This is a genomic window from Aquamicrobium terrae (assembly GCF_052978165.1).
In genome coordinates this window covers 1734862-1789246 of the sequence record NZ_JBRKLZ010000001.1, presented here as the reverse complement: position 1 = coordinate 1789246, position 54385 = coordinate 1734862, and the positions used below count along the sequence as shown (strand labels likewise).

At 66.5% G+C, this 54385-nt stretch carries 57 protein-coding genes, 1 other RNA gene and 1 riboswitch (2 of these 59 running past the window's edge); of the genes, 38 read left to right on the top strand and 20 right to left on the bottom strand.

Features of this window, described 5'->3' with window-relative positions; translation table 11 throughout:
* Window positions 1-269: the beginning of an aldo/keto reductase gene (locus ACVCNR_RS09030; RefSeq protein ID WP_447074485.1), read on the bottom strand. It extends 682 nt beyond the left edge of the window; 269 of the gene's 951 nt are visible here — the first part of the coding sequence; it begins with the start codon at window positions 267-269; its stop codon lies beyond the left edge, outside the window.
* A 102-nt stretch (window positions 270-371) separates the two neighbouring features.
* Window positions 372-890: a gamma-glutamylcyclotransferase gene (locus tag ACVCNR_RS09025; RefSeq protein ID WP_354193500.1), complete on the bottom strand. Its 519-nt coding sequence runs from the start codon at window positions 888-890 to the stop codon at window positions 372-374.
* A gap of 91 nt (window positions 891-981) precedes the next feature.
* On the opposite strand from ACVCNR_RS09025, the gene ACVCNR_RS09020 reads away from it, so the two are divergent.
* Window positions 982-1977, top strand: a complete 996-nt coding sequence (locus tag ACVCNR_RS09020) for a DUF2125 domain-containing protein (protein ID WP_447074483.1) — start codon at window positions 982-984, stop codon at window positions 1975-1977.
* 63 nt (window positions 1978-2040) lie between these two features.
* Here ACVCNR_RS09020 and ACVCNR_RS09015 read toward each other — a convergent pair whose 3' ends face one another.
* Both ACVCNR_RS09015 and ACVCNR_RS09010 read right to left on the bottom strand, forming a co-directional pair.
* Window positions 2041-2976, bottom strand: a complete 936-nt coding sequence (locus ACVCNR_RS09015; protein WP_447074482.1) for a prephenate/arogenate dehydrogenase family protein — start codon at window positions 2974-2976, stop codon at window positions 2041-2043.
* Between the two features lie 4 nt (window positions 2977-2980).
* Entirely contained in the window at window positions 2981-4090 is a 1110-nt protein-coding gene (locus ACVCNR_RS09010) for a pyridoxal phosphate-dependent aminotransferase (RefSeq protein ID WP_354193505.1), read from the bottom strand.
* A 128-nt stretch (window positions 4091-4218) separates the two neighbouring features.
* Window positions 4219-4297: riboswitch (SAM riboswitch) on the top strand.
* Window positions 4298-4367: 70 nt separating this feature from the next.
* On the opposite strand from ACVCNR_RS09010, the gene ACVCNR_RS09005 reads away from it, so the two are divergent.
* Window positions 4368-5297 carry a homoserine O-succinyltransferase gene (locus ACVCNR_RS09005; protein ID WP_354193506.1) on the top strand — a complete coding sequence of 310 codons (930 nt, stop codon included), beginning with the start codon at window positions 4368-4370 and terminating at the stop codon, window positions 5295-5297.
* Here ACVCNR_RS09005 and ACVCNR_RS09000 read toward each other — a convergent pair.
* Complete coding sequence (locus tag ACVCNR_RS09000; protein WP_447074480.1) at window positions 5294-6073, bottom strand: class I SAM-dependent methyltransferase; 780 nt, start codon at window positions 6071-6073, stop codon at window positions 5294-5296. The two genes, ACVCNR_RS09005 and ACVCNR_RS09000, sit on opposite strands and share 4 nt — an antisense overlap.
* A gap of 128 nt (window positions 6074-6201) precedes the next feature.
* Here ACVCNR_RS09000 and gloB point away from each other — a divergent pair, with 128 nt between their 5' ends.
* Window positions 6202-6969 (top strand): hydroxyacylglutathione hydrolase, encoded by a 768-nt coding sequence (gene gloB, locus ACVCNR_RS08995; protein WP_354193508.1) that lies wholly within the window; start codon window positions 6202-6204, stop codon window positions 6967-6969.
* Here gloB and yddG read toward each other — a convergent pair.
* On the bottom strand, window positions 6966-7847 hold the full coding sequence (gene yddG, locus ACVCNR_RS08990; RefSeq protein ID WP_447074479.1) for an aromatic amino acid exporter YddG: 882 nt from the start codon (window positions 7845-7847) through the stop codon (window positions 6966-6968). The genes gloB and yddG overlap by 4 nt on opposite strands.
* Before the next feature lie 28 nt (window positions 7848-7875).
* A complete protein-coding gene (locus ACVCNR_RS08985; RefSeq protein ID WP_447074478.1) occupies window positions 7876-8673 on the bottom strand; it encodes a DUF3108 domain-containing protein in 798 nt (265 codons plus the stop codon).
* A gap of 239 nt (window positions 8674-8912) precedes the next feature.
* Between ACVCNR_RS08985 and rpmB the strand changes: the two genes are divergently transcribed.
* Together rpmB and ACVCNR_RS08975 are read left to right on the top strand one after the other, a co-directional pair.
* Window positions 8913-9209, top strand: coding sequence for a 50S ribosomal protein L28 (gene rpmB / locus ACVCNR_RS08980; protein WP_354193512.1), 297 nt, complete (start codon window positions 8913-8915; stop codon window positions 9207-9209).
* A 67-nt stretch (window positions 9210-9276) separates the two neighbouring features.
* On the top strand, window positions 9277-9954 hold the full coding sequence (locus ACVCNR_RS08975; protein WP_447074476.1) for a queuosine precursor transporter: 678 nt from the start codon (window positions 9277-9279) through the stop codon (window positions 9952-9954).
* Window positions 9955-9960: 6 nt separating this feature from the next.
* Here ACVCNR_RS08975 and ACVCNR_RS08970 read toward each other — a convergent pair whose 3' ends face one another.
* On the bottom strand, window positions 9961-10800 hold the full coding sequence (locus ACVCNR_RS08970; protein ID WP_354193516.1) for an AAA family ATPase: 840 nt from the start codon (window positions 10798-10800) through the stop codon (window positions 9961-9963).
* A 165-nt stretch (window positions 10801-10965) separates the two neighbouring features.
* On the opposite strand from ACVCNR_RS08970, the gene ssrS reads away from it, so the two are divergent.
* The 4 genes from ssrS to ACVCNR_RS08950 all read left to right on the top strand — a co-directional run bounded on the left by ssrS (window position 10966) and on the right by ACVCNR_RS08950 (window position 13599).
* A non-coding RNA gene (gene ssrS, locus ACVCNR_RS08965) (6S RNA) lies at window positions 10966-11122 on the top strand.
* Between the two features lie 110 nt (window positions 11123-11232).
* Window positions 11233-11841 (top strand): 5-formyltetrahydrofolate cyclo-ligase, encoded by a 609-nt coding sequence (locus ACVCNR_RS08960; RefSeq protein ID WP_447074474.1) that lies wholly within the window; start codon window positions 11233-11235, stop codon window positions 11839-11841.
* Window positions 11842-11887: 46 nt separating this feature from the next.
* Window positions 11888-12712 carry a TIGR00282 family metallophosphoesterase gene (locus tag ACVCNR_RS08955; RefSeq protein ID WP_447074473.1) on the top strand — a complete coding sequence of 275 codons (825 nt, stop codon included), beginning with the start codon at window positions 11888-11890 and terminating at the stop codon, window positions 12710-12712.
* 119 nt (window positions 12713-12831) lie between these two features.
* Window positions 12832-13599 (top strand): TerC family protein, encoded by a 768-nt coding sequence (locus tag ACVCNR_RS08950; protein ID WP_354193520.1) that lies wholly within the window; start codon window positions 12832-12834, stop codon window positions 13597-13599.
* 21 nt (window positions 13600-13620) lie between these two features.
* On the opposite strand, the gene ACVCNR_RS08945 is transcribed toward ACVCNR_RS08950, so the two are convergent.
* A complete protein-coding gene (locus ACVCNR_RS08945; protein ID WP_447074471.1) occupies window positions 13621-14103 on the bottom strand; it encodes an SRPBCC domain-containing protein in 483 nt (160 codons plus the stop codon).
* 52 nt (window positions 14104-14155) lie between these two features.
* Here ACVCNR_RS08945 and ACVCNR_RS08940 point away from each other — a divergent pair, with 52 nt between their 5' ends.
* Window positions 14156-14479 carry an ArsR/SmtB family transcription factor gene (locus ACVCNR_RS08940; RefSeq protein ID WP_354193524.1) on the top strand — a complete coding sequence of 108 codons (324 nt, stop codon included), beginning with the start codon at window positions 14156-14158 and terminating at the stop codon, window positions 14477-14479.
* A gap of 8 nt (window positions 14480-14487) precedes the next feature.
* Here the strand turns inward: ACVCNR_RS08940 and ACVCNR_RS08935 are convergent, their stop codons facing one another.
* Window positions 14488-15294, bottom strand: a complete 807-nt coding sequence (locus tag ACVCNR_RS08935) for an MBL fold metallo-hydrolase (RefSeq protein ID WP_447074469.1) — start codon at window positions 15292-15294, stop codon at window positions 14488-14490.
* 253 nt (window positions 15295-15547) lie between these two features.
* Here ACVCNR_RS08935 and ACVCNR_RS08930 point away from each other — a divergent pair, with 253 nt between their 5' ends.
* Window positions 15548-16297 carry a YebC/PmpR family DNA-binding transcriptional regulator gene (locus ACVCNR_RS08930; protein ID WP_447074467.1) on the top strand — a complete coding sequence of 250 codons (750 nt, stop codon included), beginning with the start codon at window positions 15548-15550 and terminating at the stop codon, window positions 16295-16297.
* A complete protein-coding gene (locus ACVCNR_RS08925) occupies window positions 16294-16590 on the top strand; it encodes an Rdx family protein (protein ID WP_354193528.1) in 297 nt (98 codons plus the stop codon). The genes ACVCNR_RS08930 and ACVCNR_RS08925 overlap by 4 nt, the downstream gene beginning before the upstream one ends.
* A 213-nt stretch (window positions 16591-16803) precedes the next feature.
* Here ACVCNR_RS08925 and rpmE read toward each other — a convergent pair whose 3' ends face one another.
* Entirely contained in the window at window positions 16804-17025 is a 222-nt protein-coding gene (gene rpmE, locus ACVCNR_RS08920) for a 50S ribosomal protein L31 (RefSeq protein ID WP_354193529.1), read from the bottom strand.
* A 193-nt stretch (window positions 17026-17218) separates the two neighbouring features.
* Between rpmE and ACVCNR_RS08915 the strand changes: the two genes are divergently transcribed.
* Window positions 17219-19018: an ABC transporter transmembrane domain-containing protein gene (locus ACVCNR_RS08915; protein WP_447074465.1), complete on the top strand. Its 1800-nt coding sequence runs from the start codon at window positions 17219-17221 to the stop codon at window positions 19016-19018.
* Between the two features lie 10 nt (window positions 19019-19028).
* Here ACVCNR_RS08915 and ACVCNR_RS08910 read toward each other — a convergent pair whose 3' ends face one another.
* Both ACVCNR_RS08910 and ACVCNR_RS08905 read right to left on the bottom strand, forming a co-directional pair.
* Window positions 19029-20177, bottom strand: a complete 1149-nt coding sequence (locus tag ACVCNR_RS08910) for an amidohydrolase (RefSeq protein WP_447074463.1) — start codon at window positions 20175-20177, stop codon at window positions 19029-19031.
* Between the two features lie 11 nt (window positions 20178-20188).
* Window positions 20189-21673: a carboxypeptidase M32 gene (locus tag ACVCNR_RS08905; RefSeq protein ID WP_447074461.1), complete on the bottom strand. Its 1485-nt coding sequence runs from the start codon at window positions 21671-21673 to the stop codon at window positions 20189-20191.
* Window positions 21674-21793: 120 nt separating this feature from the next.
* Here ACVCNR_RS08905 and ACVCNR_RS08900 point away from each other — a divergent pair, with 120 nt between their 5' ends.
* From ACVCNR_RS08900 to ACVCNR_RS08890, 3 genes are read left to right on the top strand one after another with little or no spacing between them, the layout of a single operon-like run.
* Window positions 21794-22108, top strand: a complete 315-nt coding sequence (locus tag ACVCNR_RS08900) for an ArsR/SmtB family transcription factor (RefSeq protein ID WP_354193536.1) — start codon at window positions 21794-21796, stop codon at window positions 22106-22108.
* A complete protein-coding gene (locus tag ACVCNR_RS08895) occupies window positions 22105-22461 on the top strand; it encodes an SRPBCC family protein (protein ID WP_447074459.1) in 357 nt (118 codons plus the stop codon). The genes ACVCNR_RS08900 and ACVCNR_RS08895 overlap by 4 nt, the downstream gene beginning before the upstream one ends.
* A 44-nt stretch (window positions 22462-22505) precedes the next feature.
* Window positions 22506-23132, top strand: a complete 627-nt coding sequence (locus ACVCNR_RS08890) for an ATP-dependent Clp protease proteolytic subunit (protein WP_447074457.1) — start codon at window positions 22506-22508, stop codon at window positions 23130-23132.
* A 69-nt stretch (window positions 23133-23201) separates the two neighbouring features.
* Here ACVCNR_RS08890 and ACVCNR_RS08885 read toward each other — a convergent pair whose 3' ends face one another.
* Window positions 23202-23567 carry a hypothetical protein gene (locus tag ACVCNR_RS08885; protein WP_447074455.1) on the bottom strand — a complete coding sequence of 122 codons (366 nt, stop codon included), beginning with the start codon at window positions 23565-23567 and terminating at the stop codon, window positions 23202-23204.
* Between the two features lie 440 nt (window positions 23568-24007).
* Here ACVCNR_RS08885 and ACVCNR_RS08880 point away from each other — a divergent pair.
* Window positions 24008-24759, top strand: a protein-coding gene (locus ACVCNR_RS08880) for an IS5 family transposase (protein WP_447075666.1) whose coding sequence is annotated in 2 segments (ribosomal slippage) — window positions 24008-24341 and window positions 24341-24759 — 753 coding nt in all. Because the reading frame shifts where the segments join, the coding sequence is not laid out codon by codon here.
* A 13-nt stretch (window positions 24760-24772) separates the two neighbouring features.
* On the opposite strand, the gene ACVCNR_RS08875 is transcribed toward ACVCNR_RS08880, so the two are convergent.
* Together ACVCNR_RS08875 and ACVCNR_RS08870 are read right to left on the bottom strand one after the other, a co-directional pair.
* A complete protein-coding gene (locus tag ACVCNR_RS08875) occupies window positions 24773-25804 on the bottom strand; it encodes a peptidoglycan -binding protein (RefSeq protein ID WP_354199773.1) in 1032 nt (343 codons plus the stop codon).
* 1 nt (window position 25805) lies between these two features.
* The gene (locus ACVCNR_RS08870; protein ID WP_354199772.1) at window positions 25806-26834 is read right to left on the bottom strand and encodes a MotA/TolQ/ExbB proton channel family protein; all 1029 of its coding nucleotides are present in this window, start codon (window positions 26832-26834) and stop codon (window positions 25806-25808) included.
* On the opposite strand from ACVCNR_RS08870, the gene ACVCNR_RS08865 reads away from it, so the two are divergent.
* Window positions 26809-28023, top strand: a complete 1215-nt coding sequence (locus ACVCNR_RS08865; RefSeq protein ID WP_447074453.1) for an acyltransferase family protein — start codon at window positions 26809-26811, stop codon at window positions 28021-28023. The two genes, ACVCNR_RS08870 and ACVCNR_RS08865, sit on opposite strands and share 26 nt — an antisense overlap.
* On the opposite strand, the gene ACVCNR_RS08860 is transcribed toward ACVCNR_RS08865, so the two are convergent.
* The 3 genes from ACVCNR_RS08860 to ACVCNR_RS08850 form a co-directional block, all read right to left on the bottom strand.
* Window positions 28015-28815 carry an inositol monophosphatase family protein gene (locus ACVCNR_RS08860; RefSeq protein ID WP_354199770.1) on the bottom strand — a complete coding sequence of 267 codons (801 nt, stop codon included), beginning with the start codon at window positions 28813-28815 and terminating at the stop codon, window positions 28015-28017. The genes ACVCNR_RS08865 and ACVCNR_RS08860 overlap by 9 nt on opposite strands.
* Window positions 28816-28959: 144 nt before the next feature.
* A complete protein-coding gene (locus tag ACVCNR_RS08855) occupies window positions 28960-30018 on the bottom strand; it encodes a tetratricopeptide repeat protein (protein WP_447074451.1) in 1059 nt (352 codons plus the stop codon).
* Entirely contained in the window at window positions 29990-30637 is a 648-nt protein-coding gene (locus tag ACVCNR_RS08850) for a thiamine phosphate synthase (protein WP_447074449.1), read from the bottom strand. The genes ACVCNR_RS08855 and ACVCNR_RS08850 overlap by 29 nt, the downstream gene beginning before the upstream one ends.
* 461 nt (window positions 30638-31098) lie before the next feature.
* Here ACVCNR_RS08850 and rcdA point away from each other — a divergent pair, with 461 nt between their 5' ends.
* The 17 genes from rcdA (at window position 31099) to serA (ending at window position 50053) form a co-directional block, all read left to right on the top strand.
* Complete coding sequence (rcdA, locus tag ACVCNR_RS08845) at window positions 31099-31620, top strand: protease adaptor protein RcdA (protein WP_354199767.1); 522 nt, start codon at window positions 31099-31101, stop codon at window positions 31618-31620.
* Between the two features lie 71 nt (window positions 31621-31691).
* Window positions 31692-32201 (top strand): crossover junction endodeoxyribonuclease RuvC, encoded by a 510-nt coding sequence (gene ruvC, locus ACVCNR_RS08840; RefSeq protein ID WP_447074447.1) that lies wholly within the window; start codon window positions 31692-31694, stop codon window positions 32199-32201.
* Between the two features lie 18 nt (window positions 32202-32219).
* Window positions 32220-32840 carry a Holliday junction branch migration protein RuvA gene (gene ruvA / locus ACVCNR_RS08835; RefSeq protein ID WP_354199765.1) on the top strand — a complete coding sequence of 207 codons (621 nt, stop codon included), beginning with the start codon at window positions 32220-32222 and terminating at the stop codon, window positions 32838-32840.
* Window positions 32841-32883: 43 nt separating this feature from the next.
* Window positions 32884-33921, top strand: a complete 1038-nt coding sequence (gene ruvB / locus ACVCNR_RS08830) for a Holliday junction branch migration DNA helicase RuvB (protein WP_447074446.1) — start codon at window positions 32884-32886, stop codon at window positions 33919-33921.
* Window positions 33918-34379: a tol-pal system-associated acyl-CoA thioesterase gene (ybgC, locus tag ACVCNR_RS08825; RefSeq protein ID WP_354199763.1), complete on the top strand. Its 462-nt coding sequence runs from the start codon at window positions 33918-33920 to the stop codon at window positions 34377-34379. The genes ruvB and ybgC overlap by 4 nt, the downstream gene beginning before the upstream one ends.
* A 595-nt stretch (window positions 34380-34974) precedes the next feature.
* On the top strand, window positions 34975-35685 hold the full coding sequence (tolQ, locus tag ACVCNR_RS08820; protein WP_354199762.1) for a protein TolQ: 711 nt from the start codon (window positions 34975-34977) through the stop codon (window positions 35683-35685).
* 9 nt (window positions 35686-35694) lie between these two features.
* Window positions 35695-36147 carry a protein TolR gene (tolR, locus tag ACVCNR_RS08815; protein WP_354199761.1) on the top strand — a complete coding sequence of 151 codons (453 nt, stop codon included), beginning with the start codon at window positions 35695-35697 and terminating at the stop codon, window positions 36145-36147.
* Window positions 36148-36149: 2 nt separating this feature from the next.
* Window positions 36150-37316 carry a cell envelope integrity protein TolA gene (gene tolA, locus ACVCNR_RS08810; RefSeq protein ID WP_354199760.1) on the top strand — a complete coding sequence of 389 codons (1167 nt, stop codon included), beginning with the start codon at window positions 36150-36152 and terminating at the stop codon, window positions 37314-37316.
* Between the two features lie 55 nt (window positions 37317-37371).
* Window positions 37372-38664 carry a Tol-Pal system beta propeller repeat protein TolB gene (gene tolB / locus ACVCNR_RS08805; RefSeq protein ID WP_435521638.1) on the top strand — a complete coding sequence of 431 codons (1293 nt, stop codon included), beginning with the start codon at window positions 37372-37374 and terminating at the stop codon, window positions 38662-38664.
* Between the two features lie 267 nt (window positions 38665-38931).
* Complete coding sequence (gene pal / locus ACVCNR_RS08800) at window positions 38932-39435, top strand: peptidoglycan-associated lipoprotein Pal (RefSeq protein WP_354199758.1); 504 nt, start codon at window positions 38932-38934, stop codon at window positions 39433-39435.
* A gap of 230 nt (window positions 39436-39665) precedes the next feature.
* Window positions 39666-40718, top strand: coding sequence for a tol-pal system protein YbgF (gene ybgF / locus ACVCNR_RS08795; RefSeq protein WP_447074444.1), 1053 nt, complete (start codon window positions 39666-39668; stop codon window positions 40716-40718).
* The gene (tilS, locus tag ACVCNR_RS08790; protein WP_447074442.1) at window positions 40712-42064 is read left to right on the top strand and encodes a tRNA lysidine(34) synthetase TilS; all 1353 of its coding nucleotides are present in this window, start codon (window positions 40712-40714) and stop codon (window positions 42062-42064) included. The genes ybgF and tilS overlap by 7 nt, the downstream gene beginning before the upstream one ends.
* 120 nt (window positions 42065-42184) lie before the next feature.
* Entirely contained in the window at window positions 42185-44122 is a 1938-nt protein-coding gene (ftsH, locus tag ACVCNR_RS08785; RefSeq protein ID WP_354199755.1) for an ATP-dependent zinc metalloprotease FtsH, read from the top strand.
* Window positions 44123-44474: 352 nt separating this feature from the next.
* Complete coding sequence (gene glmM, locus ACVCNR_RS08780) at window positions 44475-45824, top strand: phosphoglucosamine mutase (RefSeq protein WP_354199754.1); 1350 nt, start codon at window positions 44475-44477, stop codon at window positions 45822-45824.
* 357 nt (window positions 45825-46181) lie between these two features.
* Window positions 46182-46931, top strand: a complete 750-nt coding sequence (locus tag ACVCNR_RS08775) for an outer membrane protein (RefSeq protein ID WP_447074440.1) — start codon at window positions 46182-46184, stop codon at window positions 46929-46931.
* Between the two features lie 187 nt (window positions 46932-47118).
* Entirely contained in the window at window positions 47119-48294 is a 1176-nt protein-coding gene (locus ACVCNR_RS08770) for a phosphoserine transaminase (RefSeq protein WP_447074439.1), read from the top strand.
* Window positions 48295-48454: 160 nt separating this feature from the next.
* Window positions 48455-50053, top strand: a complete 1599-nt coding sequence (serA, locus tag ACVCNR_RS08765) for a phosphoglycerate dehydrogenase (protein ID WP_354199751.1) — start codon at window positions 48455-48457, stop codon at window positions 50051-50053.
* Window positions 50054-50111: 58 nt separating this feature from the next.
* Here serA and ACVCNR_RS08760 read toward each other — a convergent pair whose 3' ends face one another.
* Entirely contained in the window at window positions 50112-51011 is a 900-nt protein-coding gene (locus ACVCNR_RS08760) for a DMT family transporter (RefSeq protein WP_354199750.1), read from the bottom strand.
* A gap of 197 nt (window positions 51012-51208) precedes the next feature.
* Between ACVCNR_RS08760 and ACVCNR_RS08755 the strand changes: the two genes are divergently transcribed.
* From ACVCNR_RS08755 to ACVCNR_RS08745, 3 genes are all read left to right on the top strand, one after another.
* Window positions 51209-52507: an adenylosuccinate synthase gene (locus ACVCNR_RS08755; RefSeq protein ID WP_354199749.1), complete on the top strand. Its 1299-nt coding sequence runs from the start codon at window positions 51209-51211 to the stop codon at window positions 52505-52507.
* 69 nt (window positions 52508-52576) lie between these two features.
* Window positions 52577-54217, top strand: coding sequence for a hypothetical protein (locus tag ACVCNR_RS08750; RefSeq protein ID WP_447074437.1), 1641 nt, complete (start codon window positions 52577-52579; stop codon window positions 54215-54217).
* A 77-nt stretch (window positions 54218-54294) separates the two neighbouring features.
* Window positions 54295-54385, top strand: partial view of a LysE family translocator gene (locus ACVCNR_RS08745; protein WP_447074435.1) — the 5' portion only. Its footprint extends 563 nt past the window's final position; only the first 91 of its 654 coding nucleotides appear in the window; the start codon lies at window positions 54295-54297; the stop codon falls past the right edge of the window.

The window sequence follows — 54385 nt, the reverse complement described above, 5'->3', positions numbered from 1 at the left end:
GACCCGACCTTGGTGATGATCACCACCTTGTCGCGCTTGCCGCTTTTCTTCAGCCAGTTGCCGATGATGGTCTCCGATTCGCCGCCGGAATTGCCGGGTACCCAGCGCGAATAGACGTCTGCCGTGTCGATGGCGTCGAGGCCGGCATCGACGAAGCGGTCGAGCAATGCGAAGGAGGTTTTCTCATCCGCCGTCCAGCCGAAGACATTGCCGCCGAAAACCAGCGGGGCGATCTCGAGATCGGTGCGGCCGAGCCTGCGCTTGTGCAAATCCTGTCTCCCTTCAAGAACGGCCGGCGGCAGCGGCCGGCGACGGCCCCAAGATAGGGTCGCCCGCCCGATTGCCAAGGACGATCGCTGCCCCGGCAGCCATCAATGGGCGATTCGCCGCTCCACGTCTTCCAGCCAATGGTCGCGTATGCCGAGCGCCTGCAGATGACGCACGGTGTTGGCCACATAGTCCTCGTTGGCGCCCGACTGGCCGGAGGCGCCGCGCACCATGGCGGCGGCCGCCGCCTCGTCCAGCGCCCCGGCATATTGGCGGTGGCGGCGGTCGGCCACATAGGCGACCGCCTCGGCGCGCTCGCCGCCCTCCAGCCAGACCGGCAACGTGCGCTCGATATAGACATTGTTGATCTGCTCGCGCTCGCGCAGATAGGCGATCACGTCATCGCGGGCACCAGTATCCACCCGGAAGGCCATGCCGACGCAGGAGCCGCCCCGGTCGAGCCCGAGCACGAGGCCTGGCCGCTCGGGCGTGCCGCGATGGACGTAGGAGTAGATGCACAGCGCGCGCCGATAGCCGTGGAGGCGGGCCCGGCGGGCCTCGACGAAATCGAAACCCGGCCGCCAGATCAGAGAGCCATAGCCAAAAACCCAAAAATCGCCCATATCGCCAGACCAGAGTGGGGCGCGGCCAAGGTCGCGCCGGGCAGCAGGAAGGGGGTCGTTCCCCCTGGCAACGGGTAGCGAGAGTGGCAGCATGACGTCAAGGGACGAGGCGCAACCGAAAAGGCGGCGGGGGCTGTTGTGGCTGGTGCTGTTCCTGGCCGTGCTGTTCGGGCTCTACAGCGCCGGCTGGTTCTATCTGGCGGACCGCATCCGGGGCGAGGCGCGGCAGACCATCGCCGAACTGGAACGGAAGGGCATCCGTTCCGATTGCACAAGGCTGCGGGTGGAAGGCTATCCGCTGCGGCTCGCCGTTTCCTGCAACAGCCTTGCCTATCAGGACGACGCCAGGGGCATCGCCGCGACCACCGGAGCGCTGGAGGCCAGCACCAGCATCCTGCGGCCGCTGGTGGCCGACGTGACACTGCGCGGCCCGCTGCGCACGCTGGCGCCGGGGCTGGAGCCGCTGTGGCTCGACTGGGACCAGCTCGACATCCGCACCAGGCTGTCCCGATCGGTGCCGGACCAGCTTACCCTGACCGCCGCCGGGTTCTCGGGCCAGACCGACCCGGAGGACAGCGAGCCGGTGCCGCTTTTCAACGTCACCGACCTCGCGCTCGACCTGTGGCCCGACGGGGACGACATCCTCTATCGCGGCAGCTTCGCCGAACTCGACATCACCGCCGACGCCTTGCAGGGCCGCAACGTGCCTTCGCTCGACGGGGCCGGCGAGGCACGGCTGAAGAACGGCGTGGCCTTCCTCCGGTCGAGGCCGCGGAGCCTGCGCGGCCAGGCGCTGGACATCACCAATCTGGAACTGTCGTCGGGCGAGGCGCGCGTCGCCGTGTCCGGGCCGCTTGCCGTGGACGAGGCGGGCCTCATCGACGCCGATCTTTCGATCCGCATCACCAATCCGGAAGCGGTGGCCGAGGTGCTGGCCACGGCCGTGCCGGAGGAGGCGAAGCGAATCCGCCAGGGGTTCACCGCGCTCGCCATGATGGGCAAGCAGCCGACGATGCCGCTCAAGATCGTGCAGGGCAACGCCGTGCTGGGGTTCATTCCGCTGGGCAGGATCAAGCCGCTCGATTGAGCAGGAAAAAGGCCCGGTGTGCAGAGGCATGCCGGGCCTTTTCGCTCATGTCCATGGCTGCCCTCAGGGCTTGGCCGGGTGCTCGATCGCCTGGCGGCCGAAGTCGGGCGCGTCGATTTCCTGGCCGGCCTCGATGATCGAGCGGCGCACGGCCCGGGTGCGGGTGAACAGGTCGAACAGCTTCTCGCCGTCGCCCCAGCGGATCGCCCTTTGCAGCGAGGCGAGGTCTTCGGAGAAGCGCGCCAGCATTTCGAGGATGGCGTCCTTGTTGTGCAGGCACACGTCGCGCCACATGGTCGGATCGGACGCGGCCAGGCGGGTGAAGTCGCGGAAACCGGAGGCGGAATATTTGATGACTTCCGATTTCGTCACCGTCTCCAGATCGTCGGCGGTGCCGACGATGTTGTAGGCGATGATGTGCGGCAGGTGCGAGACGATGGCCAGCGTCATGTCATGATGGTCGGCGTCCATCGTGTCGATGTTGGCGCCGCAGCGCCGCCAGAACTCCGACAGCGTCTGCAGCGCATCCGGGTCGGTGCCGGGCAGCGGCGTGAAGATGCACCAGCGGTTCTGGAACAGGTCGGGAAAGCCGGCGTCGGGGCCGGACTTTTCCGTGCCGGCCAGCGGGTGGCCGGGAATGAAGTGCACGCCTTCAGGCACATGCGGCTGCATCTGGGCGATCACCGAGGACTTGGTGGAGCCGACATCGGTGAGGATGGCGCCCTTCTTCAGTGCCGGCGCGATCTGCTTCGCCACGGACTCGGAAGCCCCGACCGGCACCGAGACGACGATCAGATCGGCATCCTGCACCGCTTGTGCCGCATCGGTGGTGTAGCTGTCGCCGAGGCCGAGTTCCTCGGCCCGCTTCAGCGTCTCAGGGCTGCGGGTGGAAATGGCGATATGGCCGGCGAGCTTCTTTTCCCTTATCGCGCGGGCCAGCGACGAGCCGATGAGGCCGATGCCGACGAGGGCGATCTTCTCAAACATGGGTTCGGACATTTTCTCAACTTTTCAGGAATTCGGTCAGGGCGGCGACGACGCCGCGATTGGCTTCTTCGGTTCCGACTGTCATCCGCAGCGCGTTGGGAAAACCGTAGCCTGCAACGCGCCGCAGGATATAGCCGCGCGCGGTCAGATATTCGTCGGCGGCCGAAGCCGAATGCCTGCCGTTCTCCGGAAAATGAATGAGGATGAAATTGGTGACGCTGGGCGTTACCCTGAGCCCAAGCGCGGTCAGCTCCCTGGTCAGCCAGGGCAACCAGGTCTCGTTGTGGACGACCGAGTGCTCGACATGGGCGCGGTCGCGCACGGCGGCGGTGCCGGCGGCGATCGCCGTCGCGGTCACGTTGAAGGCGTCGCGCACGCGCTCGACGGCGTCGATGATGTGGGTGGGCGCATACATCCAGCCGATGCGCGCGCCGCCCAGGCCATAGGCCTTGGAGAAGGTGCGGGTCATGACCACGTTCTCGGCGCCGGCCACCAGCTCGACGCCGGCCTCGTAGTCGTTGCGGCGCACATATTCGGCATAGGCGGCGTCGAGGATCAGGACGACGTTCTTCGGCAGGCCGGCATGCAGGCGCCGCACCTCGTCGAAGGGGATGTAGGTGCCGGTCGGGTTGCCCGGATTGGCGAGGAACACCATGCGCGTCCTGTCGGTGACCCTGGACAGGATCGCATCGACATCGACGCGCTCGTCGGTCTCGGCGGCGATCACCGGGGTGGCGCCGGCCGCCATGATGGCGATGCGGTAGGCGAGGAAGCCGTATTGCGGGTAGATCGCCTCGTCGCCGGGAGCGAGATAGATGCGCGACAGGAGCGCCAGCGCCTCGTCCGAGCCGTTGAAGCACATGAGGTTGGCCATGTTCAGCCCATGCACCTCGGCGATGGCCTCGCGCAGGCGGGTCGACGATCCGTCAGGGTAGAATTCCAGCCGGCCCGCGACCTCGCGTGCCGCCTCGATGGCCTTCGGCGAAGCGCCGAGCGGGTTTTCGTTGGCGGAGAGCTTGTGCAGCTTCACGCCAGCGGGCGCCGCGCTCTTGCCCGGCACATAAGCCTCGATGTCCAGTATGCCGGCGCGGGGCTGGGGACGAGACTGTTCTTGTGCCGTGGTCATGTTCGAAGATCCGTTGGAAGCCGGGATGTTCCGGCGAGTGTGAGGGAAATACCCGCCGCGACCGGCATTGTCGAGGGCGAAGGCTTGGCACAGAGCATTGACGCGGGCCATGGCCGGTCATAGATAGGAATCCGTTCCGTGGTGATTTGGCCGGTCGGCTTGCAGCCACGTTAAAGAAGTCGCTAAAAAGGCCGAGGCTGACGAGCACGTCGGGACCGGCCGCGATTTCGCCGCCGGTCTTTTTGTTTGGAACCGGCCTTGTCTTGGAGTTTGTGCGATGCCGATCAAGATTCCCGATCAGCTCCCCGCCCGCGAGGTGCTCGTGCGCGAGGGCGTGTCCGTGATGGACGAGCGCACGGCGCTGCGCCAGGATATCCGCCCCTTGCAGATCGGCCTGCTCAACCTGATGCCGAACAAGATCCGCACCGAGACGCAGTTCGCGCGGCTGATGGGCGCCACGCCGCTCCAGGTGGAGCTGACGCTGGTGCGCATCGGCAACCACAGGGCCAAGAACACATCGGAGGAGCACCTGATCTCCTTCTACCAGACCTGGGAGGAGGTGCGGGAGCGCAAGTTCGACGGCTTCATCATCACCGGCGCGCCGATCGAGCTGCTGCCCTTCGAGGAGGTCACCTACTGGAAGGAACTGGAGCGCATCTTCGGCTGGACGACCACCAACGTCCATTCCTCCTTCTTCATCTGCTGGGGGGCGATGGCGGCTGCGTGGCACTTCCACCGCATTCCGAAATACACGCTCGGGAAAAAGGCATTCGGCGTCTACCGGCACCGCAACCATGCGCCGGCATCGCCCTATCTGGCAGGCTTCTCCGACGATTTCGCCATCCCCGTGTCGCGCTGGACGGAGGTGCGCAGCGCCGATATTCCCGCTGGCTCGGGCCTCGACCTGCTGATGGAATCGGATGTGACGGGCCCGTGCCTGCTGGCCGAGCCGACCGGCAACCGGCTCTACATGTTCAACCACATCGAATATGATTCCACCTCGCTCAAGGAAGAGTACGACCGCGACGTCGCCGCCGGCACCGCGATCGAGGTGCCGCATGAATACTATCCGGACAACGATCCGTCGCGGCCGCCGCTCAACCGCTGGCGCTCGCATGCCCATCTCCTGTTCGGCAACTGGCTGAACCAGGTCTACCAGACCACGTCCTTCGACCTGGACAAGGTCGGTCTTCCGAAGGCCGGCTAACCCGGCCTTTTCGGATTCGGGTCGCTGTTGGCGACGAAGCGCATGCCGAGGCTCGGCGCGCCCTGCGGCGACAGGACAGGCACGAAGACGCGGCGCGAGGCGCGCTGCGCCACCGGGATGCCCTGATAGAGGCGCTTTTGCGCCTCCACCGCGATGACGCCGGAGAAGATCGGCCACAACCGGCGGCCGCCGCTTTCGAGCAGGCCGTGCAGGCGCATCATGAAGCGGCGCCGCGAGGGCGGGAAGAACAGCCCGTCCGACCAGGCGGCCGGGGTGAAGTTGGCTTCCCGCAAAAGCTCGCCGAGCTGGCCGCGCGAATAGGGCCGGCCGGTGCCGAAGGGCGTGTGCTCGAAGCGGGCCCACACGCCGCGCCGGTTCGGCACGACGATGACGACGCGCCCGGCCGGCGACAGCACCCGCCAGATCTCGTTCAGCGTCTCGCGCGGGTTTTCCGCATGTTCCAGCGAATGGACCAGAAGCATGCGGTCGACCGAGGAATCCATCAGGGGCAGTTCCTCGTCGAACACCAGCGCCGTGGCGGCCGGGCCGGTTGCGGGCCAGATAACCGCGCCCTGCGTGGCCGGCATGAAGGCGAAGACGCGCTCGGCATCGGCTCCGAAGCGCTCCAGCCAGGGCAGCGCATAGCCCAGCCCCACCAGCCGCTCGTTCGGCACCTGCGCCCAGATCGACGACAGCGCCATGGTGATCGAACGCTCGGTGAGGCGGCCGAGCGGCGAGGCATAGAAGGAGCGCAGGTCGACGATGTCGGAATGCATGGAAAGCCTTTTTCCGGGTTCATCCGGACGGTAGCCGCTGCCGGTGCCGAGTTCAACAAAGCACCGGTCGTGAGGGGTGACAGGGGACCGGGCGCGGCCTATGTCAGGGGCGACAGAGGAGAAAGACGATGGCGATCGAGATCGAACAGTTCATGTGCCGGCAGGACAATTTCGGCGTGCTGATGCGCGATTCCGACAGCGGCGAGGTGGCGCTGATCGACGCGCCGGAGGAAGCGCCGATCCTCGCCGCCATCGAGCGCACCGGCTGGGTGCCGTCGCGCCTGTTCGTCACCCATCATCATGGCGATCACGTCGCCGCCAATCTGGCGCTGAAGGAGCGTTTCAAGCTGCGCATCGTCGGACCCGAGGCCGAGAAGGCGAAGATCCCCGGCATCGACGAGACGGTTGAGGACGGGTCGCGCATTCCCTTCGGGGGCGAGACCATCGAGGTCATCTTCACGCCGGGCCATACGGCAGGCCATGTCACCTACCACCTGCCGCAGGCGAAGGTGGCGTTCGCCGCCGACACGCTGTTCGCGCTCGGCTGCGGCCGCCTGCTGGAATGCGCGCCGCCGGTGATGTTCGCTTCGCTGAACAGGCTGGCGGCCCTGCCGGCCGACACGAAGGTCTATTGCGGCCATGAATACACGCTGGCCAATGCCCGCTTCGCGCTCACCGTCGATCCGGACAACGCCGCCTTGCAGGCGCGGGCGAAGAAGGTGGAAGCGCTGCGGGCCGAGAACAGGGCGACGCTGCCGACCACCATCGGCGCGGAGCTGGAAACCAATCCGTTCCTGCGCTGGAGCGATGCGGCGATCCGCAAGAACCTCGGCATGGAGAACGCGGCGGATGTCGAGGTGTTCGCCGAAATCCGCCGGCGCAAGGACAGTTTCTAGGCTCTGGCAGGCACTTTCCGGCCGAACAGCAGCGACTTGGCGGCCAGCACCGCGCCGCCGGTGATCAGCACGCAGGCGGCGAGGATGCGCCAGCTCGGCTCGGCGAAGCCGGTGGCGATCAGCACCAGCGTTGACAGCAGCGGCGCGGCATAGCTGGCCGCGCCCAGCACCTGGATGTTGCCGCGCTTGACGCCGATGTCCCATGCATAGAAGGCCGCGCCCACCGGCATCAGGCCGAGGCCGAGAACGGCCAGCCATTGGCCGGCATTGGCCGGAAGCACCGTTTCCTCAAGCATCAGGTGGCAGGCCAGCGACAGCACAGAGGTCGCCGCGCAGAACCATGTGACGACGGTGGTCGGCACCGAGGGGAAGCGCCGCGACAGCAGCGAATAGGCCGACCAGACCAGCGCGCAGACGCCGGCCATGGCGTAGCCGAAGGCATAGCTCGCGTCGAAGGAGAGGCCGCCGCCGCGGGTGACGATGAGGAAGGTGCCGGCAAGGCCGAGCAGGGCGCCGGCGACATGGTTCCAGGCGAGGCGCTCGCCCGGCATCAGCGCCGAGCCGATGACGATCAGCAGCGGCCATAGATAGGCGATGAGGCTGGCTTCCACCGCCGGCGCGTTGCGCAACGCGGTGAAGTAGAAGAAGTGATAGCCGAACAGGCCGGCAATGCCGATACCCCACACCAGAGGCGGAATGCGCGCCTTGTGCTGCGGCTGCGCCATGAACAGGCGCGCGACGAGCCCGACGCCGGTGCCGATGGCGAAGGTGATGGCCGAAAGCAGGAAGGGCGGCACGGTGCCCGAGGCATCGGTCAGCAGGGCCAGCAGCGCCCACATGGCGACCGCCGAAAAACCGATCAGTGTTGCGCGCCCCATCCGTTCCCCCTCCCGGCGCGCCGGCCGCCTACCTCGCGGCCTCGAACCGCTGCGCGCTGATCGTGATCGTCCCGATCTGGGTGCCGATCGTTGCATGGATGGGGGCATATACACCGGTCTCGCCGACCGGAGCAAACGTGACCATGATGCGGCTGCGGTTCTTCAGGTAGTCGAGGGACTTCTTGCCCTTCCGGTAGCCGGCCACGGGCTGGAAGTTCATGCGACAGGTGACGGTGGGGCCCCTGTAGCCCTTCACGGAAATGTCGCCCCTGGAGACGAAGCTGAGCTTGAGGTTGGCGCGTATCTCGCCGTCATACATCTTCACCGTGCGCCCGCACACCTCGTCGGGCTTGTCGGCGCGCACCATGGTGGAGGCGATGGGGTCGATGGCCCGCCGCAGATGCCCGTCATCCAGCGCCACCCAGTCCTTGCCGCGCTTCCTCGGTTTCGGCTTGACCTCGGTGGAGGCGACCGTGCCGTTGGCGAAGCGTATGTCGACCAGCGAGGGCTTCTTGCCGGAGGTGTATTCGGCGCGGAAGGCGCGCGGGGCCGGGCCGTTGCCGGTGATCCGGCCGGTGGCGGTCAGGGAGCCTTTGGTGTCGTCGAAGATGCGGCCGAGACCGGCGCTGTTGACGGAACCGTTGATGCTGTAGGCGTCGCCGTCATAAACGCTCCGGATGGAGGCGCGCGCGATCGGCAGCCCCAGATAGGTGACGCTGTAGTCCCCGCTGAAGGTTTGCGGGGCGGCGGCCGTCGCGGCAGGGAGCGCCAGCGCGGGCAACAGCAGGGCTGTGGCTGCAAGCCTGATGGAAAGCGGGCAAGGCATGGGTCGGGTTCCTGATGCTTCGAGCCGGACGTGCCGGCATGTCCCTTTCAGCCTGCATATAGGGCGAATTCCGGCCTTTCTAAGAAAGCTCTCGCCGCCAGCCCGCCAGCTTGCGCTTGACGCCCCGGCCAAATGCCACTATGGAACGCCGACTTTCCTTTAGGCCGCCTATCGGAGACCGCGCGCCATATTGCGCGGGCACCTGGGTTTGGCCGGAACAAGAATCTGAAGGGTGCACCATGTCCCGCGCTTGCGAACTCACCGGCAAAGGCGTCCAGTCCGGCAACAACGTCAGCCATGCCAACAACAAGACCCGCCGCCGCTTCCTGCCCAACCTGGTCAACGTCACGCTGATCTCCGAGGCGCTGAACCAGAACGTGCGTCTGCGCATCTCCGCCGCCGCCCTGCGCTCGGTCGAGCATCGCGGCGGTCTCGACGCGTTTCTGGCCAAGGCCGACGAGGCCGAGCTGTCGCAGCGTGCGCGCCTGCTGAAGAAGCAGATCGCCAAGAAGACGGCCGAACAGCCGGCCGCCTGAGCCCTGATCTTGCGCGCCGCCGCCTGATGGCCGGCGCCGCACTGGTTCCATCACCCAGGTTAAAAAAATGAATTTCCTGCTTCGCTACCTGCCTTTCGTGGCCGCCATGGCGCTTGTCGTCGTGGCGTCGAACGTGCTTGTGCAGTTTCCCCTCGATGTCGAGCTGGCTGGCCTGTCGCTGGCCGACGTGCTGACCTGGGGCGCCTTCACCTATCCCTTCGCCTTCCTGGTCACCGACCTTGCCAACCGCCGCTACGGCCCTGTCGTGGCGCGGCGCATCGTCTTCATCGGCTTCATGGCGGCGGTCGCCTGCTCCATCGTCAGCCCGCCGCTGCTCTACAAGCTCGGCCTGATCGAATTCGACACGGCGGCCGCGCGGCTGGTGCGCATCGCCTGCGCTTCCGGCGCCGCCTTCCTCACCGCGCAGCTCCTCGACGTCGCCGTGTTCAACCGGCTGCGCCGGCAGAGCTGGTGGCGCGCGCCGATCTTCGGCACGCTGGCCGGCTCGGTGCTCGACACGCTGGTGTTCTTCTCGGTCGCCTTCGCGCCGGTCTTCGCCTTCCTCGGGCCCAACGAGCCCTTCGCGCTGGAACAGGCCCCGCTGATGGGCGCTTTCTCCACCGACGTGGTGCGCTGGGTGTCCTGGGCGGCGGGCGACTTCACGGTGAAGCTGGCCATCGCCATCTTCGCGCTCATCCCCTACCGGCTGATGGTGCTGCGCTGGAGCCGGCCGCTGGCGGCGTAAACTCCGTCAGGCGTTGCGCCTTGCCATGAAGGCGAGGCGCTCGAACAGGTGCACGTCCTGCTCGTTCTTCAAAAGCGCGCCGTGCAGGCGGGGCAGGGCGTTCTTCGCTTCACCGCGCAGATCCTCCGGCGCGACATCGTCGGCCACCAGCAGCCTGATCCAGTCCAGCGCCTCGGAGGTCGACGGCTTCTTCTTCAGGCCCGGCACCTCGCGGATCTCGAAGAACTGCGCAAGTGCGGCCTCGACCAGCCGCTTCCTGATGCCCGGATAGTGTACGTCGACGATGCGGGCCAGCGTGTCGATGTCGGGGAAGCGGATATAATGGAAAAAGCAGCGGCGCAGGAAGGCGTCGGGCAGCTCCTTCTCGTTGTTGGAGGTGATGATGACGATCGGCCGCTGCACGGCGCGGATCGTCTCGCCGGTCTCGTAGACGAAGAACTCCATGCGGTCGAGTTCCTGCAACAGGTCGTTGGGGAACTCGATGTCGGCCTTGTCGATCTCGTCGATGAGCAGCACGACCTTCTTTTCAGAGGCGAATGCCTCCCACAGCTTGCCGCGGCGGATGTAGTTCCTGATGTCGTTGAAGCGGTCGTCGCCGAGCTGGCTGTCGCGCAGGCGCGACACCGCGTCATATTCGTAGAGCCCTTGCTGGGCCCTGGTGGTGGACTTCACGTTCCACTCGATCAGCTCGAGGTCGAGGGCCGCCGCCACCTGCCTGGCCAGCTCGGTCTTGCCTGTGCCGGGCTCGCCCTTGACCAGCAGCGGGCGTTCCAGCGCGATGGCGGCGTTGACCGCGACCATCAGATCCTTGTCGGCGACATAGGCCGAGGTGCCTTCGAAGCGCATAGTCGTCCTTTCCAGCCTGTTTTGCCGCCAGCCTGTTTTGCCGGGATGTAGCCGTTCCGCGGCCGTATGCCAAGACAAGCGGCTATCGGGAGGGTGTGACAGGAAAAGTTGCCGGCCTGCATGGCGGCGCTGGCAACGCGCCGCAGTTGGCCCTATATTGCGCATGACGGTCTGCGCTTCCCGGCAGGAGAGACATATCCCCGGGGCCTTATCGATCTCGAAGGGAGCTGTCCCTGGCCGGGCCCGTGGGCCCGGACATATGGCGCCCACCTACTTTGTAGGTTCCCGGGATCGACTTCTCCACCGGTTGCGTGGATCGTCGCCTGGCTCATGGCCCCGTTGCGTTCCCGTGTTCTTTCGGCTTCCTGCTTTCCGGCATCGAATGTCGCAGTCGAAATCCCGCCGCATCCCTTTCTCCCGCATGGTCCGTGCATGATGTCCGCCAAAGAACACAAGAATTCCGTTCGCCTCGAGGCCCTGGCGCGGCGCGATGCGCTCGATCCCACCTTGCGCATCGAGATGTCGCTGCGCGTCGCCGAGATCGGTGCGCCCGCCATCCACTTCACGCCCGGCACCATCGTCTCGGGCTTCCTGCCGATCCGTTCGGAGATCGACCTGAGGCCGCTGATGTTCGCCCTGCGCGAAAAGGGGGCGCGGCTGTGCGTGCCGGCGGTTCTCGACCGGGAAACCATCGTCTTTCGCGAACTGGAGCGCCGCGCCGAGCTGGTCCAGACCGGCTTCGGCACGGTCGGGCCGGGCCCGGAGGCCGCGGTGCTCGATCCGCAGATCATCCTTCTGCCGCTGGCGGCCTTCGATGCGCGCGGCCACCGGCTGGGCTATGGCGCCGGCCACTATGACCGTGCCGTGGCGCGGCTGCATGCCAGAGGCTTGAAGCCGCGCCTGATCGGCACCGCCTTCGAATGCCAGAAGGTGGCGAGGGTGCCGGATGAGGGCCACGACATCGCCCTCGACGAGGTTCTGACCGAAAACGGCCTGCACCGGTTCCGCAAGGCCGACAATCTCGACACCGTCTCCATGTGAACGGCGGGAATTCCACTCGGCGGAAAAATGCTCTAGAAGCCCTGCCATGCGACTTCTTTTTCTCGGCGACATGGTCGGCAAGTCCGGCCGCACGGCGGTGTGGCAACAGCTTCCCGGCCTCATCTCGGATTTCCGGCTCGACTTCGTCATCGTCAATGGCGAGAACGCGGCCGGCGGCTTCGGCATCACCGAGGAAATCTTCCACGCCACCATCGAGGCCGGCGCCGATGTGGTGACCACCGGCAACCATGTCTGGGACCAGCGCGACGCGCTGAATTTCGCGCCGCGCGAGGACCGCTTCCTGCGGCCCGCCAACTTCCCCAAGGGCACGCCCGGCAAGGGCTCTGGCCTCTACACGGCCCGCAACGGGGCGCGCGTCATGGTCGCCAACATCATGGGCCGGGTGTTCATGCATCCCGAGCTCGACGATCCGTTCCAGGCCGGCGAGCAGGAGCTGGCGACCTGTCCGCTCGGCGAGCAGGCGGATGCGGTGGTGATCGACTTCCACGCCGAGGCGACAAGCGAGAAGATGTGCTTCGCCCATTTCGTCGACGGGCGCGCCTCGCTGGTGGTCGGCACCCACACCCACCAGCCGACCGCCGACCACCAGATACTCAATGGCGGCACCGCCTATCTATCCGATGCCGGCATGTGCGGCGACTATGATTCCTCGCTCGGCATGGACAAGGAGGAGCCGCTCAACCGCTTCCTCTCCAAGGTGCCGAAGGGGCGCTTCGAGGCGGCCAGCGGCCCGGCCACGCTGTGCGGTGTGGGCGTCGACATTTCCGACCGCACGGGGCTTGCCGAGCGGATCGGGCCGTTCCGGCGGGGGCCGCGACTGGAAGAGGCGGTTCCCTCGTTCTGGCTCTGAAGGCGACAGACCTCCGGGGCGGAAAACCCGGCCGAGCAAAAAAATTTCGCCGCGACATTGAAGGGCGGCAGGGTCGCCACTAACTTCTTGCGACCCTTCCGTTGGAGACAGCCGCCCGAATGCTGGACGTGATCGCCCCCCATTTCGACTGGTTGAGCAACCCGACCGCATGGGTCGCCCTTTTGACATTGGTGGTGCTGGAGATCGTCCTCGGCATCGACAATCTGATCTTCATCTCCATCCTGACCAACAAGCTGCCGCCCGAGCACCGGGTGATGGCGCGCAGGCTGGGCATCGGCGCCGCGCTCATCATGCGGCTTCTGCTGCTGGCCACCATCTCCTTCATCGTCAGGCTGACCAATCCGGTGTTCACCCTGTTCGACCATGGCTTTTCGTGGCGCGACATGATCCTCATCGCCGGCGGCCTGTTCCTGGTGTGGAAGGCGACCAAGGAAATCCATCACTCGGTCGATCCGGGCGCCGACAAGAGCGAGATGATCGGCCAGACGCTGCAGGTCTCGCTGGTCGGCGCGATCTTCCAGATCCTGCTGCTCGACCTCGTCTTCTCGATCGACTCCATCATCACCGCCGTCGGCATGACCGACGAGATCGCCATCATGTACATCGCCGTGATCGTCGCGGTCACGGTCATGCTGCTGGCCGTCAACCCGCTGTCGGCCTTCATCGAGAAGAACCCGACCATCGTCATGCTGGCGCTGGGCTTCCTGCTGATGATCGGCATGACGCTGATCGCCGACGGCATGGGCTACCATGTGCCCAAGGGCTACATCTACGCCGCCATGGGCTTCTCGGCCATGGTCGAGGGCCTCAACATGCTGGCGCGGCGGCGCAAGGCGCACAAGCCGGGCGGCGCCGGCCCGCACTGAGCGGGCCGCCCGCCGCCGCGTCTACTTGCTGTCGGAAGTCGGCAGCTCGCCGCGCATCTCGCTCGGGTAAAAGCCTTCGCGCAGGTTGATGCCGTATTCGACATAGGCCTTCATGCAGGACAGCATCTGCGACCAGCCCTCGCAATTGCCGTAGGAGGCCTTGCGCCCCTGCTCGTCCTCGCGCCAGCCGGATTCGGCGATGGTGACGAAGGTGCCGCCGTCCTCCAGAGGCTCGAAGCCCATCTCGATGCGGGTCTTGTAGGCCGGCTGGCCGTCGGTGGCCTCGGCGTCCCAGTGCAGCACGATGCGCTCGTTGGGCACCACCTCGTCGACCTCGACCGGAACGGTCTTCCACCACGTCACCGTGGTGCCGGCCACCAGCGGCGCGCTGGCGCCGCCGAGCGTGGTGAAATAGCCGGACAGCTTGGCCGGATTGACGACGGCGTCGAACACCTCGGCGACCGGCTTGCCGATGCGCCCTGAAACGCGAAATCCGATGGACATATCCACAACTCCTTCCCTTGAAGGCAGGAATAATATGTTATAAAAACATAACATGTCAACCGAAGCTCAGGACGACCGTGTTTTCAAGGCCTTGGCCCATCCGCGCCGGCGGCTGATGCTGGATGCGCTGAAAGACGGGGCGAAGACCACCGGCGCGCTGTGCGAGGCGTTCGACGACATGGACCGCTGCACGGTGATGCAGCACCTGAAGGTGCTGGAGGAGGCCGGGCTGGTGGTGGCGCGGCGCGAGGGGCGCGAGCGCTGGAACCATCTCGACGCCTTGCCGATCAAGCGCATTCACGACCGCTGGATCAGCGAATATGCCGGCCATGCGCTGAGCATCCTCGACCGCCTCAAGGGCGACCTCGACGGTTAGGCCTGGCCTCAGACGCCCTTCAGCACGATGATGGTGCGCTGCCGCGGCAGGGTGCGCAGCGAGACGGTCAGCGAGGAGCTGTCGCGGAAATCGACGGCGAAACCCGGCCCCATGCGGCCGGTGAAGGCGCCGATCGGTGTGGAATGCCGGTGCATGGGCAGGATGATGGAGGAACTCAGCCGCTCGGCGATCTCGCTCATGGCGTCGAGGGAGAGCGTCATGCCGCCGTCGATCGGCGCCATCACCACGTCGAGGCGACCGATGGCGCCGTAATGGGCGTCGGCCAGCCGGATATGGAGGTGGCCGAGATGGCCGATGCACAGGCCGGCGACCTCGAAGATGAAGATGGAGTTGCCGTCGCGCTCCAGGTCGCCGCCCCAGGTGCGGATGTCGGTGGGCACGTTGCGGATATAGACGTCGCCGACGCCGAGCGCGTGGCGGGCCGGCCCGCCCTGCGGGTTCCAGCCGCGCAGCACATGGGCGATGCCCGGTTCCGGCATCTCGGTGTAGTGGGTACGGTGCGCCTTGTTCATGGTGACCACGTCGGGCAACGGGTCGGAGCCATAGGCACCGCTGTAGTCGGTGGCGATGCGCACGCCGCCCGGCGTTTCGATGACATAGGTCGAGTGGCCGGCATAGGTGATGCGCACCTCGCCCTCGCTTTCGGCCTGGGCCGGGGTGAAGCCGGCATAGGTGGCCATGGGCAAGGCCTGGGCGATGGCCAGGCAGCGCGATGGCGCGCCCTGCTGGGCCAAGGTGGGGGTCGCGAGCCAGAACAGTCCGAGGCAGGCGAGCAACTGGCGCAGGACCGGCATTGTCGTCTCCATGGCGGCAGGCGCCAACTATGACCGCCTGCCGGTGGGCTTCCAGTCACGTTTTCGCGACCGGGGCGGGCGCTCCGGCTGGACGAATTGCCCTGTTTTCTCTATAAGCCTGCCATTCCGGCATCGGTTCCCCAGGGCGGAATCCGGCTTGCGGACCATCCGATGCTTCATCAGACAATCAGGTCCGGTCCCGGGCGTTCAGGCCCGCCGCGATCCGGATGCCGCCAAGCACCACAGGAGTCCCATGGCCGGCCATTCACAGTTCAAGAACATCATGCATCGCAAGGGCCGCCAGGACGCGATGCGCTCGAAAATGTTTTCCAAGCTGGCGCGCGAGATCACCGTCGCTGCCAAGCAGGGCATGCCCGACCCGGCGATGAACCCGCGCCTGCGCCTTGCGATCCAGAACGCCAAGGCCGAGTCCATGCCCAAGGACAACATCCAGCGCGCCATCAACAAGGCGTCGGGCGGCGACAGCGAGAATTACGAGGAAGTGCGCTACGAGGGCTACGGTCCCGGCGGCGTGGCGGTGATCGTGGAAGCGCTGACCGACAACCGCAACCGCGCCGCCTCCAATGTGCGCGCCGCCTTCACCAAGGCCGGCGGGTCGCTGGGCGAGACGGGCTCGGTGTCGTTCATGTGGGACCGCATCGGCGAGATTATCTATCCGGCTTCCGCCGGCAGCGCCGACGCCATCATGGAAGCGGCAATCGAGGCCGGTGCCGAGGACGTGGAATCCGACGAGGACAACCACACCATCTATTGCGCCTTCGAGGATATGGGCGACGTCTCCAAGGCGCTCGAGGCCGCGCTTGGCGAGGCCAATTCCGTCAAGGCGATCTGGCGGCCGCAGAACACCGTTCCGGTGGACGAGGACCGCGCCCAGTCGCTGATGAAGCTCGTCGCCGTCCTCGAGGACGATGACGACGTGCAGAACGTCTACGCCAATTTCGAGGTCGACGAAGAAACGCTGGCCAAGCTCAGCGCCGCATGAGCGAACAGGGCAAGCCCCGCATCGTCATCACCTACTGCACGCAGTGCCAATGGCTGCTGCGTGCGGGCTGGATGGCGCAGGAGCTGTTGTCCACCTTCGGTCCCGAACTCGGCGAAGTGGCGCTGGTGCCCGGCACGGGCGGCGTCTTCACCATCACCTGCCAGGGCGAGCTGATCTGGGAGCGCAAGCGCGACGGCGGTTTCCCCGACGCCGCCCGCCTCAAGCAGCTCGTGCGGGACGTGATCGACCCGGAACGCGACCTCGGCCACTCCGACCGCAAGCCGCAGGGCTGATCCGACCCCATAGAACCTTTCGAGTTTTTCCGGAAACGGCCCCTCACCCTCACCCTTACCCTCTCCCCGCACCCTCTCCCCGCCTGCGGGGAGAGGGCGGTACCAGCGTTGCGGACGGCATCCTTCTCCCCGCTTGCGAGGAAAAGGTCCCGGCAGGGCCAACAAAAAACCCGCCTCGAGGGCGGGTTTTTCGTTTCGAACCAGCGCTGCGGCTTAGATGCCGAGATTGGCGAACTTGTTCTTGAACTTCGACAGGCGGCCGCCGCGGTCGAGCAGGGTCTGCTGGCCGCCGGTCCAGGCCGGGTGCGTGGTCGGGTCGATGTCGAGGTTCATCGTGTCGCCTTCCTTGCCCCAGGTCGAACGGGTCATGTACTCGGTGCCGTCGGTCATCACGACCTTGATGGTGTGGTAATCGGGATGGATATCTGCCTTCATCGCTCTCGTCCTGGCTGGCGGGGACGGCGGCCCTGCGGCGATGCGCCCCTTTTTAAAACTCGAAGCCGCAGCTATTCAAAAAAGCCGCGGCCTCTAAAACGGTCGGCGTGCCTATACATCAACCGGAATTGAATCACAAGGTCGCGCCGACGCATAATGGCAGCGGCCAACGGGCAAGAGGGACCCCGCAATCATGGCGCAAACGGAGAGCGCGGACGCGCGCAGGCGTTCGCTCAAACCGCTGAGGCGGCTTTTCCCCTATATCGGCTCCTATCGGGGGCTGGTGATGGGCGCGCTGCTGTCGCTGGTGCTGGCGGCGGTGACGACGCTGGCGCTGCCGCTGGCCGTGCGGCGCATGATCGACCACGGCTTCACCAGTGCCGACACGACCTTCGTTTCCAACTATTTCGCCATGTTCCTGGGCATGGCCGCGCTTCTGGCGCTGGCCTCGGCGGGGCGCTACTATTTCGTCATCACGCTGGGCGAGCGGGTGGTGTCGGACCTGCGCCGCGACGTATTCACGCATCTGACGACGCTGTCGCCGTCCTTCTTCGACCGGGTGCAGTCGGGCGAGATCGTCTCGCGCCTCGCCGCCGATACCACGCAGATCAAGTCCGCCGTCGGCGCCACCGCCTCGGTGGCGCTGCGCAACCTCATCCTCGGCCTCGGGGCGCTGACCATGATGGTGGTGACCAGCCCCAAGCTCTCGGGCCTCGTCATCGCCGCCATTCCGCTGATCGTGGTGCCGCTGGTCGCCTTCGGGCGTTCGGTGCGCGGCCGCTCGCGCGCCGCACAGGACATGCTGGCCGCCGCCAACGCCTATGCCGGCGAGCAGATCGGCGCGGTGCGCACGCTGCAGGCCTTCACCAACGAGGCGCTGGTCACGTCCCGCTTCCGGGCGGCGGTCGAGGCGGCCTTCCAGGCCGCGCGGGCGTCCGTCCTGGCGCGTGCCCTGCTCACCTTCGTGGCGATCTTCATCATCTTCGCCTCGGTGGTGGCGGTGCTGTGGTTCGGCTCGCGCGACGTGCTGACGGGGGCGATGTCGCCCGGCACGCTCGGCCAGTTCCTGCTCTATTCGGTGTTCGCCGCCGGCGCGCTCGGCGCGCTGTCGGAAGTGTGGGGCGAGCTTTCGCAGGCGGCGGGCGCGGCCGAACGGCTGACCGAGCTTCTGGCGGAGGAGCCCGGCATCAAGGCGCCGCTCGATCCGAAGCCGATGCCGGTGCCGGCGCGCGGCGAGATCGCCTTCGACCGGGTTTCCTTCGCCTATCCGGCAAGCCCCGACCGCTCGGCGCTGCATGAGCTCAGCTTCACCATCCGGCCCGGCGAGACGGTGGCGATCGTCGGCCCGTCGGGGGCCGGCAAGACCACCGTGTTCTCGCTGCTCCAGCGCTTCTACGACGTCGACGGCGGCGCCATCGGCGTGGACGGGGTCGATCTGCGCGAGGCCGACCCGCAGGCGCTGCGCGCCCGCATGGCCATCGTGCCGCAGGACGTGACCATCTTCGCCGCCAGCGTGCGCGACAACATCGCCTTCGGCCGCCCCGGCGCTTCCGACGCCGAGATCGAGGCGGCGGCGCGGGCGGCGCAGGCCGAGGAATTCATCCTCAGGCTGGGGCGCGGCTACGACACCGAAGTGGGCGAGCGCGGGGTGACGCTGTCGGGCGGCCAGCGCCAGCGCATCGCCATCGCCCGCGCCATTCTGCGCGACGCGCCGATCCTGCTGCTCGACGAGGCGACCTCGGCGCTCGACGCCACCAGCGAGACGCTGGTGCAGGAGGCGCTGGCCGGCCTGATGCGGGCGCGCACCACGCTTGTCATCGCCCATCGGCTGGCGACGGTCCTGGAAGCCGACCGCATCCTGGTCATGGACGACGGCCGTATCGTCGAGGAGGGCACGCACCGTTCCCTCGTCGCCAAAGGCGGCCTCTATGCCGAGCTCGCTCGCCTCCAGTTCGACGCCGGGGCGGGCGCGCTGGAAGGCGCGGCCGAATAGCGAGGCCCGTTCACCCCAGAAGGTTGCGCGCGGTGCGCATGAAGATACGCGCCCCGATGGCGATCAGGTCGTCGGGGAAGTCGTAGTCGGGATTGTGCAGGTTCGGCCGGTCGGTGCCCGAACCGAGATAGAACATCGCCGATTTCGAGCTATGGCCGAAAATGCCGAAATCCTCCGAGGCGCGCATCGGCAGCTCGGCCCCGTCATGGGGCACGCCCTCGGCATCGAGCGCCGCCGCCAGATGCGCGACCGCTTCAGGCTCGTTCAGGCTGGCGACGAAGATCTCGTGATAGTCGAAGCCGCATTGAAGACCGTGGGCCTCGGCCTCCTCGCGCACCAACGCTTCGGCTGCGGCACATAGATCGGCCATGCGGGCATCGAGCCGCGTGCGCAAGGTCGCGCGGATCTCCGCCTGGCCGGGGGCGACGCCGAACACCGGCTCGCCCATGCGTACATGGGTGACGGTTGCCATGGCGAACTCGTCGCTGGTGAACGAGTTGCCGCCCAATGCGGCCAGCCGCGGCATCAGCCGGCTCACCGCCGTCATCGGGGAAATCCCGCTTTCCGGCATCGAGGAATGGGCGGTCCTGCCTTCCAGCGTGATGCGCATGCCGCGCGAGGCGCAGTTGACGACGCCTTCGCGCAGCCGGACATGGCCGAGCGGGGTGCCGGGCAGGTTGTGCAGCGAGAAGGCGAAATCCGGGCGGATCGCCGCGTAGCGCGGGTCGGCGACCACACCGGCCGCGCCGTCTCCGGTTTCCTCGGCCGGCTGGAACATCAGCACGACGCGGCCCTTTGCCGGTCGCTGCCGCCCGAACAGGCGGCCGAGTGCGGCGATGATCGCCATATGGCCGTCATGGCCGCACATGTGGCCCTTGCCCTCGACAGCCGAACGGTGCGGAATGTCCGAAATCTCGGCGATGGGCAGCGCATCCAGCTCGGCGCGGAACAGCAGGGTCTGGCCAGGCTGGCCGCTGTCGTAGACGAAGGCCGCGCCATGGCCGCCCAGCCCGGTCAGCACCTCGTCCGCCCCGGTATCGGCCAGAAAGGAAACGACCCGCTTCGCCGTCTCCTTCTCCTCGTTGGAGATTTCCGGGAAGCGGTGCAGTTCGCGGCGGAAGGCGACGAGGTCTTCGATGTCCTGATTGGTGAGGTCCATGGCGAGTTGTCCTAGCTGCCGTAGCGTTTTTGCAGATGGGCGATGAAGTGGCGCGCGTCGAGCTTTTCGCCGGTGGCGCGCTCCATCAGTTCCGGCGTCGACCAGCGCGAGCCCTGCGACCAGATGCGGGTGCGGCGCCAGTCGTTGACGGCGGAGAAATCGCCCCTGGCGATGGCCTCGTCGGTGTCGGGATGGTCGCGGACCAGCGCCGCCCATTGCTGCGCCGCCATCATGGCGCCCAGCGTATAGGAGGGGAAATAGCCGAAGGCGCCGCCCGGCCAGTGCACGTCCTGCATCGGGCCGTCGGCCGGGTTGTCGATGGTCGAAAGGCCGAGGCAGTCGCGCATGCCGGCGTCCCACGCCTCCGGCAGGTCGGCCACCTCCAGCCTGCCGGCAACGAGGTCCTGCTCCAACTCGTAGCGCAGGATGACGTGCAGCGGGTAGGTCACCTCGTCGGCATCGACGCGGATCAGCCCGCGCTCGACCTGATGGACATGGGGCAGGATGTCGTCCAGCGACCAGTTTTCGCCGAGATGCCTGTCCACCACCGGCAGGGCCCAGCGCCAGAAGGCGGGGTTGCGGCCGATCTGCTTTTCCACGAACAGGCTCTGGCTTTCATGGATGGCCATGCCGCGCGCTTTGCCGAGCGGCCAGTGCGACCAGTCCTGCGGCAGGTTCTGCTCGTAGAGGGCATGGCCGGTCTCGTGCAATATGCCCATCAGCGCCGACAGGAACTCGGTGGTGCGGTAGCGCGTGGTGATGCGCACGTCGCTCGGCACGCCGCCGCAGAACGGATGGTGCGACACCGACAGGCTGCCGCGCGTCAGGTCGAAGCCGACCGCCTCCATCATGGCGAGGCCCAGCCCCCGCTGCCTGTCGACCGGATAGGTGCCGGACAGCGGCTTCAGGGGGCGCTTTGCCCGGCGTTCGGCCTGCATGTCGAGCGCCTGCGGCACGAAATCCTTCAAGAACGTCTTCAGTTCGGCAAAGACCGGGGTGATGTCGGCGGCGCGGTTGCCGGGGTCGTATTGCTCCATCAGCGCATCGTAAGGGGAAAGGCCAAGCGCTTCGGCGCGCATGGCGGCTTCCTCGCGCACCAACGCGACCACCCCTTCCAGCGCCGGTTGGAAGCTCGTCCAGTCACCCTTGGCGCGCAGGTCGCGCCACAATTGCTCGCAGCGCAGGCGCGCCGCCGTCTGGCGCTCGACGAACTCGGCCGGCAGGCAGGTGAGGTTGGTGTGGTGGCGCCTGAACTCGCGCAGCGCCGCCGCCTGCTCCTCGCTGAGTGCCTCTTTCCCGGCAGCGTCGATCCAGTCGGCGATCTCGGGCGCCGTCGCCTGCCGGTGGTACATGCCCGAAAGCATCGCCATGGCCTCGGCACGCTTGTCGCCGCCGCCCACCGCCATGTGGGTGGCCTCGTCGGCGCCCAGTATGGCGAGCGCATGTTCGAGCGCTTCGAGCCGGCGGCAAAGGTCGTCGAGCTTCTGGAAGGACATCGGACAATCCTGATTGGCCTGATTCTGTGTGCCGTGCAGGGGACAGGAATGCGCAGCAACTGGCAAGAGGCTCGACGAAGGGTGTTGCCAATCACATAAGTGTGTGCTTATGTGATTGGCATGAACGAGAACGAGATATTCCGGGCGCTGGCCGATCCGACCCGCCGCGCGATCTTCGAGAAGCTGGCGGCCGGCGGCATGAACGCCAGCGCCCTGCGCGAGGGCATGGAGATCAGCCAGCCGGCGATGTCGCAGCATCTTGGCGTGCTGCGCAACGCCCGGCTGGTGCGCGAGGAGCGGCAGGGGCGCTTCGTCAACTATGAGGTCGACCCCGAGGGGCTGGCGCTGATGGCGCGCTGGATGGCGAAATACCGCAACTACTGGCCGGCGCGCATCGACGCCCTCAGGGACCTGCTGAAGGATATGGACCAATGAGCGACGCAACCACCGCAGATCAGGACACCGGCATCGAACTCGAATACCAACTCGATGCACCGCCGCAGAAGGTCTGGCGGGCGATCAGCATGCCGGAGTTCCGCCAGAACTGGCTGCCCGGCGAGAACCTGGCCGACCCGCAGGCCGAGTCCGTGACGCCGGGCGAGGAGGTCCGCTACCGGATGCGCGAAAGCACGCCGCCTTTCCTCGAGAGCCTGGTCACGTTCCGCATCGCCGCCAATGGCGGGGGCGGAACCAGCCTGCGCATCATCCACCGGCTGACGGATGCGCGGCGGGACCATGCGGCAAGGGCGGCGAACGGCAACGGCCCGCCCCTCATGCGCGCGGCCTGACGGCTTTCAACCTTTTCTGAAACCCTGAACATTGGAGTTCGCCGATGCGCGAAACGATGCAACTCGTCCCCATGGTCGTGGAACAGTCGAGCCGCGGGGAGCGGTCGTTCGACATCTATTCGCGGCTGCTGCGCGAAAGGATCATCTTCGTCAATGGCGAGGTGAACGACACGGTTTCCGCACTGGTCTGCGCGCAGATGCTGTTCCTGGAATCCGAGAACCCGAAGAAGCCGATCCATCTCTACATCAACTCGCCGGGCGGCGTGGTGACCAGCGGCTTCGCGATGTACGACACCATGCGCTACATAAGGGCGCCGGTGCACACGCTGTGCATGGGCACGGCCCATTCCATGGGCTCGTTCCTGCTGATGGCGGGCGAGCCCGGCCACCGCGCCGCCCTGCCCAATGCGAGCCTGCTCGTCCACCAGCCCTCGGGCGGCTTCCAGGGGCAGGCGTCGGACATCTTCATCCATGCCGAAGCGATCCAGCGCACCAAGCGCCGCATGACGCGGCTCTATGCCGAGCATTGCGGGCGCACCTACGAAGAGGCCGAACGCGCGCTCGACCGCGATCATTTCATGACCGTGGAGGAAGCGGTGGAATGGGGCCTGATCGACCGCATCCTGCATATGCGGGGCGAGGACGGGGAAGAAAACGCCGGCGGCAACTGACCGGTTCGCAATGCCTGGCGGGGCGGGGGCAAAGTGCCCCGCACCCCGCAAGATCCACCGGCCGGCGGATCAGTAGGTGAATGTGGTCACCTTGCCGGACAGGTGCTCGACCCGCTGGAGCAGCTGGTCATACTGGCCGGCGGGAATCCGGCCATGATCGGCGGCCGCCACGGCCGTGGTCTCCTTGCGGATGTCGCGCGCGTCGGCCCTCAGCGTCCGTGCCTCGGCCGGGGTGATCGACCGGTCGCGCAGGTCAGCCGAGATGCCGTCGCCGACGCTGCCCAACTGGTCGAGGATCACCTTCTCATGCGAGACGGTGGCCGGATGGGGCAGCGCCATCGGGGCCGCGTCATCGGCGGAGGCGAAGGCGCCGGCCAGCGGGGCGGCGGCGAGGGCTGCGGCAAGGGCGAGGGTGGGACAGGAGAAAGAGCGCATCGGAGCGTCTCCTTGTGACTGGGAGGTCGTGCCTCCCGAACGGACCGTCCGGTTCCGTCGCGTCGCGGCGCTGCAAGGCCGCCGGCGGTTCCCGATCCGTGAGGCAAGCTAGGTCCGGGCGCCGGCGAATGAAAATTAAAAAAAGATAATTCCGGCCGCTCTTGCCGGCCACATTTGCCGCCCTAAACGGAGCGCTAGGAGTGACGCAATTCCGGACGGAAAACCGGTTTCCACTTTTCCTGGAATTGCTGCTAGAGCAGGGGGGGTTCTGACGAACGCAGCCCACTGCTCCAGCTTGGTTTTCCAGCCGCATTTGTGCAACGCCAGACGATTCCGTCTGGCCGCAAAATGCTCTAGGACCAATCGACATTCAGGCTTCCGTTTTGGATCGATGTCTGATTCATAGGGTTCCGTGCTTTGGGACGGAGCTTGAGATGGGCATCAAACGCTATGAGTTGAGCGAGACGCAGTGGGCGCGGATCGCGCCTCTTCTGCCGGGCAAGGCTGGTGATCCCGGCCGGACGGGTACGGACAACCGCTTGTTCGTGAACGGTGTTTTGTGGGTTTTGCGCTCCGGCGCGCATTGGCGCGACCTGCCCGAGCGCTATGGCAAATACAAGACGCTGCACAAACGGTTCAGTCGATGGGCCAAGGCCGGGGTCTGGGAGAAGGTCTTCGCCTCGCTGATCAAGGATCGCGACAACAAATACCTGATGCTCGACACCACCCTGGTGCGCGCTCACCAACAGGCGGCGACAGGAAAAGGGGGGACCGGAACCAGGCTCTGGGGCGTTCCCGAGGAGGATTGACCACCAAGGTCCACATGCTGGCCGATACGCTCGGCAGGCCGCTCCGCTTCATCCTTACGCCCGGTCAGGCCGGCGACGTCACGGCTGCCACCGCCTTGCTCGAAGGCTTCGATGCAAAGGCCGTGCTGGCCGACAGGGCCTATGACGCCAATTGGTTAAGGGCACTCATTAGCCAGATGGGAGCCGAAGCCGTCATTCCCTGCAATCCGACCCGAAAGACGCCAATCCCTTATGACAGGGCAGTTTACAGGGCGCGCAATCGAATCGAACGCTGCTTCAACAAGCTCAAGCACTTCCGACGCTTCGCAACCAGATACGATCGCCTCGCCAAGCACTTCCTCTCATTCATCCATCTCGCTGCCACAATGATCTGGATGCGATGAATGTCGATTCAGCCTAGCGTTCGGTCAGCTTCAGCTCGATGCGGCGGTTGCGGTCGCGGGCTTCCTGCGTGCCGGCCTCGTCCAGCGGCTGGAACTCGCCGAAGCCGGCTGCCACCAGCCGGTTGGCCGGCACGCCGTTGGCGATGAGGAACTTGACCACCGACATGGCGCGCGCGGCCGACAATTCCCAGTTGTCCTTGAAGCGGCCGGTGCCGGACAGCGGCTGGTCGTCGGTGTGGCCGTCGACGCGCAGCACCCAGCTGATCTCGGGCGGGATTTCCTTCTGCAATTCGATGACGGCGTCGGCGAGCTTCTTCATCTCACCCTGGCCGGCGGCGTTGATCTGGTCGGAGCCGGTGGGGAACAGCACTTCCGACTGGAACACGAAACGGTCGCCGACGATGCGGATGTTCTCGCGATCGGCGAGGATTTCGCGCAGGCGCCCGAAGAAGTCCGAGCGGTAGCGGTTCAGTTCCTGCACGCGCTGGGCGAGCGCCACGTTCAGCCGTCGCCCGAGGTCGGCGATCTTGGTGTTGGATTCGCGGTCGCGCGCCTCGGAGGCGTCGAGCGCCTGTTCGAGCGCGGCGATCTGGCGGCGCAGGGCGGAGATCTGCTGGTTGAGCAGCTCGACCTGCGACAGCGCGCGCTGGCTGATCTGGCGCTCGCTGTCCAGTTCGCCCTCCAGCCTGTCGGCGCGGGCGGTGGCGGCGCTCCCGGCGCCGGCGCCCGCCGCCAGCAATTGCTCCAGCCGGCTCTTTTCCGCCTCGGCGGCGGAGAGCGAGGCCTGGAGATTGGCGAGCGCGTCCTGCGCGTCCTGGGTGTTGGTCTTCTCCAGCGCCAGAAGCTGGGTCAACTCGTTGATCTGCGCGTTCAGCCGGTTGAGCGCCTCGTCCTTGCCGGAAATCTCGCGGCTGAGCAGGAACTGCGCCAGCACGAACACCGACAACAGGAACATGATGGCAAGCAGCAGCGTCGACAGCGCATCGACGAAACCCGGCCAGTAGTCGATGTGGCGATAGCTGCGGCGTCCGCGCGCGAGAGCCACCTTATTTCACCCCGTTCTGGCCGTTGAGCGCGGAGGCGATCTTCTCCAGCGTCTCGCGCATGGCGCGCTGCTCGTCGGACTGCGCCTCGACCCAGTCGCGCATGATCTGCTGTTCGGAACGCATGTTCTTGACGAGGCCGGCAATGCCGTCGGCGAGATTGGCCATGGCGGCCGCCACGCGCGGATTGGAGCCGCCGTTCTCCTGCAGCGAGCGCAGGCGATCCGACAGGGCGCGCAACTCGTCGGTGGTGCCGGCGCCGCGCGCATTCTCCGGGCCGACGAGATCGGAGGACAGGTCGGTCACCGACGACAGCCAGTTCTCCAGTTCGGTGTAGAAGCGGTTCTGGGCGCGGCCGGCCTGGAGGTCGAGGAAGCCGAGGATCAGCGAGCCGGCAAGGCCGAACAGCGAGGAGGAAAAGGCCGTGCCCATGCCCGACAGCGGCGCGGCCAGCCCCTGCTTCAGCGATTCCAGCACCGAAGCCGAATCGCCGGTGCCGGGATCGAGCGACTGGATGGTGTCGCCGATCGAGCCGATGGTCTGCAACAGGCCCCAGAAAGTGCCGAGCAGGCCGAGGAAGACCAGCAGGCCGACGAGATAGCGCGAGGTGTCGCGGGTTTCGTCGAGGCGCGTGGCGATGGAATCGAGCATGGTGCGCATCGAGCTGGTGGACACGGCGATCGAGGCCGACCGGCCGAGCATGGCCTTCATCGGCGCCAGCAGCACCGGATCGGTGGCCTCGACGCCGGCGCGGAAGGAATTCACCCAGCGCACCTCGCGGAACAGGCGGCCGACCTGTGCGAAGGCCAGCAATATGCCGACGATGAGCACGCCGAGGATCAGGCCGTTGAGGCCGGGATTGCTGGCGAAGGCCGCCTGGATCTGGCGGGTGAGGATGATGGCGATGAAGCCCACTATGGCCAGGAAGATGACCATGGTGAGCAGGAAGACCTGTGGGCTGGAGAGTTTGTGCGGGTCGTAGCTCAGCACATCCGAGCTGCCGCCAATGCCGAACGATCTGAGCAGGGCCATGCGCCTTCCATTCCGATTCCGCCGCGTGTCCGCGGCAACTCTAATCGGAATTCCGGCAAAATTGGAAGCCGCTTGCGGGCGATCTTTCGATGAAGACGGCCCTTGCCACAGTATCGCCCTGCTCCAAGTTATTGTGGGTATCCGAATCGGTGATGGCGTGAGGGGCTTTCGAGAGACAAGACGGAAATGCGTGCTATTGCCTATGACTGCAGTAAAAAATGCCCGGAATTCTCATCTGGATGCCCTTAGGGGCGCAGGTATATTGCTGGTCGTCTTCGGACACCTGATCGAGCAGCCTTCTTCCGATTCGCAAATCCTCCAATCCATTTATGTCGGCATCTACAGTTTCCACATGCCGCTCTTCGTCCTTTTGTCCGGTGTCTTCGCCCGCGACGCGCTGGACGGGCGCGACTACCGGAAGATCGTGTGGACGCTGGTTCTGCCGCTGGTCGTCTTCCAGTTCGTCTATATCGGCATGAGCAGGCTGACGGGCTGGTACGAGTATTCGCTGTTCACGCCCTACTGGCTGTTGTGGTTCATCGCCAGCATGATCTTCTGGCGGCTGCTTCTGCCGCTGTTCGCCTCGCCGGCCGGGCTTGGCGTGGCGGTCCTGATCTCGGTGGCGGCCGGTTACGACGACGGCATCGGCTATACGCTGAGCGTGTCGCGCACGCTCTATTTCCTGCCCTTCTTCGTGTTCGGCCATCTGTATGGCGCGCAGCTCGTGGTCATGGCGCGGCACCACCCGCTGCGGTTCGCGCTGATGTTCTGCGCGGCGGTGGGCATGGTGCTGGCGTGGTGGAGGCTCGGGCTCAACCCGGCGGCGCTGACCGGCAGCCGCGACTATACGAGCGGCGCGGCCGACAGCAATTATCCGGCACTGGCGCGGCTGAGCCTGATGCTGCTCGGCGCGGCGGCGGCGGTGGGGTTCGCCGCCATCGTGCCGCGCGGTTCGGCGCTGCTCGGCTGGCTGGGCGAGCGCTCGCTGGCGGTCTACCTGCTGCACGGGCTGGTGGTGATGGCCTTCGTCGCCTCCGGCGCGCCGTCGCTGATTCCGCCGGGGCTGCTTCTGCCGGTGCTGGCCGTGCTTTCGCTGCTGGTCGCGCTGGCAACGGCGCCGGCGGACGGGCCGATGCGGCGGCTGTTCAGCCCGCCACGAAGGGCGCCACGCCTGATGGCGTCAGCGTGACGAGACGGGTTTCGACAGCGTCTTGACCAGGGCGCGGTGGATGACCTCGTTGCCGGCGACCACATTGCCGCTTTCGAGCATGTCCTGGCCGCCATTCGGTTCGGACGCGAAGCCGCCGGCCTCGCGCACCAGCAGCACGCCGGCGGCGATGTCCCATGCCGACAGGTTGGTTTCCCAGTAGCCGTCCATGCGTCCGGCGGCGACATAGGCAAGGTCGAGCGCGGCGGAGCCCATGCGGCGTATGCCCGCCACCTCGCCCATGACGTTGCGCAGCTCGACGAGGAAATTGCCGTGATGGCCACGGCCCAGATGCGGCACGCCGCAGCCGATCACCGCGTCGGACAGCTTGGTGCGGGCGGCCACGCGCAGCCGGCGGTCGTTCATGAAGGCGCCGCCGCCGCGCTCGGCGGTGTAGAGCTCGTCCATGGCCGGGTTGTAGACGACGGCGGCGACGAGTTGGCCCTGACGCTCCAGCGCGATGGAAATGGAGAAGATCGGGATGCCGTGGAGAAAGTTGGTGGTGCCGTCGAGCGGATCGACGATCCAGCGGTGCTGGTCGTCGTCGCCGGAAACGGCGCCGCGCTCTTCCATCAGGAAGCCGTAGCCGGGGCGGGCCTTCGCCAGTTCGGCGAAGATGATGTCCTCGGCCTTGCGGTCGGCCTGGCTGACATAGTCGCCCGGCCCCTTGAGCGAGACCTGCAGGTTCTGCACCTCGCCGAAATCGCGCGAGAGCGAGCGGCCGGCCTTCATGGCAGCCTGGACCATGACGTTGATTATGGCGGAGCGGGCCATGTCGGTAAGGTCTCCGGATCTGTGGAATGGGCGCCGGCAAAGGGGCGTGCGGTCGGCGTTTCCAAGACCACAAATCGCGCGCCGAAGCAAGAGAAAGGCCGCCGCAGCCCGCCGGGCCACCCGGCTTGTCAAGGTGCCGAGGCGTTACGGCAGGCGGTTTGCCCTCTGCACCGCGTCCTGCATCTGCTCGTCGGTGAGGCCTTCGAGATAGTCTTCCATCTCGCGGTCGATGAGGCCGGCGCGGCGCGCGACGATGTACCAGGCGGCGGCGAGGATCGGGTCCGGGTCGGTGCCGAGAGCGGCGACATAGAGCTTGGCCAGCCGGTTCTGGGCCGCGACATTGCCGCCGCGCGCCGCCATCTGCATCCAGCCGAAGCCCTTCTGATAGTCGCGCGGGCCGCCGCGGCCCTCGACCAGCCATTGCGCGAGGTCGAGCTGGGCGGTGTCGAAATTCTGCCTTGCCGCCTTCTCGAGGAATTCACGGGCCCTGGCGTCGTCCTTGGCCTTGCCGCCGACGCCATTGGCGTAGGCCTGCGCCAGCGCATATTGCGCGTCGGCGATGCCGGCCTCGGCGGCGCGCTCGTAATAGGTCATCGCCCGCGACAGGTCGCCGGGGTTTTCCTTGACCAGAAGCTGCGCGAAATTGAACTGGGCGAGCGGATTGCCGGCCTCGGCCGCCGCCTGCATCAGCGCATGGGCTTCCTTCTCGTCCTTGGTCACGAAGTTGCCGTCGAGCAGCATCAGCGCATACTGGAACTGGGCTTCCGGCACGCCGCGCTCGGCCGCCGCTGCATACCATTTCGCCGCCTCCCCGGCGTTGAGCGGCACGCCGAGCCCGCGCGCCAGCAGTTCGGCCACCAGCGTCTGCGCGGCCGGATCGCCGTTCTGCGCGCGCGGCAGGGCCAGATTGTAGGCCGTCTTGTAGAGGCCGCGCTGATAGGCGCCGTAGGCCTCGTCGATCTGCTTGCCGAAGCGGGCGGGGTCGAGGTCGGGCAGGGGCCTCGGTTCGTCGGTGGTGGCGGGCTGGGGCAGCGGCCGGTCGCCCTTGACGGCACCGCCCGCTTCGTCCTTGACCATCGCGACGGCCGGGGTCTCGACGGCACCGGCGGTGCCGGGGCCGATGCACAGCGATGCCAGGATCGGGATCAGAACCAGGCCGGGCCGCCTTGCCACTTCAGTCTCCAAAGCGCGGCGCCGTCTCATCGAGCAGCGCGTTGGCGCGGGCGACCGCCGCGCGGGGATCGGTGCCGTCGGCGAAGACGGCGGCGGAAAGCGCCACGAACTCGGCGCCGGTGGCGGCCACCGGCGTCACGGACGCGATGTCGGAGCCGCCCATGACGATGCAGGGGATCTCCACCATTTCCGCCCACCAGGCGCCGAGGGTGAGGTTGCGCGGATGGGGTGCCGGCTCGCTGTCGTAGCCGAAGCGCCCGAAGAACATGTAGTCGGGACCTTCCTCGCCAAGCTCCAGCGCCTCGTCGCGCGTCTTGACGCCGCCGGTGCCGACCATCATGCGCTCCTGCACGCGCTCGATGGTGTCGGCCAGTTCCTGCCGCTTGCCCTCGATGTGGATGCCGTCGGCCTTGACACGTCCGGCCACGCGGCTGTCGCCGGCGATGATGGCGGCGGCGCCGGCGGCCTGCGCCAGCGGCACCAGCTTTTCGGCGGCTCGCTGGAAGGCGGCATCGTCGAGCGGGCCCTGCGGCAGGAGCACCGAGGCGACGTCGCCGCCCTCGAGGGCCTCGGCGAGCCGGCCGGCATCGGTGCCGGGCATGACGATGAGGACGAGGCGGCAGCGGTCTGGAGGCGTTTGCGGGTTCATGGCCGTTCCGGTGTTTCGCCCGGCCCTATGCAGGGCGAAATTGGTTGCATTGCGGCATAGAGCAAAGCGCAACCGTTGAACAGGGCGGGCAGGCCTGCCGGGGTGCGTGCCGGTGCCGCGCTGGGCCTTTGAACCAAAAAACATGCGCCCCGTTAAGCGCTCATTAAGCTTTACGGTTGTTTACTATGTGCATCCAGTGATCTGGATTCTTACCGAGTGGTTGGAGCCACTTTGTTTGACGCCTCCCTGTTAACTCCTGAGAGCCGCCTTACCCGCGGCTCTTTTTTTGTCTTGCGGCGCCCTGTGTGCCGATTCGGGCACGCAGCCTGTTCATATTAACCCTTCATTAAGTATAGGCTTGCCTTGCGGGACGGCGAGGCGCATTTGTTGGCTCGGAAGCCGTATAGGGTGGCAGTCATGCCGTGGGGGCGAATCACTCCCGGGCAAGACCAGGGTGCGTCATGAATCGAACTACACAGGAAAGCGCGAACACGATCAAACTGGCCGAGCGCCGTATCTTCTCGCAGTCCTTCCAGCCGCTCTACAATGAAGGCATGGGGCTCGTGGAGCAGGCCGCCGAATATCTGGATTCGCGCGGACGCAGCGAGGCGCGGAAACTCAGCCGGCTGGCCGCGACGCTCTATGCCGCCGAATCGATGCGGCTGACCACGCGGCTGATGCAGATCGCCTCCTGGCTTCTGCTCCAGCGCGCCGCCAATTCCGGCGAGATGACGCGCGACCAGGTGGCGGCCGAAAAGGCTAAGGTGCGCCTCGACACGGTTTCCGCCCATGAGGACGCCGAGGGCTGGAGCGAACTGCCGGTCGAGTTCGTCGATCTGGTGCGCCGCTCGCTGCGCCTGCAGTCGCTGGTCAAGCGCATGGACGAGGAAGTCTATGGCGATGCCCTGCCGCAGGCGCTGGAGCGCGGCAGCCCGGTGTTCGACCAGATCTCGCTGCTCAACACCGCCTTCGCGCGGGGATAAACCCTCACCGCGTTTCTGGTTTGTTCACATTTCGCTGGCAAGTCTGCCGCCGGTGAATAGAGTGGACGATCATGGCAGAAACGATTCGGATCATCGGCATCGACCCGGGGCTTCGGCGCACCGGCTGGGGCATCGTGGAGAGCCTCGGCAATTCGCTGCGCTTCGTGGCTTCCGGCTCCGTCTGCTCGGACGACAAGGCGACGCTGGCCTCGCGCCTGTGCCAGTTGCACGAGGGCCTGACGCAGGTGCTGCACCGGGCCATGCCGCATGAGGCGGCGGTGGAGCAGACCTTCGTCAACAAGGATGCGACGGCGACGCTGAAGCTCGGCCAGGCGCGCGGCGTCGCCATGCTGGTGCCGGCGCTGGCCGGCCTGCCGGTGGCCGAATATGCCCCCAATGCGGTCAAGAAGGCGGTAATCGGCGTCGGCCATGGCGACAAGAAGCAGATCCACATGATGGTCAAGGTGCTGATGCCCAAGGCCGTGTTCGAGACCCACGACGCGGCCGATGCGCTCGCCATCGCCATCTGCCATGCCCATCACCGGCAAAGCGTGGCATACCGGCTGAAGCAGATCGCTTAGGAAGGACGGGGAGGGGGCATGATCGGCAAGCTGAAGGGTACGGTGGACGAAATCGACGAGGATCATTGCATCGTCGATGTGCACGGCGTCGGCTATGTCGCCTTCTGCTCGGCGCGCACGCTGGCCTCGCTGCCCGCGCCCGGCGAGGCGGTGGTGCTGTTCATCGAGACCTATGTGCGCGAGGACATGATCCGGCTCTACGGTTTCCGCACCGCGCTGGAGCGGGAATGGTTTCGCATGCTGTCGACCAGTGTGCAGGGCGTGGGCGCCAAGGTGGCGCTGTCGGTGCTGTCGACGCTGTCACCGGCCGATCTCGCCAATGCGATTGCGCTGCGCGACATCGCCATGGTCAGCCGGGCCCCCGGCGTCGGCAAGAAGGTGGCCGAGCGCATCGTCACCGAGCTGAAGAACAAGGCGCCCGCCTATGCCGGCGAGGCGACCGGCACCATCGGCCTCAAGCAGGAACTGGGCGAGGGCGTCGCACCGGCGCCGGTGGCCGACGCGGTTTCGGCGCTGGTCAATCTCGGCTATGCACGCGACATCGCCGCCAATGCGGTGGCCGCCGCGCTGAAGGCGGCCGGCGAAGGCGCCGATTCGGCCAAGCTCATCCGTTTCGGCCTGAAGGAGCTGGCGCGGTGAGGCACGGCTTGCCCGATACATCGCGGCATGGCAGGACAGCGCCATGAGCACCGCCCCCCGCCTCATCTCGTCCGAAAAGCGCGGCGAGGATGCCGACCAGACGCTGCGGCCGCAGACGCTCGACGATTTCGTCGGCCAGGCGGCGGCGCGCGCCAACCTGAAAGTGTTCATCGAGGCGGCCAAGGGGCGCGGCGACGCGCTCGACCACGTGCTGTTCGTCGGCCCGCCGGGGCTCGGCAAGACCACGCTCGCCCAGATCATGGCGCGCGAGATGGGCGTCAATTTCCGCTCCACCTCCGGCCCGGTGATCGCCAAGGCGGGCGACCTCGCCGCCCTGCTCACCAATCTCGAAGACCGCGACGTGCTGTTCATCGACGAGATTCATCGTCTCAGCCCGGCGGTGGAGGAAATCCTCTATCCGGCGATGGAGGATTTCCAGCTCGACCTGATCATCGGCGAGGGGCCGGCGGCGCGCTCGGTCAAGATCGACCTCGCCCGTTTCACGCTGGTGGCGGCGACGACGCGGCTCGGCCTGCTCACCAATCCGCTGCGCGACCGCTTCGGCATTCCGGTGCGGCTCAATTTCTATACGGTCGACGAACTGGAGACGATCGTGCGGCGCGGTGCGCGCATCCTTAGCCTGCCGATGAGCGACGACGGCGCCGTCGAGATCGCGTGCCGGGCGCGCGGCACGCCGCGCATCGCCGGCCGGCTTCTGCGGCGGGTGCGTGATTTCGCCACGGTGGCGGGCGCCGAGTCGGTCAACCGCAAGATCGCCGACGAGGCGCTGCTGCGCCTCGAAGTGGACGGGCTCGGCCTCGACGCGCTCGACCGCCGCTACCTTTTCATGATCGCCTCGAACTTCGGCGGCGGGCCGGTCGGCATCGAGACCATCGCGGCCGCGCTCTCTGAGCCGCGCGACGCCATCGAGGACATCATCGAGCCCTATCTGATCCAGCAGGGCTTCATCCAGCGCACGCCGCGCGGCCGCATCCTCACCGCCAATGCCTGGCGGCATCTGGGGCTGGAGGCGCCGCGCGACATCGCCCAGCAGCAGATCGGCCTGTTCGAGGACGAATGAGCGCGCGAGACGACATTCCGCCGGGGCTCTCCGGCGAGTTGACCCCCTTCGGCCACCGGCTCAAGGCGCGGGTCTACTATGCCGACACCGATTTCTCGGGCGTCGTCTACCATGCGCGCTATCTGGAGTTCTTCGAGCGCGGCCGCTCGGATTTCCTGCGTCTCGTCGGTGTCCACCACACCGAGCTTGCCGCCGGCGATCGCGGCGAGAAGATCGTGTGGGTGGTGCGGCGCATGGAAATCGACTTCCGCGCGCCGGCCCGCATCGACGACATCCTGACCGTCGAGACGCGCACACTGGAGGTGTCGGGCGCGCGCATCACCATGGCCCAGCAGTTGAAGCGGGGCGAGGAGCTCCTGGTCGAAGCGCGCGTCGAAGCCGCCATCATCGGCGAGAATGGCCGTCCGCGCCGTTTTCCCAAGGACTGGATCGCCGCCTTCATGCCGGCGACGATTTGAAGCGCGGCAGGCGAATCCTCACGATCGCGACGGATAACCGGCGTTGGGGCGGAACCGTCCCCCATCCGCTGTCGTCATCCCGGCCGAGCGCAGCAGGAGCCGGGATCCATTCCGGTCGGCCGACGATTGCCCCGGCAACGCCGCGGCATGGATTTCCGACACTCTCCATTCGCTTCGCTCATTAGGAGACCGGGAATGACGGATAGGTTTTACCCCTCGTCATTCTCGACCTTGGAGCGACCGCAGGGAGCGGAAAGTGTCGGGAATCCATGCCGGAGCCTTGAAATGTCACGGAATGGCTCCGCTGCGCTGCGGCTTCCGGGATGATGTCGGGACGCAGATCGGCGCGGACGAGATGGCGTCGTGAGAGGACGTGATCTTCCTAACGCATCCTTAACCATAACAGTCCATGAAGGAATTGACGAAAATCGAAGGAATCGGCGCGCCTTCCTTTTACCAACATTTGCCGTGAAAAGGCCGCGAATGGCGCTCATCGCAGGCATATCCGGCGGGGTTGGGGCGCGCGTGACCATGAAGGGTTAAGCGTCGCGGGCCGGCGGGAGCCCCGGTCCGTGAAGTTTTAAGGAATGTTTGGATGGAAAACATCGCTCTCGCCGAACCGGCGGCGTCGCTGTCGATCTGGGCCCTGTTCATGCAGGCCAACTGGGTGGTCAAGCTGGTCATGATCGGCCTGCTCGGCGCCTCGGTCTGGACCTGGGCGATCATCTTCGACAAGGTCGTCTCCTACGGCCGCATGCGCATGGCGCTCAACCGCTTCGAGCAGGTCTTCTGGTCGGGCCAGTCGCTGGAGGAGCTTTACCGCACCCTCTCCGACCGCAAGACCACCGGCATGGGCTCGATCTTCGTCGCCGCTATGCGCGAGTGGAAGAAGAGCTTCGAGAAGGGCGCCAAGTCGCCGCTCGGGCTGCAGACCCGCATCGACAAGGCGATGGACCTGGCGCTGACGCGCGAGATGGAGCGGCTGGAGGGCAATCTCGGCTTCCTCGCCACCATCGGCTCGTCGGCACCCTTCATCGGCCTGTTCGGCACGGTGATCGGCATCATGACCTCGTTCCAGGCCATCGCCGGTTCGAAATCGACCAGCCTGGCGGTGGTGGCGCCCGGCATCGCGGAGGCGCTTCTGGCGACGGCCATCGGCCTGCTGGCGGCCATTCCCGCCGTCATCGCCTACAACAAGCTGTCGTCCGATGCGGGCAAGCTGGCCGGGCGCATGGAGGGCTTCGCCGACGAGTTCTCCGCCATACTCTCGCGCCAAATCGATGAAAAAGTCGCCAGAGCTGCTTGAGGTTTGCAAATGGGAATGTCTGTAGGCACGGGCGGCGGTGGCCGGGGCGGACGCGGACGGCGCGGCCGCCGCAACACGCTGATGTCGGAAATCAACGTCACGCCCTTCGTGGACGTGATGCTGGTGCTGTTGATCATCTTCATGGTGGCGGCGCCGCTGCTCACCGTGGGCGTGCCCATCGACCTGCCCGAAACGCAGGCCAGGCCGATGAACTCCGATACCCAGCCGATCACCGTTTCGGTCAACGACAAGGGCCAGGTCTACCTTCAGGAAACCGAGATCGGCGTCGACGAGGTGGTGCCGCGGCTCGAGGCCATCGCCCAGACCGGCTATGAGGAGCGTATCTATGTGCGCGGCGACAAGACCGCCGATTACGGCACGGTGATGCAGGTCATGGCCCGCATCTCGGCGGCCGGCTACAAGAATCTCGGCCTCGTCACCCTTCAGGAACAGGATCAGTAATCTTGAAGGCAAGCCTCACCACATCGCTGGCCTTGCATGCGGCGGTGCTGGCTTTCGGGCTGGTGTCGCTGTCGGCGCCCGCCGCCTTCGAGGTGAGCGATGTCGAATCGCTGCCGGTCGATATCGTGCCGCTGGAGGAACTGACCCAGATCCAGCAGGGCGACAAGCAGGCGCCGATGAACGAGAAGCCGGCGCCGACGCCGACCCAGCGTCCCGACGTCGTTGCCGACGCCCGCGAGATCGGCGAAAACACGGTCGACACCGACAAGCCGGTGACGCCCGACCCCAAGCCGGTGCCGGTGGACAACGCCTCCGCGCCGCCGCCCTCGCCGACGCCGCAGGAGAAGCCGGCTCCCGAAGAGGTCGAGAAGCCGAAGGAGGAGCCGAAGCCGGTTCCCGCCACCGACCTCAATCCCGTTCCGCAGCCGCGCGAGGAAGTGAAGCCCGACCCGGTCAAGCAGCCCGAGCCCAAGCCGGAGCCGGTGAAGCAACCGGAGCCGGCGCCGAAGCCGGCCGAAGAGAAGGTGGCCGAGGCCAAGCCGGAACCCGCCAAGCCCGACGCCGTCGCCGAGGCGATCGCGGCCGAGGAAAAGCCGGTCGAGGCGGCGCAACTGCCCAATTCGGCGCCCGTCCCGGAAGCCAAGCCGCGCCCGCGCCCGGCCGAGGCGCAGACCGCCAAGGCGCCGGAGCGCAAGGATTCCGACAAGCCGGCCAAGGAAGCCGCCTCGCGCCCGAAGTCCGACGAGAAGGACTTCAACGCCGACGAGATCGCCGCCCTGCTCGACAAGCGCAAGCCGTCCGGCGGCGGCGCCAAGCGCTCGTCCGAACAGGCCTCGCTCGGCGGCACCAAGACCACCGGCGGCAACCGGCTGTCGCAGAACGAGATGGATGCGCTGCGCCAGAAGCTCGGCGGCTGCTGGAGCATTCCGGCCGGCGTCGACGATGCCGGCATGCTGAAGGTATCGGTGCGTTTCCGGCTCGACCGTTCGGGCACGCTGGAAGGACGCCCGGAAGTGATTGCCGGCGGCGCGTCTTCCGGCCCCGGCCGCACGGCCGCCGAATCGGCGGTGCGCGCGGTGCAGAAGTGCGCGCCCTTCAACCTGCCTGCCGACAAATACGACAGCTGGGCGGAAGTGGTGGTCAATTTCGACCCGAGCGACATGTTCTGATCGCCGGACAGGAACCAATGAGGCTGAAAGCATGAAGACACTGCTCAAGACGCTCATGATGGTCGCAGCCCTTGCCGGCGCGGCCACCGGGCTCGCCATCGGCCCCGCCAACGCACTGGTGGAGATCGACGTCAACAAGGGCACGATCGAGCCGTTGCCGATCGCCATCACCGACTTCATCGCCGGAGATGCGCTGGGCGCCGAGATCTCGTCCATCGTCACCGCCGACCTGAAGCGCTCGGGCCTGTTCGCGCCGATCGACAAGGGTGCCTTCATCGAGAAGATCTCCAACCCGGACGCGGCGCCGCGCTTCGACGACTGGAAGGTCATCAACGCCCAGGCGCTGGTGACCGGCCGCGTCAGCAAGGAAGGCGACGGCCGCATCCGCGCCGAATACCGGCTGTGGGACACCTTCGCCGGCCAGCAGCTTTCGGGCGAGCAGTTCTTCGCCAACGGCGCCAACACGCGGCGCGTCGCCCATATCATCGCCGACGCCATCTATGAGCGGCTGACCGGCGAGAAAGGCTATTTCGACACCCGCGTGGTCTTCATCGACGAGTCCGGGCCGAAGGATTCGCGCAAGAAGCGGCTGGCCATCATGGACCAGGACGGCGCCAATGCGCGCTTCCTGTCCGACGGGCGTGCCATCGTGATGACGCCGCGCTTCTCGCCGAACCGGCAGGAAATCACCTACATGTCCTATGAGAGCGGGCAGCCGCGCGTCTACCTGCTGCAGCTCGAGACAGGGCAGCGCGAGCTGGTCGGCAATTTCCCCGGCATGACCTTCGCGCCGCGCTTCTCGCCGGACGGCCAGCGGGTGATCATGAGCCTGATGCGCGAGGACGGCAATTCGAACATCTATGCGATGGACCTGAGGAGCCGCAACACCACGCGCCTGACCAACTCCAACGCCATCGACACCTCGCCCTCCTATTCGCCGGACGGGTCCAAGATCGTCTTCACCTCGGACCGCGGCGGCCGTCCCCATATCTACGTGATGGGCGCCGACGGCTCCGGCCAGACCCGCATCTCCTTCGGCGAGGGCAGCTATTCGACGCCGGTGTGGTCGCCGCGCGGCGACCTGATCGCCTTTACCAAGCAGTCGGGCGGCCAGTTCCAGATCGGCGTGATGCGCACCGACGGCTCTGGCGAGCGCATCCTGACCTCCGGCTTCCTTCAGGAAGGTCCGACCTGGGCGCCGAACGGCCGCGTCATCATGTATCTGAAGCAGGCCGCGGGGACCGGCGGGCCGAAGCTCTATTCGGTCGACCTCACCGGCCGCAACGAGCAGCAGATTCCCTCGCCCAACTTCGCGTCGGACCCGGCCTGGTCGCCGCTGCTCGACTGATTCCGGCAAGCGGGCGGAACGTGACAAATCCGCCCGGTTTCCGGCTTTTCGGCCACATTCGGCCGCAAAATGGCGTTCCGGCGGATAGCGGCCCAGATTTCGCCTCTTTGTCGTCATCTGGCTGCCAGTCGAAATGACAGGGGCGGGCATTCTGGGGACGCGCCGGATGCGTGAACCGAATTTTAACCGTGTTCCTTGAATGCCGGTTAACCGAAACGTGGTTACTGGCAGATCAACGAAATCACTCGAATGCGAAGGAGAGGCGGGATGCGCCGTATCGCAAAACTTGCTGCAAACCCGGTGATGGTCGCGCTCGTCGCCTCGTTGGCGATTGCCGGCTGTGCCTCCAAGAAGACCCCCAACAGCGCGGCCGAACTCGGCCTCGGCGGCGGCGCGGCGACGCCCGGCTCGGCCCAGGACTTCACCGTCAATGTCGGCGACCGCATCTTCTTCGACCTCGACTCCTCGTCCATCCGCGCCGACGCCCAGCAGACGCTGGCCCGCCAGGCCCAGTGGCTCAACCGCTACAGCCAGTATTCGATCGTCATCGAAGGCCATGCCGACGAGCGCGGCACCCGCGAATACAACCTGGCGCTCGGCGCCCGCCGCGCCGCCGCGACCCGCGATTACCTCGCCTCGCAGGGCGTCTCCGCCGCCCGCATGAAGACGATTTCCTACGGCAAGGAGCGCCCGGTCGCCGTCTGCGACGACATTTCCTGCTGGTCGCAGAACCGCCGTGCCGTCACCACGCTGGGCGGCGCCGGCTCCTGAGCCGATCCGCAGTTTCAGACCAATGAGAAAGGCGGCCTTCATGGCCGCCTTTTTGGTTGAAATCGCCTGTTTTCGGCGAATGCCGCCACCCCGAAACTGGCCTGCATGTTCGGGAGACGCGCTCTAAACAAAATTTGGCCGAAGTCTCGCGCCCTGCTAGAAACGGTGCCGTCCGCCTTCGCCCGAAGCCGGACGCCAAACCCGGGTTTTATTCAAATGGCGAGAGGCTCATGCATCTAAGAACAATCCTGAGCGGCACGCTGGCGGCGCTGCTCCTGTCCGGCGCGGCCGCCATGGCCAGCGACACCGGACGGGCGGCGCCCGAGCGCGGCGGCTTTTCCTTCAGGCTGCCGGGCGTGGAACTGCCCGGCCTGTTCGGCGCGAAGAAGGACGAAGGCAGCGTGCAGCTTGCCCAGAGCGGCGGCATGACGGGGCTGGAGGAGCAGATACGCGCCCTCAACGGCAAGGTCGAGGAGCTCAACTTCCAGATCCTGCAGATGCAGGAGCAGATCCGCAAGCAGCAGGAGGACAACGAGTTCCGCCTCCAGCAGCTCGAGGAAGGCGGCGGCCAGGGCGGCCAGCGCAAGTCCGATGCCGGCTCTTCCGACACCTCCGTGGCGGGCGTGCCCGCCGCCCCCGGCACCCCGACCTCCGGCGACAGCCCCGGGGGTTCGACCGTCGAGGACATCATCGTCGATTCGGGCGACGGCGAGCCTGGCCAGGTCATTCCCGGCATACAGCCGAAGAATTTCGGCACCATCACCGTCGACAAGGACGGCAATGTCGTCGATGCCGGCGCCGGCACCCAGTCCGTGAACCCGGCTGCGCCGGATGCGCCGGCCAGCGCCGCGCAACCCTCGGACAATTCGGGCGCCGTGGTTGCGGCCCTGCCGCGCACCGACGATCCGCAGGAGCTCTACCGCAATTCCTACCAGTTCATCCTGTCGGGCGACTACGGCACCGCCGAAGCCGGGTTCCGCGACCACATCGACCGCTTCCCCAAGGATTCCAACGCGGCCGACGCGCACTACTGGCTGGGCGAGGCGCTGCTCGGGCAGCAGAAATACCGCGATGCGGCCGAGGTCTTCCTGGCGGCGAGCAAGAGCTATCCCAAGGCCAAGAAAGCGCCAGACATGCTGCTCAAGCTCGGCGTTTCGCTGGTCGGCCTGAAGCAGCGCGACGTGGCCTGCGCCACCTTCGCCGAGATCGGCAAGCGCTACCCCAACGCCTCCGCATCCCTGAAGGAGCGCGTCAAGCAGGAACGGGCGCTCGCGTCGTGCTGACGCTGGAAGCCGAACCGGACCACGACGCCCGACCGTTCCTCGATATCGATTTTTCTGGCGGCGCTGTCGTCGCGATTTCCGGCGGCAGCGATTCGACCGCCCTTCTCATCCTTCTGAAAAACCATTTCCGAGCCCGTTGGCCCGCCGCGAAGCTTGTCGCGGTGACGATCGACCATGCGCTGCGCGCTGCCTCGCACGATGAAGCGCTACAGGTCGGGCGGCTGTGCGCCGGCCTCGGCATCGAGCACCGCATCCGCGTCTGGGACGGGCCGAAGCCGCGATCCGGCATTGCCGCCGCCGGGCGCGAGGCCCGCTATCGCCTGCTGGCCACGGTCGCGCGCGAGGAAGGCGTCGGCATGGTGGTGAGCGGCCACACCGCCGACGATCAGGCCGAGACCGTCGCCATGCGGCTGGAGCGCAGCGAAGACGCGCGCGGGCTGGCCGGCATGGCGCCTGCCACGCTCTATGACGACGAGGTCTGGATCGTGCGGCCGCTGCTCAGGCTTCGCCGCGCGCAATTGCGCGACATGCTGCGGCAAAGGGGCGTCGGCTGGATCGACGACCCGACCAACGAGGACCGGACCTATGAGCGACCGCGGGTGCGCGCCGCCCTCGATGGCGAAGGGTTCGCCACGGCCATGCGGCTGGCCGCCGAGGCGGCGCGCAAGCGATGCGATCTGGGCGCGCGGGCCGCACGGTTGATCCGCCGCCATGCCGCGCAGCCGATCAGCGGGCTGGTCTATCTGCAACCTGCCTTTGTCGGGGAGCCGGACCGTGAGGTCGCGGCCTATGCGCTGCGTCTGCTGCTTGCCGCGGTGGGCGGCCTGCCGCAGCTTGCCGATACGGAGCGGGCCGAGGCGCTGCTCGCGGCACTGGCGGAAGGAACCTCGTCCCGGGCGACGCTCGCACGGGTGCTCGTCGACGCAAGGCGCGGCGCAATTTTCCTGCTGCGCGAGGCGCGCGGCCTGCCGGAGCCGATGCCGGCGGTCGACGGCTTTCTGTGGGATGGCCGCCGCAGGATCACTTTGCGCGACAGCGCTGGTTCAGTGGTGATCGCCCCTGCCGGCGGCACGGAGGCCCTGCCGGCGACAGGGGCGCTCCCGCGACAGGTGCCCGAAAGCCTCGCGCGCGCCGCCCTTGCCGCGGAACCGGCCGTCTGGTGCGATGGCCGATGCCTTGGCCGGCAAGGCGCGGGGGTTGCGACCGTGCCGGTGGTTGCGCCCTTCGCCCGTTTCCTTCCCGGCTTCGACCTCGAGCCGGCGCGGGCGCTGGCGCAGTTGGCGGGCGCGGCGCCAATTCCTTACCCGCCCCTGGAACCGTCTTCGCCTTGCGCCCCGCGACGATAGGACATGGCATGGCCTTAACCGATTGTCGTGCTTTTGCTTGGCAAGGGGTTATGGGCCACCTATGTTAGGCGAAGGCTCCTTTCAACGACGCGTGCCCGACGGCCGCCAACAGGACAATCGATGAATCCGAACTACCGCAACCTTGCGCTCTGGGCGATCATAGCGGTCCTGCTCATCGCTCTCTTCAACCTGTTCCAGACGCCGCAGACGCGCGGAGCCGCGACCGACATTCCTTATTCGCAGTTCCTGCAGGACGTTCAGTCGGGTCGCGTCAAGTCCGTGACCATCGCCGGCGATCGCATCAGCGGCTCCTTTGGCGACAGCGCCTCGGGCTTCCAGACCTATTCGCCGGGCGACCCGACGCTGGTTTCGCGGCTGGAGGCCAAGGGCGTGACCATCAATGCCCGCCCGGAAACCGACGGTTCCAACACGCTGTTCGGCTATCTGCTGTCGTGGCTGCCGATGATCCTGATCCTCGGCGTGTGGATTTTCTTCATGCGCCAGATGCAGTCCGGATCGGGCCGCGCCATGGGCTTCGGCAAGTCCAAGGCCAAGCTGCTCACCGAGGCGCATGGCCGCGTCACCTTCGCCGACGTCGCCGGCGTCGACGAGGCCAAGCAGGACCTTGAGGAGATCGTGGAATTCCTGCGCGATCCGCAGAAGTTCCAGCGCCTCGGCGGCAAGATTCCGCGCGGCGTGCTGCTCGTCGGCCCGCCCGGCACCGGCAAGACCTTGCTGGCGCGCTCGGTTGCCGGCGAGGCCAATGTGCCGTTCTTCACCATTTCGGGCTCGGACTTCGTCGAGATGTTCGTCGGCGTCGGCGCCAGCCGCGTGCGCGACATGTTCGAGCAGGCCAAGAAGAATTCGCCCTGCATCATCTTCATCGACGAGATCGACGCGGTCGGCCGTCACCGCGGCGCCGGCCTCGGCGGCGGCAATGACGAGCGCGAGCAGACGCTGAACCAGTTGCTGGTCGAGATGGACGGTTTCGAATCCAACGAATCGATCATCCTGATCGCCGCCACCAACCGGCCCGACGTGCTGGACCCGGCGCTGCTGCGTCCCGGCCGTTTCGACCGCCAGGTGGTGGTGCCGAATCCCGACATCGTCGGCCGCGAGAAGATCCTCAAGGTCCATGTCCGCAACGTGCCGCTGGCGCCCAATGTCGATCTCAAGGTGCTGGCGCGCGGCACGCCGGGCTTCTCCGGCGCCGACCTGATGAACCTCGTCAACGAGGCCGCGCTGATGGCGGCGCGCCGCAACAAGCGGCTCGTCACCATGGCCGAGTTCGAGGACGCCAAGGACAAGATCATGATGGGCGCGGAGCGCCGCTCCTCGGCCATGACCCAGGCCGAGAAGGAGCTGACCGCCTATCACGAGGCCGGCCACGCCATCCTGGCGCTCAACGTGCCGTCGGCCGACCCGCTGCACAAGGCGACCATCATCCCGCGCGGCCGGGCGCTCGGCATGGTCATGCAGCTCCCCGAGGGCGACCGCTACTCGATGAGCTACAAATACATGATCTCGCGCCTGGCCATCATGATGGGCGGCCGCGTGGCCGAGGAAATCAAGTTCGGCAAGGAGAACATCACCTCCGGCGCGTCCTCCGACATCGAGCAGGCCACCAAGCTGGCGCGCGCCATGGTCACCCGCTGGGGCTTCTCCGACAAGCTCGGCCAGGTCGCCTATGGCGAGAACCAGGAAGAGGTTTTCCTCGGCCATTCGGTGGCGCGTACGCAAAACGTCTCCGAGGAGACGGCGCAACTCATCGACGCCGAGGTGCGCCGCCTGATCGACGAGGCCTATTCGACCGCCACGTCGATCCTGACCAAGAAGAAGAAGGACTGGATCGCGCTGGCCGAAGGCCTGCTCGAATACGAGACCCTGTCGGGCGACGAGATCCAGGAACTGCTGGCCGGCAACAAGCCGTCGCGTGACCTGGGCGACGACACGCCGACCAGCCGCGGCTCGGCCGTTCCCAAGGCCGGCGGTACCGCCAAGGGCAAGAAGAAGGGGTCCGAGCCGGAAGGCGGCATGGAGCCCCAGCCGCAGGGCTGAGTCGCCACAAGACCGGGCGATATCGATGGACGCCGCGCCCTGCGCGGCGTTCCCGTTTTTGGGCGATGGCCCACAAAGCGCCATTTTTTGCCGGGAAACGATGCGCAAACAGCAGGAAATCGGGTGATTGCAGGAAAGCGTTTGCAATTTTAGCAAACTGTTTACCCGCCGATGATGACCATTGCGCGCACAAATTGATGGCTGACCCGGTATCCGTTGTGGCATTAGGGCTTGTCTCCCGAAAGCGGCATAGGTTTCGGGCCGCGGACTGCAGGGACCCGAAACGGGTCAGGCAAATCTGAAAGACTGCGGCGCTCCGGGGGCGCTGTCCGGTCGGCAAGGGAAGCATTTCATGGGACGTTATTTCGGCACTGACGGTATCCGGGGACGGGCCAACAAGTTTCCGATGACGGCGGAGATCGCCATGCGCGTCGGCATGGCGGCGGGCCTGTCGTTCCAGCGCGGCAGCCATCGCCACCGCGTCGTGCTCGGCAAGGACACGCGCCTTTCCGGCTACATGATCGAGAACGCGCTGGTCGCCGGCCTGTGCGCGGCGGGCATGGACGTGTTCCTGCTCGGCCCGATCCCGACTCCGGCCGTTGCCATGCTGGTGCGCTCGCTGCGCGCCGACATCGGCGTCATGATCTCGGCCTCCCACAATCCCTATCAGGACAACGGCATCAAGCTGTTCGGCCCCGACGGCTACAAGCTTTCCGACGAGATCGAGGAACGCATCGAGGCGCTGCTCGACGACGGCGTCGACATGGCGCTGGCCGATCCGGACGCGCTGGGCCGGGCCAAGCGCGTCGACGGCGTGCACGACCGCTACATCGAATTCGCCAAGCGCACGCTGCCGCGGTCCATGTCGCTGGCGGGCCTGCGCATCGTCGTCGACTGCGCCAACGGCGCGGCCTACAAGGTGGCGCCGGCGGCGCTGTGGGAACTGGGCGCCGAGGTCGTCGCCATCAACGACGACCCCAACGGCTTCAACATCAACAAGGAATGCGGCTCGACCCATCCGGCCGGACTGCAGAAGAAGGTGCACGAGGTGCGCGCCGACATCGGCATCGCGCTCGACGGCGATGCCGACCGCGTGGTCATCGTCGACGAGAACGGCGAGATCGTCGACGGCGACCAGATCATGGCGCTGATCGCCGAATCCTGGCACCAGAACGGCCGCCTGGCCGGCGGCGGCGTGGTGTCGACCGTGATGTCCAATCTGGGGCTGGAACGGTTCCTCGAAGGGCTCAAGCTCCAGCTTCACCGCACCAAGGTCGGCGACCGCTATGTGGTCGAGCACATGCGCGCCAACAATCTCAATGTCGGCGGCGAGCAGTCCGGCCACATCGTTCTGTCCGACTTCTCCACCACCGGCGACGGCCTGGTCTCGGCGCTGCAGGTCCTGGCCTGCATCAAGCGCCAGAACAAGCCGGTCAGCGAGGTGGCGAAGAAGTTCGAGCCGGTGCCGCAGCTTCTGAAGAACGTGCGCATTTCCGGCGGCGCGCCGCTGGAGGACAGCCAGGTCAAGGAAGCCATCGAGGAAGCGCGCAACCGGCTGGGCAAGACCGGGCGCCTCGTCATCCGGCCCTCCGGCACCGAGCCGCTGATCCGCGTCATGGCCGAGGGCGACGACCGCAATCTGGTCGAGACGGTGGTGGACGACATCGTCCATGTCATCTCGCAGGTCCGCAGCGCCGCCTGAACGGTTTTGCCGACTGGCCATGCAGGATCGCCCGGCTTCGTGCCGGGCGTTTGCGTTGGACTGTTTTTTCAGGCAGTTCAGGCTGCAAGGGGGGCGGCAATCGCCTATGGCCGCGATAACCTTGCCGGAAGCGGAAAGGGGCGCGCCGGAGTTACCAACGGCGTTCACAGAGACTGCAAGACGGAGGAGGCTGGACGAGGGCAATTCCGCATGAACCTGAATTGCTCCATCGCAGGAGGCCAGCTAACTTCTTGTTAGCCTTAACGGTCATTTAACCGGCATGGTTAACAATGCTCCCTTGAAAGGCGGCTGGGGTTTACCTTTTCTCGACCAGCGCCAACCTCGGGAGTTGGTGACATGAAGCTCAAGACTTGCATCGCGACGATGCTGGCGACCGCACCGGCCGCTCTGATGACCACAGGAGCCCTTGCGGCCGATTACGATCCGCCGATCTTCGTGGAGGAAGCGCCCGAATATGTGCCGGTCGAGGTCGGCTCGGGCTGGTATCTGCGCGGCGACGTCGCCTATCTGCCGGAAAAAAGCTACAAGCATGTCGATTTTGGCTCGCCGGACATCAGCTATTCGGAGCGCGAAAAGCCGGTCTTCGCCAGCCTCGGCTTCGGCTACCACTTCAACGACTATCTGCGTGGCGACGTGAATGTCGGCTGGCTGCCGGGCAACAAGATCGACGTCGGCCTGTCCACGGCGGATGAATTCGCAACTGCCCGCGTGAAGAACAGCGCCTGGACGGCGATGGTCAACGGCTATGTCGATCTGGGAACCTATGTCGGCATCACCCCCTATATCGGCGCCGGCATCGGCGTGATGCAGTCAAGGAGCAGCCTGTCTCTCGACTACCAGGACTTGAACGATCCGAGCAACGATGTCTCGGCCTATGGCCGCAGGAACGAATATGCCTTCGCCTATTCGCTCAATGCCGGCGCGGCCTACCAGATCACGGACAATCTGGTGCTCGACGTGGGCTATCAGTATCTGTCCGCACCGGACGCCAAGTATTTCGCACTGGACGGCGCCGACGAAAGCGTGGTGCGCAAGGGCGTCGACAGCCACCAGATCAAGGTCGGCCTGCGCTACGATCTGTGGTGAGGGCTCCATCCCGAATCGACTGCGAAAGGGGCGGGCTTCGGTCCGCCCCTTTCGTTTGCGCGCCGCATCGGCCTGTCCCCCAAGCGACAGAAACTTTCCTCTTGACGCCGGAAGCGTGAGGGCATATCGCCGTCCGTGGGCCACCCCTCCCCAACGAGGGGCTTACTATCTGGAAGGATAGACCACGATGACCGCACTGCCTCTGCCGGACAAGCGTCCGGCCAATCCCCGTTTTTCCTCTGGTCCCTGCGCGAAGCGTCCCGGTTGGTCGCTCGAAGCGCTTACCGATGCCGCGCTCGGGCGCTCGCATCGCGCCAAGCTCGGCAAGTCCAAGCTGGCCGAGGCCATCGATCTCACCCGTGAAATCCTGCAGGTGCCGGCCGACTACCGCATCGGCATCGTGCCTGCTTCCGACACCGGCGCCGTCGAGATGGCGCTGTGGTCGCTGCTCGGCCAGCGCGGCGTCGACATGGTCGCCTGGGAATCCTTCGGCGCCGGCTGGGTGACCGATGTGGTCAAGCAGCTCAAGCTGCCCGACGTGCGCAGGTTCGAGGCGCCCTATGGCGAATTGCCGGACCTTGCGCAGATCGATTTCGACCGCGACGTGGTCTTCACCTGGAACGGCACCACTTCCGGCGTGCGCGTGCCCAACGGCGATTTCATCCCCGCCGGCCGGCAGGGCCTGACCATCTGCGACGCCACCTCCGCCGCCTTCGCGCAGCGGCTCGATTTCGCCAAGCTCGATGTCGTGACGTTCTCCTGGCAGAAGGTGCTGGGCGGCGAGGGCGCGCATGGCATGCTGATCCTGTCGCCTCGCGCCGTGGAGCGCCTGGAAAGCTACGTGCCGGCCTGGCCGCTGCCGAAGATCTTCCGCATGACCAAGGGCGGCAAGCTGATCGAAGGCATCTTCAAGGGCGAGACCATCAACACGCCCTCCATGCTGGCGGTCGAGGACTATCTCGACGCGCTGCGCTGGGCGAAGGAGATCGGCGGGCTGGATGCGCTGGTCGCCCGCGCCGACGCCAATTTCGCGGCGGTCGACCGTTTCGTGGAAAAGGCCGGCTGGCTCGGCCATCTGGCCGTCGATCCGGCGACGCGCTCCAACACCTCGGTGTGCCTGTCGATCGTCGATCCCGACATTACCGCCCTTGATGCGGACGGACAGGCGGCCTTCGCCAAGGGGCTGGTGTCGCTTCTCGACAAGCAAGGCGTCGCCTACGATATCGGCCATTATCGCGATGCCCCGCCCGGCCTGCGCATCTGGTGCGGCGCGACCGTCGAGGCGTCCGATCTCGAGGCGCTGGTGCCGTGGCTCGACTGGGCCTTCGCCGAGCAGAAGGCGACGCTGAAGAAAGCGGCCTGACTTAACTCAGCCCCTCACCCTTACCCTCTCCCCGTGAAGAACAGGAAGAGGGAGACCGCCAAGGTCGCGGCCCTCTCTCTTCTCCCCGTCATTCACGGGGAGAAGATGCAGGCAGGCAGATGAGGGGCGGCGCCAGACATCCCAATTCAAGGATACACCCATGCCCCGCGTACTCGTTTCCGACAAACTCTCCCCCACCGCCGTGCAGATCTTCAAGGATCGCGGCGTCGAGGTCGACTACCTGCCCGATCTCGGCAAGGACAAGGAAAAGCTGCTCGAAGTCATCAGCCAGTATGACGGCCTCGCCATCCGCTCGGCCACCAAGGTCACCGAAAAGCTGATCGCCGCCGCGACGAACCTGAAGGTCATCGGCCGCGCCGGCATCGGCGTCGACAATGTCGACATACCGGCGGCCTCGCGCCGCGGCATCATCGTGATGAACACGCCGTTCGGCAATTCCATCACCACCGCGGAGCATGCGATCGCGCTGATGTTCGCGCTGGCGCGCCAGATCCCGGAGGCCAACGCCTCCACCCATGAAGGCAAGTGGGAGAAGAACCGCTTCATGGGCGTGGAGATCACCAGCAAGACGCTGGGCATCATCGGCGCGGGCAATATCGGCTCGATCGTGGCGACGCGCGCCGTTGGCCTCAAGATGCATGTCGTGGCCTACGATCCGTTCCTGTCCGAGAGCCGCGCCGAGGAGCTGGGCGTCGAGAAGGTCGAGCTGGACGAACTGTTCGCCCGCGCCGACTTCATCACCCTGCACACGCCGCTGACCGACAAGACGCGAGGCATCATCAATGCAGAGGCGATCGCCAAGATGAAGGACGGCGTGCGCATCATCAACTGCGCCCGCGGCGGCCTGGTCGTCGAGGCCGATCTGGTGGCGGCGCTGAAGAGCGGCAAGGTGGCGGGCGCCGGCGTCGACGTGTTCGAAATCGAGCCGGCGACGGACAACGCACTGTTCGGGTTCGAGAACGTGGTCTGCACGCCGCACCTCGGCGCCTCGACCTCCGAGGCGCAGGAAAACGTCGCCCTGCAGGTGGCCGAGCAGATGTCGGACTACCTCATCAAGGGCGCGGTTTCCAACGCCATCAACATGCCGTCGATCACCGCCGAGGAGGCGCCGCGCCTGAAGCCGTTCGTCAAGCTCGCCGAGGTGCTCGGCGCTTTCGTCGGCCAGGTCACCGAGGACCCGATCAAGGAGGTCGAGATCCTGTTCGACGGTGCCACCGCGCAGATGAACACCAAGGCGCTGATCAGCGCGGCCCTTGCCGGGCTGATCCGTCCGCAGGTGGCCGACGTCAACATGGTGTCGGCGCCGATCATGGTGAAGGAGCGCGGCATCATCGTCGCCGAGGTCAAGCGCGACAAGTCGGGCGTGTTCGACGGCTACATTAAATTGACGGTCAAGACCGAGCACAGGGAGCGGGCCATCGCCGGCACCTGCTTCTCCGACGGCAAGCCGCGCTTCATCCAGATCAAGGGTATCAATCTCGATGCCGAGGTCGGCCAGCACATGCTCTACACCACCAATGCCGATGCGCCGGGCATCATCGGCCTCTTGGGCACGCTGTGCGGCAAGAACAACGTCAACATCGCGAACTTCGCGCTGGGCAGAAACCGGCCGGGCGGCGATGCCATCGCGCTGCTCTACCTGGACGGGCCGTTCCCGGAGAACGTGCTGGAAGAGGTCCGCGCCCATCAGGCGATCGATTCGGCCAAGCGGCTGCAGTTCGACGTCAACGGCATGTGAGAGATAAGACGTATGTGAGACGACGCGGCCGGCCCGGAAGAGCCGGCCGCTTTTTTTGTCAGGGCAGGGGCGTGGCGTTGCGGCGTCCGTCATATTCGGCGATCAGCACGCCGGACAGCACCAGCGCCAGCGCGACCGCGTGATAGGTTTCGAAATCCTCGCCGAGGATCGTCACCGCCAGCAGCGCGCCCCAGATCGGCAGCAGGTTGATGAACAGGCCGGCACGGTTGGCGCCGATCAGCTCGACGCCCTTGATGTACATGATCTGCGCCAGCAGCGACGGGAACAGCACGATATAGGCGATCACCGCCCACCCCCGCGCATCGGGCAGGATCAGCGCGCCCGCGGCGGCTTCGGCCCATACAAAGGGCAGGGCGCCGAGAACGGCGCCGGCGCACAGCGCCACCATCAGGCTCATCCAGTTGAGTTGCGGCTTGCGCCGCAGCGCGGCGGTGTAGAAGCCGTAGGTGAAGATGGCGACGATCATCAGCGCATCGCCGAAATTCACGTCGAGTTCCAAAAGCCGCTTCACCTCGCCATGGGTGGCGGTGACGACGATGCCGGTGAAGGACAGGAGGAAGCCGGCGATCTGCGCCGCCGAGCTGCGGGTGCCGAACAGGAGATAGGACAGGATGAACACCAGCAGCGGTATCGCGCCCTGCTCGATGCTGACATTGGTGGCGCTGGTGTAGAGCAGGGCGCTGTAGAGGGCGACGCTGAACAGCGTGAAGCCGATGGCGCCCATGGCCAGCAGGTACCATTTGCGGTCGCGCAGCACCGCCCAGTCCCTCACGATCTCGCGGCGGCCGGCGATGGCGAGGATGGCCAGCACCAGCCCCCAGCGCATGGCGGTGAGGAACATGGGCGAGACATGGCCGACCGCCAGCTTGCCGGCAATGGCATTGCCGGCCCAGAACAGCGTGGTCGCCGCCAGAAGGACATACGGGTTCTGCATCATGAGCGAGAGCTTGGGCGTGCATTCCAGAAGTTGTAATGCGCCTTCATGCCAGATAAATCGCGCCGAAGCCAAAATTGTTGTGCCGCTGGGGCGCACAAGCGGCAAACAAAGGTCGCGCGCGGCGTTCCGGGACGCTATAGAGGCCTGTCGTTTTTACGGGCGCGTCCAGGTGGCGGCCCGATGGAAGGGAAGAAGACATGGCCAATGTGGTGGTCGTCGGCTCGCAGTGGGGCGACGAAGGCAAGGGCAAGATCGTGGACTGGCTGTCGGAGCGCGCCGATGTGGTGGTGCGCTTTCAGGGCGGGCACAATGCCGGACATACGCTCGTCGTCGACGGCAACGTCTACAAGCTGTCGCTGCTGCCGTCGGGCGTGGTGCGCAAGGGCAAGCTGTCGATCATCGGCAATGGCGTGGTCTTCGATCCGCATGCTTTCGTGGCAGAAGTGGAAAAGCTGCGGGCCCAGGGCGTGGAGGTGACGCCCGAGCGCCTGAAAATCGCCGAAAATACGGCGCTTATCCTGTCCCTGCACAGGGAACTGGACGGCTTCCGCGAGGATGCGGCCTCCAATTCCGGAACGAAGATCGGGACGACCCGGCGCGGCATCGGCCCGGCCTATGAGGACAAGGTCGGGCGTCGCGGCATCAGGGTGATGGATTTGGCGGACCTGGACACGCTGCCGGCAAAGGTGGATCGCCTGCTGACGCATCACAATGCGTTGCGCAAGGGGCTTGGCCATGAGGAAGTGGCGCATGAGACGATCATGCAGGAACTGACCTCGGTGGCCGAGAACGTGCTGCCCTACATGGACCGGGTGTGGAAGGTGCTGGACGACAGCCGCAAGGCCGGCGAGCGCATCCTGTTCGAGGGCGCGCAGGGCACGCTGCTCGACATCGACCACGGCACCTATCCCTTCGTCACCTCGTCCAACACGGTGGCGGGACAGGCGGCGGCGGGCTCCGGCATCGGCCCGGGGGCGCTGAGCTATGTGCTGGGCATCACCAAGGCCTACACCACGCGCGTCGGCGAAGGGCCGTTCCCGACCGAGCAGGTCAACGAGATCGGCGAGTTCCTCGGCACGCGCGGCCATGAGTTCGGTGTCGTCACCGGGCGCAAGCGCCGCTGCGGCTGGTTCGACGCGGTGCTGGTGCGCCAGGCGGTGGCCGTCAACGGCATCAAGGGCATCGCGCTCACCAAGCTCGACGTGCTCGACGGGCTGGACGAGATCAAGGTGTGCACCGGCTACATGCTGGACGGCGAACTGATCGACTATCTGCCGGCCAGCCAGGGCGCGCAGGCGCGCGTGCAGCCGGTCTACGAGACACTGGAAGGCTGGAAGGAAACCACCGCCGGCGCCCGGAGCTGGAACGACCTTCCGGCGCAGGCCGTCAAATATGTGCGTCATATCGAGGAACTGATCGGCGCCCCCGTGGCGCTGCTTTCAACCAGCCCGGAGCGGGACGACACGATACTTGTGACCGACCCGTTTCAGGACTAACTATGCCCGTTCGGCGGGGCATGGCAGCGCGCGCCATGCCCCCCGGCAAAAGGACAGGTCGACTGAAGCATGGCAGATTTCGTTGCGGTTCTGAAAAAGACGCTCGGCGGTCTCGGCGACACCACGCCTGAAATCCGGGCCAAGGTCTACGACAAGGCCCGCGCGACGATCGCCGCCAAGCTGGCCGCGCTCGATCCCGCGCCGCCGGCCGCCGTGGCCGAGCGCCAGAAGAAGATGCTGGAGGACGCCATCGCCACGGTGGAGCGCGACTACGCGCCACCGCCGGCACCGGACGTCGACCCGCTGGCGGAGCTGGAGAACCTGTTCTCCTCGATCGACCGCAACAAGAACCAGCAGACCCATACCGCCCCCTCGGCCTTCGTGCCGCCCGCGCCCAAGGTCGAGCCCGTCGCCGGCCCGCCGGTGCCGAAGCCCGCGGAACACGCTGTTGCGCCGCTGCCCGTCGACGTGCCGGCGGAAAAGCCGCAATCGCCGGCCGCGACGGCGTCCGGGGCCGAGCGCGAGCCATCGCCCCGGCCCGCTCCCGTCTTTCCTGCACAGCCCGTGCCGGAGCGCCCGCTGGCCGGCAGCGCGGTTCCTCCGCAGGATGCGCCCCGGGCCGAGGATGTGGACGACGTGTTCGACCATCCGCCCGAGACGGCCCCGCTGGAACGGCGGCCGGAGCTGGCGTTCGACGACGCCGAAGAGGGTGAGCGCCGCAGCTACAAGGGGCTGATCGCCGCCGTCGTGGCGCTGCTGGTCGTGGCCGGCGGCGGCTACGGCATCTGGCTGAACAAGGACGCCTTCGGTGACCTGTTCGGTTCCGGCAGCGGCGAGCCGAAGCCGGTCGTCGTCAAGCCGGTGAAGGTGCCGCCGCCCAGCGAGGACACAGCGGCGGCCGAACCGGCGCAGCCGGAGCCCGCCCCGGCGCCCGCCAATGGCGGGGAGGCATCGGAGAGCACCAAGTTCACCCAGCGCCTGCTGCCGGACGGCAATGAGACCGACCCCGGCCCGGCCGGCGGCGGCAGCTCGATCGGCGAGGGCTCGTCCGTGGTTTCGCTGACCACGCCGCCAGCCGCGGTGGCACCCGATTCGGGCCAGGCTCCCGGTCCCGCGCCATCCGGCCAGCAGAACGAGGCCGGGCAGGCCGGCGTCGCCGTCGGCCAGAAGGCGATCTATTACGAGGAGCGCACCAACGTGGCGCAGGGCTCGGCCGAGACCGGCAATGTGGTGTGGTCGCTGGTGCAGGAATCGCCGGGCGGCGACGAGCCGCCGGAGCCCGCTATTCGCGGCGAGGTGCAGGTGCCGGGCAAGGATGTGCAGCTTCGCATGACCATCCGCCGCAACGCCGACGAGACGCTGCCGGCCAGCCACATTATCGAGATGATCTTCCTGACACCCGCCGGCTTCGAGGGCGGCGGCATCGACAATTTGCTGCGCATCGCGCTGAAGAAGGCCGAACAGGAGGCCGGCAGCCCGCTGATCGGCATTCCGGCCAAGATCGCCGACGGCTATTTCCTCGTCGCGCTCAACGACACCAAGGCCGACGAGGACGCCAATCTGGCCCTGCTGCGGAACCAGGAATGGATCGACGTGCCGGTGGTCTACAAGTCCGGCCGCCGCGCCCTGCTGACCATGGAAAAGGGCATTCCGGGCGACAAGGTGTTCGACGAGGCGATCAAGGCCTGGCAGGCGAAGACCTCGGGATAAGGCAGGGCACAAGGTCGTGGCGGAGCGCCGGGCCCGCCGCCGGAACTGCCCGGGAGGGGCAGGGGAGAGGGGTTGTCATGGAAATCGTCATTCCGAGCGCGGCCAATCTCGGCCTGTTCGTCGTTGCGGCCGTGGTCCTTCTGGTCGTTCCCGGGCCGGCCGTTCTCT

Excerpts from the sequence above, each read along its gene's own strand:
- ACVCNR_RS08895 (WP_447074459.1), top strand. The coding sequence starts at position 22,105 with ATGAGCGACGCAACCACCGCAGATCAGGACACCGGCATCGAACTCGAA.
- rcdA (WP_354199767.1), top strand. The coding sequence starts at position 31,099 with ATGAATCGAACTACACAGGAAAGCGCGAACACGATCAAACTGGCCGAG.
- ACVCNR_RS09020 (WP_447074483.1), top strand. The coding sequence starts at position 982 with ATGACGTCAAGGGACGAGGCGCAACCGAAAAGGCGGCGGGGGCTGTTG.
- ACVCNR_RS09015 (WP_447074482.1), bottom strand. The coding sequence starts at position 2,976 with ATGTCCGAACCCATGTTTGAGAAGATCGCCCTCGTCGGCATCGGCCTC.
- rpmB (WP_354193512.1), top strand. The coding sequence starts at position 8,913 with ATGTCCCGCGCTTGCGAACTCACCGGCAAAGGCGTCCAGTCCGGCAAC.
- ruvB (WP_447074446.1), top strand. The coding sequence starts at position 32,884 with ATGAGCACCGCCCCCCGCCTCATCTCGTCCGAAAAGCGCGGCGAGGAT.
- ACVCNR_RS08850 (WP_447074449.1), bottom strand. The coding sequence starts at position 30,637 with ATGAACCCGCAAACGCCTCCAGACCGCTGCCGCCTCGTCCTCATCGTC.
- ACVCNR_RS08855 (WP_447074451.1), bottom strand. The coding sequence starts at position 30,018 with ATGAGACGGCGCCGCGCTTTGGAGACTGAAGTGGCAAGGCGGCCCGGC.
- ACVCNR_RS08900 (WP_354193536.1), top strand. The coding sequence starts at position 21,794 with ATGAACGAGAACGAGATATTCCGGGCGCTGGCCGATCCGACCCGCCGC.
- ACVCNR_RS08865 (WP_447074453.1), top strand. The coding sequence starts at position 26,809 with ATGCCGAACGATCTGAGCAGGGCCATGCGCCTTCCATTCCGATTCCGC.
- ACVCNR_RS08890 (WP_447074457.1), top strand. The coding sequence starts at position 22,506 with ATGCGCGAAACGATGCAACTCGTCCCCATGGTCGTGGAACAGTCGAGC.
- ACVCNR_RS08985 (WP_447074478.1), bottom strand. The coding sequence starts at position 8,673 with ATGCCTTGCCCGCTTTCCATCAGGCTTGCAGCCACAGCCCTGCTGTTG.
- ACVCNR_RS08885 (WP_447074455.1), bottom strand. The coding sequence starts at position 23,567 with ATGCGCTCTTTCTCCTGTCCCACCCTCGCCCTTGCCGCAGCCCTCGCC.
- rpmE (WP_354193529.1), bottom strand. The coding sequence starts at position 17,025 with ATGAAGGCAGATATCCATCCCGATTACCACACCATCAAGGTCGTGATG.
- gloB (WP_354193508.1), top strand. The coding sequence starts at position 6,202 with ATGGCGATCGAGATCGAACAGTTCATGTGCCGGCAGGACAATTTCGGC.
- ACVCNR_RS08755 (WP_354199749.1), top strand. The coding sequence starts at position 51,209 with ATGGCCAATGTGGTGGTCGTCGGCTCGCAGTGGGGCGACGAAGGCAAG.
- ruvA (WP_354199765.1), top strand. The coding sequence starts at position 32,220 with ATGATCGGCAAGCTGAAGGGTACGGTGGACGAAATCGACGAGGATCAT.
- yddG (WP_447074479.1), bottom strand. The coding sequence starts at position 7,847 with ATGGGGCGCGCAACACTGATCGGTTTTTCGGCGGTCGCCATGTGGGCG.
- ACVCNR_RS09000 (WP_447074480.1), bottom strand. The coding sequence starts at position 6,073 with ATGCATTCCGACATCGTCGACCTGCGCTCCTTCTATGCCTCGCCGCTC.
- glmM (WP_354199754.1), top strand. The coding sequence starts at position 44,475 with ATGGGACGTTATTTCGGCACTGACGGTATCCGGGGACGGGCCAACAAG.
- ybgF (WP_447074444.1), top strand. The coding sequence starts at position 39,666 with ATGCATCTAAGAACAATCCTGAGCGGCACGCTGGCGGCGCTGCTCCTG.
- ruvC (WP_447074447.1), top strand. The coding sequence starts at position 31,692 with ATGGCAGAAACGATTCGGATCATCGGCATCGACCCGGGGCTTCGGCGC.
- ACVCNR_RS09025 (WP_354193500.1), bottom strand. The coding sequence starts at position 890 with ATGGGCGATTTTTGGGTTTTTGGCTATGGCTCTCTGATCTGGCGGCCG.
- ACVCNR_RS08970 (WP_354193516.1), bottom strand. The coding sequence starts at position 10,800 with ATGCGCTTCGAAGGCACCTCGGCCTATGTCGCCGACAAGGATCTGATG.
- ACVCNR_RS09005 (WP_354193506.1), top strand. The coding sequence starts at position 4,368 with ATGCCGATCAAGATTCCCGATCAGCTCCCCGCCCGCGAGGTGCTCGTG.
- ACVCNR_RS08960 (WP_447074474.1), top strand. The coding sequence starts at position 11,233 with ATGATGTCCGCCAAAGAACACAAGAATTCCGTTCGCCTCGAGGCCCTG.
- ACVCNR_RS08930 (WP_447074467.1), top strand. The coding sequence starts at position 15,548 with ATGGCCGGCCATTCACAGTTCAAGAACATCATGCATCGCAAGGGCCGC.
- ftsH (WP_354199755.1), top strand. The coding sequence starts at position 42,185 with ATGAATCCGAACTACCGCAACCTTGCGCTCTGGGCGATCATAGCGGTC.
- ACVCNR_RS08905 (WP_447074461.1), bottom strand. The coding sequence starts at position 21,673 with ATGTCCTTCCAGAAGCTCGACGACCTTTGCCGCCGGCTCGAAGCGCTC.
- ACVCNR_RS08945 (WP_447074471.1), bottom strand. The coding sequence starts at position 14,103 with ATGTCCATCGGATTTCGCGTTTCAGGGCGCATCGGCAAGCCGGTCGCC.
- ACVCNR_RS08775 (WP_447074440.1), top strand. The coding sequence starts at position 46,182 with ATGAAGCTCAAGACTTGCATCGCGACGATGCTGGCGACCGCACCGGCC.
- ACVCNR_RS08955 (WP_447074473.1), top strand. The coding sequence starts at position 11,888 with ATGCGACTTCTTTTTCTCGGCGACATGGTCGGCAAGTCCGGCCGCACG.
- ACVCNR_RS08940 (WP_354193524.1), top strand. The coding sequence starts at position 14,156 with ATGTCAACCGAAGCTCAGGACGACCGTGTTTTCAAGGCCTTGGCCCAT.
- ACVCNR_RS08925 (WP_354193528.1), top strand. The coding sequence starts at position 16,294 with ATGAGCGAACAGGGCAAGCCCCGCATCGTCATCACCTACTGCACGCAG.
- ybgC (WP_354199763.1), top strand. The coding sequence starts at position 33,918 with ATGAGCGCGCGAGACGACATTCCGCCGGGGCTCTCCGGCGAGTTGACC.
- ACVCNR_RS08770 (WP_447074439.1), top strand. The coding sequence starts at position 47,119 with ATGACCGCACTGCCTCTGCCGGACAAGCGTCCGGCCAATCCCCGTTTT.
- ACVCNR_RS08870 (WP_354199772.1), bottom strand. The coding sequence starts at position 26,834 with ATGGCCCTGCTCAGATCGTTCGGCATTGGCGGCAGCTCGGATGTGCTG.
- ACVCNR_RS08975 (WP_447074476.1), top strand. The coding sequence starts at position 9,277 with ATGAATTTCCTGCTTCGCTACCTGCCTTTCGTGGCCGCCATGGCGCTT.
- ACVCNR_RS08910 (WP_447074463.1), bottom strand. The coding sequence starts at position 20,177 with ATGGACCTCACCAATCAGGACATCGAAGACCTCGTCGCCTTCCGCCGC.
- tolR (WP_354199761.1), top strand. The coding sequence starts at position 35,695 with ATGGGAATGTCTGTAGGCACGGGCGGCGGTGGCCGGGGCGGACGCGGA.
- ACVCNR_RS09010 (WP_354193505.1), bottom strand. The coding sequence starts at position 4,090 with ATGACCACGGCACAAGAACAGTCTCGTCCCCAGCCCCGCGCCGGCATA.
- tolQ (WP_354199762.1), top strand. The coding sequence starts at position 34,975 with ATGGAAAACATCGCTCTCGCCGAACCGGCGGCGTCGCTGTCGATCTGG.
- ACVCNR_RS08950 (WP_354193520.1), top strand. The coding sequence starts at position 12,832 with ATGCTGGACGTGATCGCCCCCCATTTCGACTGGTTGAGCAACCCGACC.
- ACVCNR_RS08760 (WP_354199750.1), bottom strand. The coding sequence starts at position 51,011 with ATGATGCAGAACCCGTATGTCCTTCTGGCGGCGACCACGCTGTTCTGG.
- ACVCNR_RS08860 (WP_354199770.1), bottom strand. The coding sequence starts at position 28,815 with ATGGCCCGCTCCGCCATAATCAACGTCATGGTCCAGGCTGCCATGAAG.
- ACVCNR_RS08915 (WP_447074465.1), top strand. The coding sequence starts at position 17,219 with ATGGCGCAAACGGAGAGCGCGGACGCGCGCAGGCGTTCGCTCAAACCG.
- ACVCNR_RS08750 (WP_447074437.1), top strand. The coding sequence starts at position 52,577 with ATGGCAGATTTCGTTGCGGTTCTGAAAAAGACGCTCGGCGGTCTCGGC.
- ACVCNR_RS08935 (WP_447074469.1), bottom strand. The coding sequence starts at position 15,294 with ATGCCGGTCCTGCGCCAGTTGCTCGCCTGCCTCGGACTGTTCTGGCTC.
- serA (WP_354199751.1), top strand. The coding sequence starts at position 48,455 with ATGCCCCGCGTACTCGTTTCCGACAAACTCTCCCCCACCGCCGTGCAG.
- pal (WP_354199758.1), top strand. The coding sequence starts at position 38,932 with ATGCGCCGTATCGCAAAACTTGCTGCAAACCCGGTGATGGTCGCGCTC.
- tolB (WP_435521638.1), top strand. The coding sequence starts at position 37,372 with ATGATGGTCGCAGCCCTTGCCGGCGCGGCCACCGGGCTCGCCATCGGC.